At 53.2% G+C, this 57671-nt stretch carries 55 protein-coding genes and 5 tRNA genes (1 of these 60 only partly in view); 20 read left to right on the forward strand and 40 right to left on the reverse strand.

Annotated elements, in window-relative coordinates; translation table 11 throughout:
- Positions 1-54: 54 nt before the first annotated feature.
- The 19 genes from murG to G7K71_RS02170 form a co-directional block, all read right to left on the reverse strand.
- Complete coding sequence (gene murG, locus G7K71_RS02085; RefSeq protein ID WP_166343126.1) at positions 55-1164, reverse strand: undecaprenyldiphospho-muramoylpentapeptide beta-N-acetylglucosaminyltransferase; 1110 nt, start codon at positions 1162-1164, stop codon at positions 55-57.
- A 15-nt stretch (positions 1165-1179) separates the two neighbouring features.
- Positions 1180-2289: a putative lipid II flippase FtsW gene (gene ftsW / locus G7K71_RS02090; protein ID WP_166343128.1), complete on the reverse strand. Its 1110-nt coding sequence runs from the start codon at positions 2287-2289 to the stop codon at positions 1180-1182.
- A 526-nt stretch (positions 2290-2815) separates the two neighbouring features.
- On the reverse strand, positions 2816-4207 hold the full coding sequence (murD, locus tag G7K71_RS02095; RefSeq protein ID WP_166343130.1) for a UDP-N-acetylmuramoyl-L-alanine--D-glutamate ligase: 1392 nt from the start codon (positions 4205-4207) through the stop codon (positions 2816-2818).
- Between the two features lie 42 nt (positions 4208-4249).
- Positions 4250-5251 carry a phospho-N-acetylmuramoyl-pentapeptide-transferase gene (mraY, locus tag G7K71_RS02100; protein ID WP_166343132.1) on the reverse strand — a complete coding sequence of 334 codons (1002 nt, stop codon included), beginning with the start codon at positions 5249-5251 and terminating at the stop codon, positions 4250-4252.
- A gap of 105 nt (positions 5252-5356) precedes the next feature.
- The gene (gene murF, locus G7K71_RS02105; RefSeq protein ID WP_166343134.1) at positions 5357-6751 is read right to left on the reverse strand and encodes a UDP-N-acetylmuramoyl-tripeptide--D-alanyl-D-alanine ligase; all 1395 of its coding nucleotides are present in this window, start codon (positions 6749-6751) and stop codon (positions 5357-5359) included.
- Between the two features lie 150 nt (positions 6752-6901).
- On the reverse strand, positions 6902-8380 hold the full coding sequence (locus tag G7K71_RS02110) for a UDP-N-acetylmuramoyl-L-alanyl-D-glutamate--2,6-diaminopimelate ligase (protein ID WP_166343136.1): 1479 nt from the start codon (positions 8378-8380) through the stop codon (positions 6902-6904).
- Positions 8381-8511: 131 nt separating this feature from the next.
- Positions 8512-10695: a stage V sporulation protein D gene (locus G7K71_RS02115; RefSeq protein WP_166343138.1), complete on the reverse strand. Its 2184-nt coding sequence runs from the start codon at positions 10693-10695 to the stop codon at positions 8512-8514.
- 45 nt (positions 10696-10740) lie between these two features.
- Complete coding sequence (gene ftsL, locus G7K71_RS02120) at positions 10741-11247, reverse strand: cell division protein FtsL (protein ID WP_166343140.1); 507 nt, start codon at positions 11245-11247, stop codon at positions 10741-10743.
- A gap of 3 nt (positions 11248-11250) precedes the next feature.
- A complete protein-coding gene (rsmH, locus tag G7K71_RS02125) occupies positions 11251-12225 on the reverse strand; it encodes a 16S rRNA (cytosine(1402)-N(4))-methyltransferase RsmH (protein ID WP_166343142.1) in 975 nt (324 codons plus the stop codon).
- Between the two features lie 34 nt (positions 12226-12259).
- The gene (gene mraZ / locus G7K71_RS02130; RefSeq protein WP_041282825.1) at positions 12260-12682 is read right to left on the reverse strand and encodes a division/cell wall cluster transcriptional repressor MraZ; all 423 of its coding nucleotides are present in this window, start codon (positions 12680-12682) and stop codon (positions 12260-12262) included.
- 365 nt (positions 12683-13047) lie between these two features.
- A complete protein-coding gene (locus G7K71_RS02135) occupies positions 13048-14379 on the reverse strand; it encodes a transposase (protein WP_166343144.1) in 1332 nt (443 codons plus the stop codon).
- Between the two features lie 248 nt (positions 14380-14627).
- Positions 14628-15431 (reverse strand): histidinol-phosphatase HisJ family protein, encoded by an 804-nt coding sequence (locus G7K71_RS02140; RefSeq protein WP_166343146.1) that lies wholly within the window; start codon positions 15429-15431, stop codon positions 14628-14630.
- A 2-nt stretch (positions 15432-15433) separates the two neighbouring features.
- Positions 15434-16504 (reverse strand): hypothetical protein, encoded by a 1071-nt coding sequence (locus tag G7K71_RS02145; RefSeq protein ID WP_166343148.1) that lies wholly within the window; start codon positions 16502-16504, stop codon positions 15434-15436.
- An 82-nt stretch (positions 16505-16586) separates the two neighbouring features.
- Positions 16587-17504 (reverse strand): patatin-like phospholipase family protein, encoded by a 918-nt coding sequence (locus tag G7K71_RS02150; RefSeq protein ID WP_166343150.1) that lies wholly within the window; start codon positions 17502-17504, stop codon positions 16587-16589.
- Between the two features lie 188 nt (positions 17505-17692).
- Entirely contained in the window at positions 17693-17827 is a 135-nt protein-coding gene (locus tag G7K71_RS19725; RefSeq protein WP_279286266.1) for a hypothetical protein, read from the reverse strand.
- A 115-nt stretch (positions 17828-17942) separates the two neighbouring features.
- The gene (locus tag G7K71_RS02155) at positions 17943-20759 is read right to left on the reverse strand and encodes a 1,4-alpha-glucan branching protein domain-containing protein (protein ID WP_166343152.1); all 2817 of its coding nucleotides are present in this window, start codon (positions 20757-20759) and stop codon (positions 17943-17945) included.
- Between the two features lie 29 nt (positions 20760-20788).
- Entirely contained in the window at positions 20789-21256 is a 468-nt protein-coding gene (locus tag G7K71_RS02160) for a DUF4912 domain-containing protein (protein ID WP_013822239.1), read from the reverse strand.
- Between the two features lie 356 nt (positions 21257-21612).
- Positions 21613-22062 (reverse strand): Fur family transcriptional regulator, encoded by a 450-nt coding sequence (locus G7K71_RS02165; RefSeq protein WP_166343154.1) that lies wholly within the window; start codon positions 22060-22062, stop codon positions 21613-21615.
- Between the two features lie 82 nt (positions 22063-22144).
- Positions 22145-23359 carry a D-alanyl-D-alanine carboxypeptidase family protein gene (locus tag G7K71_RS02170; RefSeq protein WP_013822237.1) on the reverse strand — a complete coding sequence of 405 codons (1215 nt, stop codon included), beginning with the start codon at positions 23357-23359 and terminating at the stop codon, positions 22145-22147.
- Positions 23360-23549: 190 nt separating this feature from the next.
- On the opposite strand from G7K71_RS02170, the gene G7K71_RS19730 reads away from it, so the two are divergent.
- The 4 genes from G7K71_RS19730 (at position 23550) to G7K71_RS02185 (ending at position 28108) form a co-directional block, all read left to right on the forward strand.
- Positions 23550-23684: a hypothetical protein gene (locus tag G7K71_RS19730; protein WP_013822236.1), complete on the forward strand. Its 135-nt coding sequence runs from the start codon at positions 23550-23552 to the stop codon at positions 23682-23684.
- A 141-nt stretch (positions 23685-23825) separates the two neighbouring features.
- On the forward strand, positions 23826-25001 hold the full coding sequence (locus G7K71_RS02175; protein ID WP_013822235.1) for an MFS transporter: 1176 nt from the start codon (positions 23826-23828) through the stop codon (positions 24999-25001).
- A gap of 42 nt (positions 25002-25043) precedes the next feature.
- Positions 25044-26354: a polysaccharide deacetylase family protein gene (locus G7K71_RS02180; protein ID WP_013822234.1), complete on the forward strand. Its 1311-nt coding sequence runs from the start codon at positions 25044-25046 to the stop codon at positions 26352-26354.
- Between the two features lie 212 nt (positions 26355-26566).
- Complete coding sequence (locus G7K71_RS02185; protein ID WP_166343156.1) at positions 26567-28108, forward strand: class I adenylate-forming enzyme family protein; 1542 nt, start codon at positions 26567-26569, stop codon at positions 28106-28108.
- Between the two features lie 15 nt (positions 28109-28123).
- On the opposite strand, the gene G7K71_RS02190 is transcribed toward G7K71_RS02185, so the two are convergent.
- The 3 genes from G7K71_RS02190 to G7K71_RS02200 all read right to left on the reverse strand — a co-directional run bounded on the left by G7K71_RS02190 (position 28124) and on the right by G7K71_RS02200 (position 31116).
- Entirely contained in the window at positions 28124-29275 is a 1152-nt protein-coding gene (locus G7K71_RS02190) for a trypsin-like peptidase domain-containing protein (RefSeq protein WP_313884864.1), read from the reverse strand.
- A gap of 157 nt (positions 29276-29432) precedes the next feature.
- Positions 29433-30281, reverse strand: coding sequence for an Mrp/NBP35 family ATP-binding protein (locus G7K71_RS02195; RefSeq protein ID WP_013822231.1), 849 nt, complete (start codon positions 30279-30281; stop codon positions 29433-29435).
- A gap of 154 nt (positions 30282-30435) precedes the next feature.
- Positions 30436-31116, reverse strand: coding sequence for an N-acetylmuramoyl-L-alanine amidase (locus G7K71_RS02200; protein ID WP_013822230.1), 681 nt, complete (start codon positions 31114-31116; stop codon positions 30436-30438).
- Between the two features lie 312 nt (positions 31117-31428).
- Here G7K71_RS02200 and G7K71_RS02205 point away from each other — a divergent pair, with 312 nt between their 5' ends.
- On the forward strand, positions 31429-32007 hold the full coding sequence (locus G7K71_RS02205) for a transposase (protein WP_166343158.1): 579 nt from the start codon (positions 31429-31431) through the stop codon (positions 32005-32007).
- Positions 32008-32275: 268 nt separating this feature from the next.
- On the opposite strand, the gene G7K71_RS20150 is transcribed toward G7K71_RS02205, so the two are convergent.
- Positions 32276-32467, reverse strand: a complete 192-nt coding sequence (locus G7K71_RS20150) for a helix-turn-helix transcriptional regulator (protein WP_166343160.1) — start codon at positions 32465-32467, stop codon at positions 32276-32278.
- A 242-nt stretch (positions 32468-32709) separates the two neighbouring features.
- On the opposite strand from G7K71_RS20150, the gene G7K71_RS02215 reads away from it, so the two are divergent.
- The 9 genes from G7K71_RS02215 (at position 32710) to G7K71_RS19205 (ending at position 36781) form a co-directional block, all read left to right on the forward strand.
- Positions 32710-33159: a helix-turn-helix domain-containing protein gene (locus tag G7K71_RS02215; RefSeq protein WP_279286287.1), complete on the forward strand. Its 450-nt coding sequence runs from the start codon at positions 32710-32712 to the stop codon at positions 33157-33159.
- 12 nt (positions 33160-33171) lie between these two features.
- Positions 33172-33393, forward strand: a complete 222-nt coding sequence (locus tag G7K71_RS02220) for a type II toxin-antitoxin system HicB family antitoxin (RefSeq protein ID WP_166343164.1) — start codon at positions 33172-33174, stop codon at positions 33391-33393.
- Positions 33390-33605, forward strand: coding sequence for a type II toxin-antitoxin system HicA family toxin (locus G7K71_RS20155; protein WP_166343166.1), 216 nt, complete (start codon positions 33390-33392; stop codon positions 33603-33605). Before G7K71_RS02220 ends, G7K71_RS20155 begins: the two co-directional genes overlap by 4 nt.
- 141 nt (positions 33606-33746) lie before the next feature.
- Complete coding sequence (locus tag G7K71_RS02230; RefSeq protein WP_166343168.1) at positions 33747-34046, forward strand: ImmA/IrrE family metallo-endopeptidase; 300 nt, start codon at positions 33747-33749, stop codon at positions 34044-34046.
- A gap of 179 nt (positions 34047-34225) precedes the next feature.
- Complete coding sequence (locus tag G7K71_RS02235; RefSeq protein WP_166343170.1) at positions 34226-34540, forward strand: hypothetical protein; 315 nt, start codon at positions 34226-34228, stop codon at positions 34538-34540.
- Between the two features lie 712 nt (positions 34541-35252).
- Positions 35253-35324 (forward strand): putative holin-like toxin, encoded by a 72-nt coding sequence (locus G7K71_RS20160; RefSeq protein ID WP_395858263.1) that lies wholly within the window; start codon positions 35253-35255, stop codon positions 35322-35324.
- Positions 35325-35902: 578 nt separating this feature from the next.
- Positions 35903-36124, forward strand: a complete 222-nt coding sequence (locus G7K71_RS19195) for an Arm DNA-binding domain-containing protein (RefSeq protein ID WP_243174530.1) — start codon at positions 35903-35905, stop codon at positions 36122-36124.
- Positions 36076-36504 carry an N-terminal phage integrase SAM-like domain-containing protein gene (locus tag G7K71_RS19200; RefSeq protein WP_313884865.1) on the forward strand — a complete coding sequence of 143 codons (429 nt, stop codon included), beginning with the start codon at positions 36076-36078 and terminating at the stop codon, positions 36502-36504. The genes G7K71_RS19195 and G7K71_RS19200 overlap by 49 nt, the downstream gene beginning before the upstream one ends.
- 25 nt (positions 36505-36529) lie before the next feature.
- Positions 36530-36781: a hypothetical protein gene (locus tag G7K71_RS19205; RefSeq protein WP_243174532.1), complete on the forward strand. Its 252-nt coding sequence runs from the start codon at positions 36530-36532 to the stop codon at positions 36779-36781.
- Between the two features lie 302 nt (positions 36782-37083).
- On the opposite strand, the gene G7K71_RS02245 is transcribed toward G7K71_RS19205, so the two are convergent.
- Positions 37084-37173 (reverse strand) — tRNA-Leu (locus tag G7K71_RS02245).
- A gap of 349 nt (positions 37174-37522) precedes the next feature.
- Between G7K71_RS02245 and G7K71_RS02250 the strand changes: the two genes are divergently transcribed.
- A complete protein-coding gene (locus G7K71_RS02250; RefSeq protein WP_013822185.1) occupies positions 37523-38368 on the forward strand; it encodes a zinc metalloprotease HtpX in 846 nt (281 codons plus the stop codon).
- A gap of 138 nt (positions 38369-38506) precedes the next feature.
- Positions 38507-38797 carry a hypothetical protein gene (locus G7K71_RS02255; protein WP_013822184.1) on the forward strand — a complete coding sequence of 97 codons (291 nt, stop codon included), beginning with the start codon at positions 38507-38509 and terminating at the stop codon, positions 38795-38797.
- Between the two features lie 63 nt (positions 38798-38860).
- Here the strand turns inward: G7K71_RS02255 and G7K71_RS02260 are convergent, their stop codons facing one another.
- Complete coding sequence (locus G7K71_RS02260; protein ID WP_013822183.1) at positions 38861-39652, reverse strand: hypothetical protein; 792 nt, start codon at positions 39650-39652, stop codon at positions 38861-38863.
- A 189-nt stretch (positions 39653-39841) separates the two neighbouring features.
- On the opposite strand from G7K71_RS02260, the gene G7K71_RS02265 reads away from it, so the two are divergent.
- Together G7K71_RS02265 and G7K71_RS02270 are read left to right on the forward strand one after the other, a co-directional pair.
- The gene (locus G7K71_RS02265) at positions 39842-40036 is read left to right on the forward strand and encodes an SPW repeat protein (RefSeq protein ID WP_013822182.1); all 195 of its coding nucleotides are present in this window, start codon (positions 39842-39844) and stop codon (positions 40034-40036) included.
- A gap of 146 nt (positions 40037-40182) precedes the next feature.
- Positions 40183-40791 (forward strand): hypothetical protein, encoded by a 609-nt coding sequence (locus tag G7K71_RS02270; protein WP_166343171.1) that lies wholly within the window; start codon positions 40183-40185, stop codon positions 40789-40791.
- Positions 40792-41032: 241 nt separating this feature from the next.
- Here the strand turns inward: G7K71_RS02270 and G7K71_RS02275 are convergent, their stop codons facing one another.
- The 12 genes from G7K71_RS02275 to G7K71_RS02330 form a co-directional block, all read right to left on the reverse strand.
- Positions 41033-42169 carry a 4Fe-4S dicluster domain-containing protein gene (locus G7K71_RS02275; RefSeq protein WP_313884922.1) on the reverse strand — a complete coding sequence of 379 codons (1137 nt, stop codon included), beginning with the start codon at positions 42167-42169 and terminating at the stop codon, positions 41033-41035.
- Positions 42170-42178: 9 nt separating this feature from the next.
- On the reverse strand, positions 42179-43354 hold the full coding sequence (locus G7K71_RS02280) for a (Fe-S)-binding protein (protein ID WP_166343175.1): 1176 nt from the start codon (positions 43352-43354) through the stop codon (positions 42179-42181).
- A gap of 412 nt (positions 43355-43766) precedes the next feature.
- On the reverse strand, positions 43767-45977 hold the full coding sequence (locus tag G7K71_RS02285) for an FAD-dependent oxidoreductase (RefSeq protein WP_166343177.1): 2211 nt from the start codon (positions 45975-45977) through the stop codon (positions 43767-43769).
- A 6-nt stretch (positions 45978-45983) separates the two neighbouring features.
- Positions 45984-47225 carry a CoB--CoM heterodisulfide reductase iron-sulfur subunit A family protein gene (locus tag G7K71_RS02290; protein WP_166343179.1) on the reverse strand — a complete coding sequence of 414 codons (1242 nt, stop codon included), beginning with the start codon at positions 47223-47225 and terminating at the stop codon, positions 45984-45986.
- 113 nt (positions 47226-47338) lie between these two features.
- Positions 47339-49222 carry an adenylyl-sulfate reductase subunit alpha gene (aprA, locus tag G7K71_RS02295; RefSeq protein ID WP_013822176.1) on the reverse strand — a complete coding sequence of 628 codons (1884 nt, stop codon included), beginning with the start codon at positions 49220-49222 and terminating at the stop codon, positions 47339-47341.
- Between the two features lie 21 nt (positions 49223-49243).
- Entirely contained in the window at positions 49244-49684 is a 441-nt protein-coding gene (gene aprB / locus G7K71_RS02300) for an adenylyl-sulfate reductase subunit beta (RefSeq protein WP_013822175.1), read from the reverse strand.
- 106 nt (positions 49685-49790) lie between these two features.
- Entirely contained in the window at positions 49791-50081 is a 291-nt protein-coding gene (locus G7K71_RS02305) for a DUF6955 family protein (protein ID WP_013822174.1), read from the reverse strand.
- A gap of 16 nt (positions 50082-50097) precedes the next feature.
- Positions 50098-51360 carry a sulfate adenylyltransferase gene (gene sat, locus G7K71_RS02310; RefSeq protein ID WP_013822173.1) on the reverse strand — a complete coding sequence of 421 codons (1263 nt, stop codon included), beginning with the start codon at positions 51358-51360 and terminating at the stop codon, positions 50098-50100.
- A 632-nt stretch (positions 51361-51992) separates the two neighbouring features.
- A tRNA-Cys gene (locus tag G7K71_RS02315) sits at positions 51993-52068 on the reverse strand.
- An 8-nt stretch (positions 52069-52076) separates the two neighbouring features.
- Positions 52077-52151, reverse strand: a tRNA-Gly gene (locus G7K71_RS02320).
- A gap of 47 nt (positions 52152-52198) precedes the next feature.
- Positions 52199-52274 (reverse strand) — tRNA-Phe (locus G7K71_RS02325).
- A gap of 9 nt (positions 52275-52283) precedes the next feature.
- Positions 52284-52360: transfer RNA gene (locus G7K71_RS02330), tRNA-Asp, on the reverse strand.
- Between the two features lie 279 nt (positions 52361-52639).
- Here G7K71_RS02330 and G7K71_RS02335 point away from each other — a divergent pair.
- Positions 52640-55084 (forward strand): Lon protease family protein, encoded by a 2445-nt coding sequence (locus tag G7K71_RS02335; protein ID WP_166343181.1) that lies wholly within the window; start codon positions 52640-52642, stop codon positions 55082-55084.
- 4 nt (positions 55085-55088) lie between these two features.
- On the opposite strand, the gene speB is transcribed toward G7K71_RS02335, so the two are convergent.
- Genes speB through G7K71_RS02350 form a run of 3 tightly spaced genes read right to left on the reverse strand, consistent with a single transcriptional unit; the run spans position 55089 to position 57292 of the window.
- A complete protein-coding gene (gene speB, locus G7K71_RS02340; RefSeq protein WP_166345007.1) occupies positions 55089-55958 on the reverse strand; it encodes an agmatinase in 870 nt (289 codons plus the stop codon).
- A gap of 22 nt (positions 55959-55980) precedes the next feature.
- On the reverse strand, positions 55981-56814 hold the full coding sequence (gene speE, locus G7K71_RS02345) for a polyamine aminopropyltransferase (protein WP_072870900.1): 834 nt from the start codon (positions 56812-56814) through the stop codon (positions 55981-55983).
- A gap of 19 nt (positions 56815-56833) precedes the next feature.
- Positions 56834-57292, reverse strand: coding sequence for a pyruvoyl-dependent arginine decarboxylase (locus G7K71_RS02350; RefSeq protein ID WP_013822169.1), 459 nt, complete (start codon positions 57290-57292; stop codon positions 56834-56836).
- A 183-nt stretch (positions 57293-57475) separates the two neighbouring features.
- Between G7K71_RS02350 and G7K71_RS02355 the strand changes: the two genes are divergently transcribed.
- Positions 57476-57671, forward strand: the 5' portion of a protein-coding gene (locus G7K71_RS02355; RefSeq protein WP_166343183.1) for a hypothetical protein. 290 nt of this gene lie beyond the right edge of the window; 196 of the gene's 486 nt are visible here — the first part of the coding sequence; the start codon lies at positions 57476-57478; its stop codon lies off the right edge, out of view.

A 57671-nucleotide genomic window follows, 5' to 3' on the forward strand; every position in this document is an offset into this window, starting at 1 on the left:
CCCGGGCTTGTCCAGCCGTGCCACCTGGTTCACGAAAGGCAATAGCCACCGTTTTTACCTGGCCAGGCTATCTATTAGCTCGAGTATTTCATCCAGGGCCTGGGAACGTCCCAGGCGCCTGCTGGCCCCGGCCATCGCCTTTAGTTTTACCGGCCGTGCCAGGAGCTGGACCAGTTTTTCAGCCAGCAAAGGCCCCGTTAGATCCCGGTCCCTGATGACCAGGGCAGCACCTTCCCGCTCCAGGGAACGGGCATTGTATTCCTGGTGATTCCCGGCAGCATGGGGGTAGGGGATGAGAATGGCCGGCAACCCCACCACCGTCAATTCTGCCAGAGTAGCTGCCCCGGCACGGCAGATGGCCAGGTCGGCCGCCGCCAGTGCCCGGGGCATTTCGTCAAGATAAGGTACAAGGATAATATTGCCATTTTCAGTTATGCTTAAACCCGCCTCCCTGGCACGGGCACAAAACTCCTCATATTGGCCGTGACCGGTCACATGGAGGAAGTAAACCCCCTCCCGGCCGTTAAACTGCTTTAAAACCTCGATCATGGCCAGGTTGATCGCCCTGGCCCCCTGACTTCCCCCAAAGGAGAGGACCAGTTGAGCATTTTCAGGAATGCCCATGGCCCGCCTGGCCTCGTTCCGACGCCAGGCCAGCACCTCCGGACGCACCGGTAGCCCGGTAACTTTAACCCGGGCTTTACGGGGAAAATATTTCCGGGCGTCTTCAAAGGTCAACGCCACCTGGCTGACAAAAGGGGACAACAGCCGGTTGGTTAAACCGGGCAGGGCATTTTGCTCGTGGATCAGGGTGGGAATACCCAGCAAAACAGCGGCCAGGACCACCGGCCCGCACACATATCCCCCGGTGCCCACTACCACCCGCGGCTTGAAATTGGCCAGTATCTGCCGGGCCAGAAGAATTCCCCGGGCTGCCTGCCAGAACACCAGCAGGTTGCGCGGAGACAGGCTGCGCTTCAAACCGGCTACCGGGATGGAACGAAAAGGCAGGTTTGCCTTCGGCACCAGGTCGGCCTCGAGGCCGCCGTCCCGGCCGATGTAAAGCACCCGGGCTTCAGGGTATTTAGCCAGCAGTCCCCGGGCAATGGCCAGGGCGGGATAAATATGTCCTCCCGTACCACCCCCGGTTACCACAAAACGCAAATGCTCCACCTCCCGTCATTTGGGGGCACTGTAGCGGGATATGTTCAGCAAAACCCCTACCCCCAGCAGGGTGAACACCAGGGATGTTCCCCCAAAGCTGAGAAAGGGGAGGGTAATGCCGGTTACCGGCAGGGAACTTGTGACCACGCCGATATTAATGATGGCCTGGATGCCTACGCCGGAAACAATCCCGGCGGCAAGCAGGCTGCCAAAAGAATCCGGAGAGGTGATGGCCACTTTCAATCCCCGCCAGATGAACAAAATGAACAACAGGATCACCAGGCAGGCACCGATAAAACCCAGCTCTTCTCCAATCACGGCAAAGATAAAGTCCGTCTGCCTCTCGGGGAGGTAAAGGAATTTGGAATGACGGCCCTGCCCCAGTCCGGTGCCCAAAAGGCCACCGGAACCAAGGGACATGAGGGAATTCAAAATATGCCACCCCGATCCCGAGGGGTCTTTTTCCGGATCAAGGAAGGCCAGGAACCGCCTCAGGCGGTAAGGCTCCGTCCAGATGGTCAGGGCCAGGGCGCCCGCTCCCAGTACACCCAGGGCTCCCAGGTGTACCAGGGAGGCACCGGCCGCAAAAAGCATTAACACGATGGTCCCGGCCAGGGTCACGGCCGTACCCAGGTCAGGCTGCATGAGGATCAGCCCTGCTGCCAGGCCCATTATCACCAGGTACGGCAACATTCCCTGGCGAAAATTGGTGATCCGTTCGGGCCGCCGGGAAAGGCCATAGGCAGTGAAGACTACCAGGCAAAGCTTGGCAAATTCCGAAGGCTGAAAACTCAAGGGACCCAGGTTCAACCAGCGCTGGGCTCCCAGCTTGGAAACGCCAACCCCCGGAATGAGTACGGCAATCAACAGGGCAAAGGCCAGGATCAGCAATCCTCCCGCCCACTTTTTCAAATGCCAGTAGTCGTAATTCATCATCACAAACATACCCGTGAGGCCGATGATGGCCCAGATGGACTGGCGGATCAGAAAATGAAAAGGGTTGTTAAAGGGCGGAAACATGGCATAGTAGTAACTGGAACTGAAAACCATCACAATACCCACGCTTAAAAGCATGAGTACGGTCAGGAAGAGGATAAAATCCGGTGGCCGCCTGCGTAAGCGCATGGGAGTCTCCCTACCTTCTCCGGGTGAATGCTCAGCAAAACCGTAATGACGAGGATGCGGCACTGTCCGGAGCGAACGACGCAGCACACGCCGGTAACAGCACCCGGCAACCCAGCACTCACCGGCAAAAAATGCTCATTCCAAGGCAAACGCAAAAGGTAGTAGAAAATTTGGCCTCCGCCGTATAGCCTATTCAGTGAGTGCTGGGCGGCTCGGCTCTCGAGGACGCAAGATTGACTAAGCGTAAGAAAAGTTTGAAATACATTAGTTAACAGCTTACAACGAAGTGCAATTAGTCACGGGCAATCCGCAGAGAGCCAGAGCCGGCCCGAAGCGAACCGCGGGGCGCATCTTACGCGAAGCACTGGAGTGAGCGAGGACCCAGCACTCACCGGGATACTAGCTCTTCCCAAAACCTGATGTGTCAATTAAACCTGAAACACCGGGAGTAGAGTCATATTTGGGTGAGTGCTGGGCCGCATCCAACCGGGTTCGCTGAACATTTACTTCTCCGGTGAGGAAATGTTCAGCAAAACCGTTCACTGCCCCCGGCCATTTCCCGTATAATCAGCTCATGTACCAGCTTTTTAAACATTTCCCCGCGCTCCTCGTAACTTTTGAACATATCCCAGCTGGCGCAGGCCGGCGAAAGCAGGACCACTTCCCCCGGTCGGGCTGCCCGGTGGGCTTGAAAGACTGCATCCCGAAAGTCCTTGGCCCTTATAATTTCCCCGACCCCGGCCGCTCTGGCGGCCGCTTCAATTTCACCGGCACATTCTCCCAGCACCACCAGCACCCTTACTTTCTCCTTCACCAGGCGGGCAAAGGCGGTAAAGTCGTTGCCTTTGTTCCTGCCTCCGGCCAGTAAAACGATGGGCTGATCATAGGCCTCCAGGGCTTTGATGCTGGCCTCGGGGTTGGTGCCTTTGGAATCGTTTATATATTTTACGCCGTTGATCTCGGCGACAAATTCCAGACGGTGGGGAACGCCGGAGAAGTGGTGCAGCGTGGCAGCCAGTTGCTTTTCCCTGATTCCCAGCACCCAGGCGCAGGCTACGGCAACCAGGGCGTTTTCCAGGTTGTGAGCCCCCGGAATACGCAGGGCACTGGCCGGCAAAATGGGATGAACCGTTCCCCCTTCCCTGACCGCTATGTAACCATTGTGCACGATTATCCCCTCTTCCAGATTATGCCGCCGGCTGAAAAATATAACCTTTCCAGGGCATAAGGATGCCAGATTTCTGGTCAGGGGGTCATCGTAATTTAAAACCGTGTAATCGTCCCCGGTCTGGTTGGCAAAAACGCGCGCCTTTGCCGCCACATAGCCCTCCATATCGCCGTGCCGGTCCAGGTGGTCGGGAGTTATGTTTAAAATGGCGGCCACCCGGGGGTGAAAAAGACTCGTGGTTTCCAGTTGAAAGCTGCTAACCTCCAGAATAATCAGGTCTTCCGGACCGTATTTTTCCACTTCCGTAATCAGGGGCTGGCCGATATTGCCGGCCACCAGGGTTCTTATTCCGGCGTCGGCAAAAATTTGCCCCACCAGGCTGGTGGTAGTGGTTTTACCGTTGGTACCGGTAATGGCCACGATGGGCGCTCTGGCCAGCCTGTAAGCCAGCTCCAGCTCACCCGTCACCGGTATCCCCAGTTCCCGGGCCCGGGCTACCGGCGGGATAGTCAGGGGCACCCCCGGGCTGATCACCACCAGGTCAAAGCTGCCCTCCCCCACCTCCGGGTAGCAGCCCAGCACCAGTTCCACCTCCGGCGGCAGGAGGGATTGCAGGGGCGGGTCAAAGGAAGCCGACTCCTTCTGATCGGTTAAGACGACCCGTGCTCCCTTACTGGCCAGAAAAAGGCTAACCGCCACTCCGCTTTTACCTGCCCCGATTACCAGAACCTTTTGTCCTTCAAATGCCAAATCGCTTACCTTCCTTCTAAACAAGTATGCCTTTTAAAATACCTAACCCAGCTGATACAGCCCCGCCATCCCCAGGAGGGCCAGCACAAGGGCGAACCCCCAAAAGGTATAGACCACCCGCTGTTCACTCCAGCCACCAAGCTCAAAGTGGTGGTGCAGGGGGCTCATCCGGAACACCCGCCGGCCAAAGAGCTGGAAGGAAATGACCTGGATGATTACCGACAGGGCCTCCAGTACATAAACGCCCCCGATAACCAGAAGGAACAACTCACTTCTGGTTAATACCGCCGCCGCTCCCAGTGCCCCTCCCAGGGCGAGCGAACCGGTGTCACCCATAAATATCCGGGCTGGATGGTGGTTGTAGACCAGAAAACCCAGGCAGCCTCCCATCAGGGCGGCCATGATGATAGCAATTCCCAATTTATCCATTAAGAGGGAAATAAGCAAAAGAGCTGCGGCCACTGGTACGGTTACTCCGGCGGCCAGGCCGTCCAGGCCGTCGGTAAGATTCACCGCATTGGCCGTAAACACCACTACCAGCACGGCAAACAAAAGAAAACCCCAGCTTTTCAGCTCCAGGGTTAAACCCCCGGGAACAAAAAAACCGCTGAAAGGGATTACCACATCCGTCCCCCGGCCAAAGGTGGAAACAGCCAGCAAGGCCAGGAGCACACTCAAGATCGCCTGGCCAAAAAGCTTTTCCCGGGCCCGCAGGCCCAGGGATCTCTTTAACGCCACCTTAATGTAGTCGTCCAGAAAACCAATCAACCCGAACCCCAGGGTAACCCCAAGCACCAAAAGGCCCTCTGGAAAATGGCGAGCCAGCCAGAGCCCGGCCACGGTTGTTCCGGCCAGGAACATGATTCCGCCCATGGTGGGGGTACCACCCTTGGAAAGGTGAGTGGCTGGCCCATCGTCGCGGATACTCTGACCGAACTTAAGCCGGCGCAAAAGGGGTATGGTCAGGGGTCCTAAAAGAAGGGTCACGGCCAGAGAAATAAGCAAAGCCTTGCTTAAAAGAAGCCATAAATCGTTATGCCCCATCCGGTACCACCTGTGGCGGGTTTCCTCCTTTCTGGAAATCAAAGGCACCTACCGGGCGCCGGTCGCCCCGCACCACTATAGCCAACTGTTGCCAGCTTATGTGTTTTAAGGCAAAACGGTGTTTTGTCCCTGGACCAGAGCCTGTACAACTTCTTCCATGCGCATGCCCCGGGAACCCTTAATCAGTACCACATCACCGGGCCGGGCCAGGTCCTTTAATACTTCTAGAGCCTCGTCTTTGGATGCGCACCGGAAGACGCACCCGCCGGGCATTCCGGCCGCCAGCGCCCCCTCGGCCATAAAACGGGCTAGATTACCCACCGTAATCAGGTAATCCACCACCCCGGCGGCACCACCGCCCACCCGGCGATGGGCGGCCTGAGCCTTGTCTCCCAGTTCCAGCATATCTCCCAGAACGGCAATGCGGCGCCCTCTGGCGCCCGTTTCAGCCAGCACCTGCAGGGCGGCCCGGGTCGAGGACGGGTTGGCATTATAGGTATCGTTAATGATTTTCAGCCCCCGGCAATCAATTATTTCCAGGCGCATGGGCGTCAAGACGGCCCCAGCAAGGCCTGCGGCAATGTCTTCCAGCGACACACCCAGGGCCCAGGCTACCCCCACCGCAGCCAGGGCGTTTTCCACATTGTGCCGCCCCGGCAGGGGTAAATGTATTTCCGTTTCCCCCCCGTCGGGCACCCTCACCCGAAACCGGTTGCCGCCCTTTTCCGGACGAATGTCCCTGCCAAGGACATCCGCTTCACCGCCGATGCCGAAAAAGTACACTCGCCCCCGGCAACGGGCCGCCTCCCGCCGGATATAGGGGCTGTCCCGGTGCAAAACGGCAAACCCTTCGGGACTGATGGTTTCCAGGATTTCTCCCTTGGCCCGGGCAATGTTATCTACCGACCCCAGGCGCTCTATATGGGCTTCGCCAATATTGGTGATCACTGCTCCCGTGGGTCTGGCCAGCCGGCAAAGGAAGGCAATTTCCCCCGGCCCCCGCATGGCCATTTCCACCACCACGGCCTGGTAACGCTCATGAAGCTCTAAGAGGGTGAGGGGCAAGCCAATTTCGTTGTTCCGGTTGCCCGTGGTTTTCAGGGTGTTAAACCGCCGGGAGAGGGCGGCCGCCACCAGGTCCTTGGTGCTGGTTTTACCGGAACTGCCGGTAATTCCGATCACCGGTACCCGGTAAACCTCCCGGTTGTAGCGGGCCAGCTGTTGTAAAGCTGCCAGGGTGTCGTCCACGTGGATCACGGCTGCCCCGGGATTTAAAGCGGAAACCATCCGCTCCACCACCACCCCGGCGGCACCGGCGGCCAGAGCCTGCGGTACAAAGTCATGGCCGTCATGCCGTTGCCCGCGGAGGGCAAAAAACAGCTCGCCTCCCGCAAGACTGCGGCTGTCTATGGAAACGGCCCGGACCCGGACGCCTGCATCCCCCTGACAAAGCCTCCCATTTATGGCCTGCGCCACTTCCTTCAGGGTCATGGTCTTCACGGCGCATCTCCTCTGTCCTGAAAACAGTACTTGCTTGCCCAGCACTCACCGGACCCAGGTACCTGCGCAGGAATTGAAGCTGCACATATTTGGTAATCATCCAAACCAAAGAACTCTGTTTGCAGTGAGTGCTGGGTGGCGCTTAACGCGTCATGGGTGTCTACTTAAAAGTTCGTCCAATGCTTTAATAGCCTCACTGCGATCATCAAAAGGATATTTAGTTGTACCGATAATTTGATAATTCTCATGCCCTTTACCGGCGATAATGACCGTATCCCCCGAGGCGGCAACCCCCAGGGCAAAGCGAATGGCCTTCCGCCGGTCGGGCACCACCCGGTAGTCGGAACGAACCCGCCGCACCCCTTCTTCTACCTGGGCAATAATCCTCATGGGATCTTCGGTGCGGGGGTTATCCGAAGTAATCACCGGAAGATCACTCAGGCGCGCGGCAATCTCCCCCATGAGGGGCCGCTTGGTGGGATCCCGGTCACCGCCACAACCAAATACGGTAATCAACCTGCCCCTGGTTATGGCCCGGGCGGTGGTAAGGATGTTTTCCAGCCCGTCGGGGGTATGGGCGTAGTCCACCACTACGGCAAAGTCCTGCCCCCGGTTTACCAGTTCAAAGCGACCCGGCACACCTTCCACCGACTCCAGGGCCCGAACCGCCAGTGGCAGGGGAACTCCCCCGGCCACTGCCGCCGTGAGAGCGGCCAGGGCGTTATAAACGTTGAAATAACCGGTTAATTTTAAGTTTACCGGGCATTCTCCCCAGGAGCCGGTGACGGTAAAAGAAGCGCCCCGGGGGGTAACTTTAACCTCCTGGGCCCGCACCTGCGCTTCCGCCGAGAGTCCGTAGGTACAAACGGGTACTTTTGTTGCGGCCGCGATCCTTTCCGCCCGGGGATCATCGACGTTAATGACCGCCAGGCCGGGCTTGCCGTCCTGGCCCAGTCCCCGGAACAACAGCATCTTTGCCGCCAGGTAATCCTCCATGTCCCGGTGGAAATCCAGGTGGTCCTGGGTAATATTCGTAAACACCCCGGCATCAAAGGCACATCCGGCCACCCGGTTTAAAGCCAGGGCATGGGAACTTACCTCCATCACCGCCACCGCAACCCCATCATTTACCATTTCGGCCAGCAACTTTTGCAGGTCCAAAGATTCGGGGGTAGTGTGGGATACCGGCAATACCCGGTCACCAATCCAGTTGGCAATGGTACCTATAAGTCCCACCTTATTTCCCGCCGCCCGGTAAATGGCTGCCAGCAAATGGGTGGTAGTGGTTTTACCGTTTGTCCCGGTAACCCCGATCAATTTTAATTTCCGGGACGGATAGCCATAGAAACGCGCAGCCAGCAAAGCCAGAACCAGGCGGGTGTCGGGCACCCGCGCGAAGGCAATACCGGAAGGAAGGGGGATTTCCTTTTGCACCACCACGGCTACTGCACCCCTGGATACCGCCTGCTCCACATAACGATGGCCATCGGTGGTGAAACCCTCCACGGCAACAAACAGAAAACCCGGCTGCACCTGCCGCGAGTCGTAGGCAATGCCCGCTATATGTACCTGTTGATTGCCTCCCACAGCCAGACAGGTTTGCCCCTCGATCAACTCGCTAAACAGCAAGCGAAATCCTCCTTCCTTACCAGAAAGGTTCCCGTGGTTATACTACCACCCCTGCTGTGACAATGCAATAAGAGCCCTTTCGTCCTTTTTATGGTATTATTTCCAATTTTACTAAACATACGCAACTCATGCTATGGCCTCTCCACAAATTCCCGCACCGGCCGGGCAGTTGCAGGGGGTGCCTGGGACGGCCCGGATCCGGGTGTAAACTCCACCCTCACCGTTGTACCCCGGGGGACTTTTTCCCCGGGCCGGGGGTTCTGACCGGCGGCCTGCCCGATCCCCACCGCTTCCAGGCGGAGATCCATACCCGCCAGCAGGGCGGCCACTTCGGTAATGGTCAGGCCCGTGAGGTTGGGAACAGTAACCGGTCCCTCCCTTGATTTACCCCCGGGAGGTTGCAGATCCAGCACCACCGAGGTGCCACTTAACACCTCCGCCCCCGCTTTAGGTGTCTGCTCTTGAACAATGGCCCCCTCCCCCCGGACTACAAAAGACAGTTCCGCCTCGCGCAAGATATTCTGGGCCGTTTCCAGGGGATAATTCACCACGTTTGGCACCCGGACCTTAACCCGGGGCTGTTCAAAGTATACGAAGGGATCCTTTGGTTTTTCGAGGTCGGGTGTTTCGGGTACCTGCAGGTAATGCAAAGTGTCCCGGACCACTTCCCGGAACACGGGAGCGGCCACCTGGCTGCCGTAATAGATGCCTCCCTGGGGCTCGGCAACCATAACCAGGGCGGCAACCCGCGGGTTCTCTGCCGGGGCAAAGCCGGTAAAGGAAGCTACGTATTTCCCGCTTACGTAGCCGCCCCCTTCCCCGACCACCTGGGCGGTTCCGGTTTTGCCGGCCACCCGGTAGCCGTCAATGAAGGCGTTTCTGCCGGTACCCTTCATGACCACCGTCTGGAGCAGGTCAGCCACCTGGCGGGCCTTTTCCTGGTCAAGCACCCGGCGTACCATATCGGGCTGGAAGGTCTTGATTACCTTACCCGAAGGGTCGCGGATTTCTTTTACCAGATGGGGGCGCAATAAAACACCACCGTTGGCCACGGCGCAGGTAGCAGTTAGCAGTTGAATTGGCGTTACGGCAATGGATTGTCCTATGGCCATGGTGGCCAGGTTAAGGTTAGTTGCCTTTTTTTCGGGAATGAGAATACCGGTGGCCTCCCCGGGCAGGTCAATGCCGGTTACATCTCCAAATCCAAATTTCTTGATGTATGAGTAAAACTTTTCCTTTCCCAGGCGCAGGCCCACCTCTACAAATCCGGGGTTGCAGGAATTCATTACCACCTGCTCAAAGGTCTGGCTACCGTGGCCACCGTCAGCCCAACAGCGGATGTAGCGGTCGGCAACCTTTATGTAGCCCGGATCGAAGAACTGGTCATCGGCCCTAACCACCCCTTCGCTGATGGCCGCTGCGGTGGTGATGATTTTAAAGGTGGAACCCGGCTCGTAGTTGTACCAGATGGCTGGATTCCGGTCCCAAACCCCCTGCGGGGCAGTCATCCAGTTTTTCGAATCAAAGGTGGGGCGATTACCCATGGCCAGGATTTCCCCGGTCCGGGGGTCCATAACCATAATCACTGCCAGTTTGGGGTTATATTTGGCCACCACCCGGTCCAGTTCCCGTTCCACAAAATGCTGGATGGTTTCGTCCAGGGTCAGCACCAGGCTGTTTCCCTGCCGGGGGGAAATATATTTATGCAACGCCCCGAGAACCTCCCGCCCGGTGGCATCCTGTTCCACCACAATGCGGCCGCGGGTTCCCTGCAATTCCTGGTCAAAGGTCTTTTCTATGCCCATGAGCCCCTGGTTGTCTATCCCTGTAAAGCCCAGGACATGGGGCGCCAGGGAACCAAATACGTAATGCCTGACGCTTTCCTCAACAAAAAAGAGGCCCGGCAACTTTAGTTGCTTTATTTTCTCCACTGTCCCCGGTTCTAATTTGCGGGCAACCCATTCATAGCATGACTGGCGGGAGAGGATTTGATAGAGGCGTTCCACTTTCATATCCAGGAGGGGTGCAAGCTGTTCCGCAGCCCGGCGGGGATCCTTTACGAGATAGGGAATGGCATAAAGGGACTCCGCGCTCACGCTGGTTACCAGTAGACGGCCGTTCCGGTCGTAAATATTTCCTCGCCTGGCCTCCACCGGAATATCCCGCATTCGCACTTCCAGAGCCTTTTGCTGCAGTTCATCCGCCCGTACAAACTGGATCCAGGCCAAACGGCCTGTTAAAGCAACGAGGGCCGCAGTGGCCAAAAGGAAAAGAGAAGTCAGCCTGCGGCGGATAATGATGCTGGTGGTGCGCATACCCTTCTCCTCCAGATAGCGCCCACCCGTGAAAAAAGGTGCTCTTTAGCCGGAATGTTTTGAAGAACGGTGAATGACCAGATCGGCCAGGGCCTGCAGGATCCAGTGATGCTCCCTGGGTGTACGACCCTTCTCCGTATCACCGGACGCAGATTTTTCGGCCGGCCTGGGTTCCGGGGGAACATCTTGGAACTCGCCTGCAGCCTTCACCAGTACCACCTGGCGCTCGTCTGGCTTCACCATGCCCAAGCGGGTGGTGGCCACGGCCTCCACCCGTTCCAGGGAGGATAGCCTGGACACTTCCTCGGCAAGACCCCGGGTCTCGATTTCCAGCTCGGCCAGCTCTTTTTGCATGCGGGTGATCTGATACCCGGTAATGAGTACCCGGGAGTAGAAAATTGAAATCAAGATACCCAATGCAAAAACGAGCAGGATCAGCAGCATTAATACCAGATGTTCCCGGGGCCGTGCTTGCGGCCGGGGATGACCCGCGGGGGTTAACCCTTTCCCGGGCGGGCTTTGGTGGTAAGGTTGTTCCTTGGCTACTATCAAAGCTTATTCACCCCCCGTGGCATTTAGAACCGGGCTTAATTTCTCTGCCACCCTTAAGCGGGCACTGCGGGAGCGGGGATTTAAATTTACCTCCCTTTCCGAAGGTGCCACCCCTCCGGGCGTAAGTACCCGCAGCACAGGCTTTTGCCCGCATATGCACTGGGGAAAACTGGGTGGACACACGCATGGATTGGCCAGCCGGCGAAATGAATTTTTGACGATCCGGTCCTCCAGTGAGTGAAAAGTGATCACCAGAATGCGTCCTCCTGGCAAAAGCAGGTCAACCGCCTGGCGCAAAGCTTCCGGCAGGATCTCCAGTTCCCGGTTTACGGCAATTCTTAAGGCCTGAAAGGTTCGCCGGGCCGGGTGGGGGCCGCTGCGCCTGCTTTTTGCCGGAATTGCTTCTTTGATTATTTCCACCAGCTGGGAAGTGGTTATTATGGGCTGGTGCTGTCTTTTCCGCACAATGAAGGAAGCGATCCTCCTGGCCCAGCGTTCCTCGCCATAGCGGGCAATGATCCCGGCCAGTTCCTCTTCTCCCAGGTTATTGACCAGGTCGGCGGCGGTGTGGCGCATGGCCGGGTCCATGCGCATATCCAGGGGACCCTCGTGGTGGTAGCTGAAACCCCGTTCAGGAACATCCAGTTGAGGAGAACTCACACCAAGGTCAAAGAGTATGCCCTCTACAGCCGGAATACCCAGTTCATCCAGGACCTGGGGCAGGTTGATAAAGTTTTCCCTTACCAGGGCGACCCGTTCCCCGTAAGGAGCCAGGTGCCGGGCGGCTGCTTCCAGGGCATGGGGGTCCTGGTCCAGGCCGATCAGGCGGCCGGCGGGGCTGCTCTTTTCCAGGATGGCTGCAGCGTGCCCCCCTCCCCCGACGGTGCAGTCCACATAGGTGCCCCCGCTTTGCGGGTTCAACCAGGCCAGCACTTCCTCCAGCAATACCGGTTGGTGAGTGAAGTTTCTTTCCTCCATCCCCTGATCTTCCCGCCCTGAAACCTCACGTCTCTTAAAGCACAATTTTTTCCGCAATTTCTTCCACCTGACCGGCTGCCTGGGAGTTATAGGCCTCCCACCGCTCGGCGGACCAGATCTCCACCCTGGCGGAAACACCAATCACCACTACGTCCCTTTCGATACCCGCGTATTCCCTTAAGTTTCCTGGAATAAGTATTCTACCCTGTTTATCTACCTCGCATTCACAGGCACCGGCAAAGAAAAAACGCACAAAGGCCCGGGCATCGGCCCTGGTCAAGGGTAAGGACCGCATTTTATTTTCCATTTCCGCCCATTCTTGAGGGGGGTAGGCGAAAAGGCATCCGTCCAAACCCTTGGTCAAAACGAATTTTTCGCCCAGGCCTTCGCGGAAGCGGGCTGGTATAATCAAGCGTCCCTTGGCATCAATGGTATGCCGGTACTCGCCTAAAAACATGCCGGGTGCCCCACTATGATCCACTTTAATTCCACTTTACTCCACATCTCACCACCCTAAATTCTCCAGAGAGAAATAAATTCCTGCAGGCTCACAAGAAAAAAATAAAAAAATAGCCAGCTTTTCTGGCTATGTCAATACTAATATTAAAGGAGCTATTTGCGTTGTAAACATTTTTGCCCTCTGGGAGGCTAACGCCCATACCAGACATGGACGTTTTCCAAGCCATAGGACAGAGATATTAACCTAATATTGGGGCAAATGGCTTATATATCCTTTACCACCCCTGTCAAAGGGCATACTTACCCTAACACCCCCTTGGGGGGGCGCCCTTCCCGTAGTGTAATTTCTCCGATTGGTCCTTCTCAGGCCGCCTTTACCAGGCTTCTCAAATTTATTCCTTGTTTTTGTCGTAGCCGGCCTACGGCCATCGCCAGCATCACCATCAGGGCCAGTGCACAACGCAGCTTCATCTTTTTCAGGCCCCGTATAAAATGCTTTTCAAATCCATAGACCTCATCCAGACGGGCATTTACCCTTTCCACGGCCGTACGCTTCTTATAGGTTGTCTTCCATTTGTAACTGGACCGCGCTAAGGGCGTGAAGACCCGCCGGTCTTCTGCCAGAGGAATACGCACTCCACCCGTTGCGGAACACTGCTCCATTCCCCGGCACTTCACCCCGTAGTGCCGGGCAGGACAGCGATATTTCAAGGTTCCCCGGTCCTTTTCAAATCCCCCGAAAGCCATCTCGCGACGCTTGTTTGTCTCGGGACAGTGGCAATAAACCGTTCCACAGTAATCGTAAACGATGTTCCCTTTACCGGTCACCAGCCGCGTCTCCTCGCCGTCCTGCCACATATTACGGATGTCAATCACGGGCTTGATCTGGTATTCGTCCCATAGTTTCATGGTTAGTTTGATGTCATCATAGGCTTTATCCGCCGCTAATGCCTCACAACGATCTATAATCTCCGGATTTTGTTCGACCACCCGTTCAATCAGCTTATGCCCCTCTTTCACGTCACTGGCTGATGCTCTTGTCACCGTAAAGCCTACGGGTAGCTCATATACAGCATCAACTATGAGATGAAGCTTGTAGCCAAACCAGGAAACTACTTTTTCCCACAGGGTACCGTCTTTTCTGCGCCCCCGGTACGTTTTCTTACCAAAGTCGGCATCAGTGTCGCGGCGCCCATCAGGCCTTTGAACCTTTTCTTCTTCATCCCGCTTTTTGCCCCGGGCCAGACTGTTAATAGCTTTACTGTCCAGGGCCAGCACCCGCCCGAAATCCGGTAACAGGGTACTTATTTCATCCACCAGCCGCGTAAATATTTTTTCCACTTCATCGGCGTGCTGCATCAGTTTTACTAACATGCGGCTGTATACATAAGAAGGTGGAACGGCATCCTCGCCCCGAGCTGGATCAAACCCACATAGTTCCCGCAACTGGGCATTCCGCTTAAGTTCCCGCCGCAGACTCTCAACAGACGTGTGCTGAAATACGACCCCGGCCAGGATTGAGTTCCAGACCGCTCGTACCGGGTAATCGTTGCGGCCGTGCCCACGTTCTCGCTCCAGCTTTTGTATCAGTTCCTCGTCGGGTAGATATTCGAGAACCAGGACCAGGCGTTCCAAATCACCCAGTTCGTCAATTTCCCGCCACCCAAAAAGTCGTTGTTGTGGTATAATAGCCATAAGGGAAACCTCCTCTGGTTCTTTTTTGGGGATATAAAAAAGAATTCGCCAGAAAAGGAGGGTTCCCTTCTTATTTCTCATCCTTTTTCGCTGTTCCTTTGTTTTTCTTCTTTGGGGTCAATTTTGCTAAAACGATATCTGCCCATGCCCACAACCCGCATAAAACCTGAACCGTGCCGGGGTAAAATATTTATGTCAATGCCCTAAAACGGCCTATTCATCTTTACTTCCGAACATCGCAATTAGCTCTAAAGAGGTATTGTTTCCCGCGCCCGTTCTTTAAACACCACCACCTCACGGTAGCCGGCAGCTTGCAACCATTGCCGTGCCTGATCCCAGCCGTAAGCAACGAGGTGGGGTTGGTGGGCATCGGAGCCCACGGTCACCGGAACGTGGTAGCGGCGGCAGAGCTTGAGGAAATCCAAAGAGGGGTAAATTTCCCCGGCGGGCACGCGCAAACCGGCCGTATTTACCTCCACGCACACACCGCCCTCGGCAAAGGCCCGGGCCGTCTCTTCGTAAAGCTCCTGCAAGTCTATGCGTGCCCGGTAACCAAACTTTTTGATTAAATCCGGGTGGGCGATGGCATCAAAAAGACCCGTGCGGGCCGCCTGCTGCACCAGTTGAAAGTACTGCCGGTATAATTCATCAATATCCCGCCGGATGTATTCCTCCACCAGGTCCGGGTTATCAAAACCCCAGCCGTCCAGGTAGTGCACCGAACCTAGAACATAGTCAAAGGGGTAACGGGAAAGGAGCACACCCAGGTGGTTTTCGTAACCCGGTATATAGTCGCACTCTATCCCCAGGTAGATGGTCAGAGCGGAACAGCTCTGCTTAAGCTTCCGGATTGACTCAACATACCGGGGCAACTCCTCCTCGTTCATGGCCAGTTCCGGGTCCCGCTGGCCGGGGGGCAGCCAGTACATGGGAACATGATCGGCAAAACCGATATGTTTAAGGCCCCGGTAGCGGGCCATAGCAATATACTCCTCCATATCTCCCGTGGCGTGCCCGCAACGGCTGGTGTGCAGGTGCAGGTCGGGCAGCATGATTAAAACGCCCCCTCACGAACCCGCTCCGACACTTGCCGGGTGAGACGGTAAATATGCTCGGCCAGTTCCAGGGCCAAAAGCCCGGTGCCGCAGGCAGGGGTAATCATGGACTGGCGGCGCAACAGCTCCGCCGGAATACCCCGCTCTACCAGTCCCCGGATAAGTTCTTTCCATCGCAACAGCAGGGATTCCGCGTCTTCACCAAAGGCCTTTTCAGAGGTGGGTACGATACCCCACGCAATGACCCCACCTCTTTCAATGAAGTCCCTTAATTCCCGGGCGTAAACAAACAGGGATGGTCCAAAGTTATAGGCATCCAAATTGATAATGTCCAGATCACATTCACAGAGGATGGACCAGTCTATGGCATCGCAGGAATGCACCCCGGCCAACCCGCCCGCCTGGTGAATAAAGTGAAAAATGGCGTTGAGATCGGTTTTGATCATTTCCCGAGTGATGGTAATATAAGTGAACTGGCCGTAGACGCTGATGGCCGGCTCGTCCACGAAAATGATGGGTGTCCGGTTAAGGTCGGCCAGGGTACGGGCCTGCCAGTAAGCGTGGGCAGCTAGGGTTTTTACCACCAGGTCCCGCAGCTGGTCCTCGTAATAGGCCACCCGGCCCCGGCGGTCCTTCAATTGAAAGGCAACGGTAAGGGGGCCGGCCAGGTGGCCCTTGAGATAAAGGGCCTCGCCCATATCCCTGGCCATTTCTTCCATGAAGGCATAAAAACCTGCCGCTGCCTCGCGGGGCAGGGCAAAGTATTCCAGGGCGGTGAGGTCTTTTTCTTCCACGGCCAGGTAGGCCGTATAAAAATTAGTGAGCCTTTCTGGCCAGCGGGGGTTTTCATCATCAAACACAGCCCGGTCATTTTCCATCAGCAACAACTCAAAGTGGACCAGAGGCTGTAAAAACTGGTACACAAAGCCCTCGACACCACCCCTTTGGGGCAGCTGGGGCCAGTGGGGGATAACGGGCATATTTTCTCTAATCAGGGGCAGGGCCTGTCCCGGGTCGGTATAGGGCAGGCTGCCAATACCTGTAGCTAAACCGCCGGGAGAAAAGGTCATCACAAATCCCTCCTTTAACAACGTAATTATATACCGACCTCACCCCGGCGTCCATGATTTTTTACCCCGCAAACAGGCGGGGCTAACGGCGGCTTCTTTTTTCGTGCAACATGCGTTTTAACTCGGGGAGCGCCTCCCTGGCGGCCTTTTCTCCCTGGGCAATGCAGTAAGCATTGCGGGAAAAGTCCCAGGGGGTAACCCCGGTGAGAACGGGGCGGATCACTACGTCGGCATAGTTTTCCAATTTGACCCGGGTAACCTCGCTGCCGATAATATCCAGCGATTGAGTGAGTAACTGGACCATATTTTCAATTGGCTTATAGTGCTCTCCTTCGTACCCCACATCTACTCCCACCACCACATCGGCGCCAAGAAGATGAAGCACTTCCACCGGTACATTTTCCCGCAGGCCGCCGTCGACTAACAGCCGGTCGCCAATTTTCTTCGGTTCAAACAGTCCCGGAACGGAACAGCTGGCCCGCACCGCCCGAGCCACCGGTACCCCGCGGATAAAAAAAATATCCTCGGGTGGAGGGCTGTGGTTGACATCTTCACTGACGAAAATAATACGGTGTCCGGTGTGAATATCCACCGAAGTAATGGCGAGCAACTTCCTCAGCTGGCGGAAGGTTTTCCGCTCCACCAGGCGTTCCACCCAACTTTCCAGCTTGCAACCCGACATTAACCCCAGGGGAGAAGGAAAGGGTACGGGCAAATGAAATAAATCGATGAGAACCTTAACGGCCATGGCTCCCAGGTTAACAAACATAGGGCCCAAATCGTAAATATCCTGGGGATTTATTTCCAGGGCCAGCTTTTCCATTTCCCGGATGCTCCAACCGCTGCAGTAAAGCGCGGCAACAATACTGCCCGCACTGGTTCCTGCTACCAGGTGCGGTTCAATCCCCTCGGCAGCCAACGTCTTCAAAACACCAACATGAGCTATGCCCCGTAAAAAACCGCCACCCAAAGCCAGTCCCAGCTTAACCCCGCCCCCCATGATCATCCCTCCTGGAGGATCAATCATACTATTTTCATGGTATGAGGAAAGATACCCGGCGGTTCCTGATGTTTCTCTCCTATAACCAAAGGACCGGCTGCCCTTTACTAAACTTTGCTGCTCCTCTCATGCCTCTTCTCTTAATTATAAAAAACCGGTTCCGCGTAACAGAACCGGCATCTTTAAAACTAAATCACCACTATTACAATAACCGCAATAAGTACAAGCACCAGCAGGAATACCCCGCCGACGATCCACCACGGGCTAATTTTTTTGATTGGGAAAGACTGTAGCCAATCTGTAAATATCCCTTCCAGCTTCATCGAAACCCGACACCCCTTGTTTTTTTAATTATCATATTATGGCATTGGCTAAATGGTTCCAGATAACAAGAGGTTACGGGTAATTTTTGATGATAAGGAACAACTTACCCGCTGGCTATAGGCCTCTATGCCAGAGAGAGGCAACCGGTCTTGCCATGGCCTGGCAATAAGCCTGGTGTGTTTCTTCGGCAATGTATTGCCAATTGTAAATGGTAATAACCTTGCGCCAGGCACGCCGGCACATTTCAACGGCCAGTTCAGGATAAAAGAGCAGCTGGGTGATATAATGGGCCAGCATGTCCGGTCTACCCGGCGGCGCCTTGTAACCATCTACCCCATGCTCTACAATTTCACCCAATCCACCGGTGTCGGCAACCACTACCGGAACTCTGGCAGCCATGGCCTCCAGAGCCACGATCCCAAAGGGCTCGTAAAGGCTGGGGAAGACCGCTACCCGGGCCATTTCCAAAAGGCGGTTGCGCCCCAGATCATCCACAAAACCCACAAACTGCACCTTCGGTGACAGCCCCAGTTCCTCAACACGACCCTTCAAGTACTCCTCGTAGGGGCCCCGGCCGGCCACCAGCAACCGGGTACCTTTAACCCGCTCCGAAATGGATGCCAGGGCCTCCAGGAGCACCTGCACTCCCTTTTCGGGCACCAGACGGCCCAGGAACACGATGTTCGGGTCCCGGTGGTACAGGTCCTTGCAATCCGGTTCTTTCGTCCTCCCATCGGTTAAACTGGCCGGATCCACCCCGTTGGGAATTACCTTTATCTTTTCCCGGTCCAGCTCAAAAAGACGGCATATCTCCTCAGCCATGTAATTGCTACAACAGATAACCAGGGCAGCCCCCTGGGTGAGCTGGTATTCCTTTTCGTGAATCCGGCGCTGCAGGTCGGTACGAATGCCCCTGTTCCGCCCGTACTCCGTGGCGTGGATGGTGGCCACCAGGGGAAACCCGTATTGTTCATGCAGGTGTTCACCGGCCGCCCCCACCATCCAGTCATGGGCATGGACCAGGTGCGGCGTCCCCCAGTCAGCGATGACTTGACAGGCGAGTTCGATCATGCCCCTGTTTAACTGTCCAACCCAGGTCAAAAAATCTTTGGCGTTAAGCTGCTCCGGCAGGAGCCGGTGCACGTGGACTCCCTGTTGGAGGGAATAAGCCTTCTCCCCGGCCACGGGACAGGTAATGACGTGCACTTCGTCCCCCAGGCGGGCCAAGGCCCGGGAAAGATCGTAAACATGCCGGGCCAGGCCACCCACAGTAGCAGGTGGATATTCCCAGGATAGCATTAAGATGCGCAAATGTGACCGGGTCCCCACGCACACGCCATTGTATCGCCGGTGGCGGCTGTAAATGCGGTAGTCCAGCTGGGGGAAAATGTTGTCCCTGTATTCCATTTCCTGGAGCGCCGCCTCGTCAATATACCCGTTTTCCAATTGCTCCGCCAGGAGGTTAAACCTGCCAATATGCTCGGTCAATCTTTTCCGGGCATAGTCCACGGCGGTTTCCATTCTAAGGATAAAGGCCCAGTCACTGCTTTGGGCTAAAAGCAATTCCCGGGCGGCCTGATTTAAGGCCCTCTTTTTCACGCCGGCGGCGTTCGGATGCAAGTCGGCCAGGTCGGCCATGGCGGCCTCGGCCCGGTGGAGGTGGCGGTAAATCCAGTCATTGCTTGGATTCAGCCAGACACGACTATAACCCCCTTCTCCCCAGCTGCTCATGGGCAGATCCACCACCTGCAAATCGGGGTGCAGGGACAGGTACTGGCCGGGAGTAATCATCTGGATAACATCCTGATCGAAGCAAGTTTTGCGGCAAAGCAAGTCTATCCATTGAGGACCTTCATACCACCAGTGACCAAACAATTCCGCGTCATAGGGAGCAACCACCAGCGGGGGACGGTCCATCTTTGCCCCGTGACGAAGCACCTGCTGTTGCCGGTGGTAAAGAAAGTGAGCGGCATGCTCCGCTGCCCGTTCTCGAGCCAGCTCTGGACGATAGGGCTCTTTGTGGGGACCAGGGCCGGTAATCCGGTAATACTTAAACCCGGTATCCACCCGGATGGTACCTCCCGGCAGGTAGGGGCGCAAATAGTCCAGATCCAGGTCATAACCAATATCCCGGTAAAACTCCCTGTAGAAAAAGTCGCCGGGATAACCCGTTTGCCTGTCCCAAACCTGACGGGAACTCTCCGGGTCCCGCCCAAAAACGGCCAATCCGTTGGCACAACTGGCCGGAGCAAAAACACCGTAGCGGGGAACGGGATCCGCGTACAGTAAGCCGTGGGTCTCAACAATGAAATAACTGATACCGAATTCTTTAAGCAACTCCTCCACGCCAGGTGCATATCCGCATTCCGGCAACCAGAACCCATGGGGAGGCCCGCCGAAAAGCCGTGCATAAAAATCCACTCCCACACCAATTTGTGCCTTCCTGGCCTCCCTGGTCTGTATTAGCGGTAAATATCCATGGGTAGCGCAGGTGGTAATTAGCTCCACTTTTCCTGACTTCTGCAAGGTCCGGAAGGCGCCAATCAGATCGCCCTGGTATTTATTTGTATATGCCCTTCGTACCTCCTTTAACTTTTCCAGATACATCAAAGCCAGGGGGTGCAGGCTGGCGTCTCCCGCGGTACGTCGGCACTCCGCCTCCCCCAGCTGGATCATTGCCTCCAGGTGGTTAAGATAACGTTCTTGAAGCAACGGATCGGCAAGCATAGCTAAAAGGGGCGGGGAAAGAGATATGGTCAGCTGAAAGGACACTCCGTCCCGGACCAACCCTTGCAGCACTTCCAACAGGGGGATGTAACACTCGGTTAGAGCCTCAAAGAACCAGCGTTCTTCCAGGCACTCGGGCATCTCCGGATGTCTTACAAAGGGTAAATGGGCGTGCAGCACTAGCGCCAGGTAGCCTGCGGCCATTGCGATGTTACCCCTTTCCAGTCAATAAGTTAGCTCCTATGCGATAAGTCTACTGAACTGTATCCTTCCCAAACAGCATTGCTCTCCCATTGTTCTTCTGCGGTATCTCTGTTTGTAGTGTTCTGAATAACTGTCTTCACCTTCAAAAACCGAACCATTCCCTCCACTCTCCGGGTACGGGGCGTAACGACCCGGTTGGAACGAAGCAGGGGATAAAATTCTCCCTCCGGCCCGTAATAACCGAGTTCGGCCTGGTAAGTTTGGTCCGGAAGCAGATCGCAAAAATACCAGTCGTTAGTAAAGGGGGGAAGAGACACTTCCTTTAAAACGTTACTCACCCGGTTCGACCCGGTAGTATAAATCCTTAAAAATAAAGAACGCCCTTCTCCCAGGGACTCCCACTGCCCCCGGGACAATTCCCAGTAACTGAAAATGACGGTGGGTTCCTGTACCATCAGAACCAGCCTGTTTTCATTGTAGTGCCGCGGCAGTTCCATGCTAAAATACCCCCCTCGTGTATATCTGGGAAAAGTTCGGTATCACTATCATACTCCACCAGCTTGTACCAATACAACCATCTCAAGTCAACTTTAATGTAAAATTTACAAGCGCTCATTCGATTCGTGACTTTTTTCACATATGTAGGCAAAAAACAGCTCTTTACCGCTAACTTTTTGTACCCTGTATAACAACCCCTCGTTAATATTGGAAATGCGTTCGTTATATCCATCATAGTACACAGTCGGGGGCCGGTGCAACCTCCAGGAAATAACTTTAAGTAGCTGCTGCTAATAGCCATGTTTAATTGTGAGATTTTTCACTCTCCTGCAAAAAAGTCCTCTTTTGCGGACCCTTAATCCTCCTTAACTGCACATTTCTTACAATATCCGAAAAATTTTAACTCGTGGTCGGTAATGGTGAAGTTATAGGCTTCCGTAACCCGTTTTTCCAGATCTTCCAACAAATCTTCATTAACCTCTATAATTTTTCCGCAACCGGTACAGACGAGATGATGGTGATGGTGTCCTTCTCCCCGCTCACCACCAAACTCATAGCGTTTGCGTCCGTCCCCGAAATCAATGCTGTGGATAATATCAAAATCTAAAAAGAGTTCTAAAGTGCGGTAAACTGTGGCCAGTCCCACGTCGGGAGCTTTTTGTTTAACCAGATTATAAATCTCCTCCGCACTTAAATGTTTGTCTTTATTTTCCAAAAGCACGCGCAGGATATGCTCCCGGCGCGGCGTAAGTTTAGAGTCGCCGGCCCGGAGTTTTTCCTCCACCTCGTTAATGACTCTTTGCATCCGGAGCTCACCCCGCCATTAAGCCCTTTGTGTAAGTATAATGAACATACAGAAAAAAGTCAATGGCAGCTTGAAAACTGGCTTAGCGTAAATATGGCGGGTAGCGCAACCGCCGGCGCCGGCGGCGCACCATAATGGTCCTTAAGCGCAAAGCCACAACAAATACAATCGCACCCAGAAGCCAGGCAAACCAACGCCTGGTCGCACTGATCTCTACGGCCCGAGCCGATAACAACTCCACCCGCCCTAGCTCTTTACCCCCGGCCTGGGTAAAAACCAGTTCCCCCACCTTTTGCCCTGTGGACAGAGGTGCCCGTAAATCCTGGCGCATAACGATTTTCCGCTCAAAGGATGGCTTTTCACCGGCGGGAAAATTAATATAAAAACTGTTCCCGGTAATGGCCTCAACTTCTTCAGCACCACCGGGCACGGAAAAGGAAGATACCTTCTCCCCCTTTTCCACCAACCTGACAGGCTTAAAGGCGGAAAAACCATAGTCAAGCAGGACCCGGGCATCACTGTAAACAGCGGCCCCCTGACTGTTCAAAATCACGGCAATTAATTCCCGGTTATCGCGTTGGGCGGCGGCCACCAGGCATTGCCCCGCCTCAACGGTATAACCGGTCTTAACCCCGATGGCCCCTTCATAACGGGAAAGAAGCCGGTTGTGATTCCAGAGGTGCTCCTGGGGAGGTCCTTTACTTCTGTCCGCATCCGGCCGCCGGATCTGCTTCAAACGGGTGGACACAATGGTTCTGAAGGTAGGATTTTGCATGGCATACCGGGCAATCAGGGCCAGGTCGTGGGCAGTAGTATAATGCCGGGGGTCGGGCAGACCGCTGGGATTCTGGAAACTACTTGCCCGGGCTCCGATTGAGCGTGCCTTTTCATTCATTAAAGCAGCAAAAGCAGGGACCGAACCGGCTACATGTTCGGCAATGGCTATAGCCGCATCATTGGCTGAAGCCAGCAACAGCGCATACAGGAGGTCCTCCATGGTGAGCCTCTCGCCTTCCTGCAAGCCGATGGCAGATCCCTCAACCCGGGCGGCTTCCCGGGAAACAGTAACCACTTCATCCAGGCGGGAATGTTCCAGGGCTATAATGGCCGTGAGAATCTTAGTAGTACTGGCCGGATACATGGGCGAGCTGGCATTTTTCTGGTATAGAACCTGCCCGTTCCGCGCGTCCATCAGCAAAGCCGCTTCCCCTAATGTTTGCGGTAGTGACGCCGCTTGGGCAGCTTGGGAAAATAAAAGCAAAAGGCAACAAAAAAAGGTTGTCCACAGGCGCCGCATGGTTTACCCCCGTACGATGTTCCCTAAATGAACAACTTTTGAACAAAACAAAGGTTGGTGCAAAAAATAACGAGAGCGACTTTATTATATTGAAATTTTAAGGTGATTTCAACAGAAAGTACAATCTAAGTTTTGCCCAGAGGGACATACTAAAAACACTATCGAGAAAGGAGGGATCAAAAGGAAGAAGATGGACATTCAAGGAATGGAATTTGCCGACCTGAACGATATCCAGCTTAGCCAGCTACAGGAAGTAGAGAGAAAATTAAATGCCGGACGGCAGGGCAAGGAAATAATTCTTTTAGCCTTCACCCGTAAATCTTAAAATAAAGCTATTTTCGTGAGGGTGGGAAATTTCCCCACCCAAACTTTTTGCCCCCGTAGGCCTCCCCTTGCACACCCTTCCAAATCTACCGTTTTTACGGTATAATGAAGGAAAATCTCGACTCAGGGGGCTACACGGCCGTTGCTGCCGGCAAACCTTACCCGCCAGGAATGGATACTGCTGGTCATCCTCTTTACTACGGAATTTGCCAGGGGAGCCTTTTTCCTTTCCTTCCTCCCCATATATGCCGTTAAGCACCTGGGCCTGTCCATAACTGCGGCTGGTTTTGCGGTTTCCGCCCATTATTTTACCGAAACTGCCTCCAAAACTGCCGCCGGCTGGCATTTCGACCGTACGGGCAGGCCGGTGTTGCTGATTGGTTTAATTACCGGCCTGGCGTCCCTGATGGCCATGAAACTGTGGCCTTTACCCGTTATTCTAGTGGGTGCCTCAGCCCTTTTGGGCCTGGGCATGTCCCCTGTCTGGCTGGGAGTAATGAGTGAGGTGGCCCCGGTTGAGATGCCCGGCCGGGCCAGCCGCGTCGGTCTGGTTTTTGCCGCATGGTTGGCCGGGGCCGGCGCCGGGCTGGTAGCCGTAAATTTCATCTTACACAGGGGATTTGAGCCGGCCTTTTCCATGATCATCATCCTGTGGCTGGTTTCCGTAGTTCTTACCCTGTTTATTTTACCTTCCAGGGGTCGCCGCGAAAAGCAAACCAGGCAGGGTATTTTTCTTTCCCTTGCCCGCCTGGCAACCAATCCAGCAGTAACACGGATCTTAATCCCGGGAATGTTTTTACAAACCTTTTGCGCAGGTCTTTTGTTACCCGTACTGCCCCTTTTTGCGCAAAACCAGCTGGGCTTAAGTTATAACCAGTACGGCCTTTTGCTTCTAGCAGGTGGAGGAACCGCCGTGCTTGGCCTCCTTCCGATGGGAATGGTATTGGGCCGCCTGACCCTGAATAGCCTTTTAGCCGCCGGGTTTGGATTAAGCGCCCTTTGTCTGGGTTTACTTGCCGTCAGCCACGGCCCCCAAAGTGCCTTTCCCCTGGCTATCTTGCTTGGTCTTTCCTATGCCGTAATCCTGCCAGCCTGGAACACCTTGCTGGCCAGGGTTATCCCCCCGGAGCGACAGGCTACGGGGTGGGGTGTTTTCGCCACCGTTGAGGGTTTGGGAGCAGCCATTGGTCCGGCCCTGGGCAGCCTGGTGGCCAGGTACGGAGGCATCACGGCTCCTATCATGCTGGCAACGCTGCTCCTTATAACCGTAGCTATCTTTTACACTTTTTACCCTCTGGAAAAATTTCTTGTTAAATAACAATTATTTTCTCAAGATTTTCTTTTAGCTGGAGAGAAGAGCATGACGCAATCCCTGTTTAAAATAATCACTTTTCTCCTGGGGATATATGCCCTCTTACCCACCGCCCTGGCGCGCCTTTGCCATATCGGGGTCATCTGGCAGGGACCCCGGGGCGGTAAGCGGGTAGCCATTACCTTTGATGACGGCCCCGATCCCGTCTATACTCCCCAGGTTTTAGACATCTTAAAGCAATATAAGGTACGGGCATGCTTTTTTGTACTCGGTCACAAGGCCAAAGCTCATCCGGAATTGATCACCAGAATGACTGCCGAAGGGCACGAAGTGGCCAGCCACGGCTTTCGCCATCATTTTCCCTGGTTTTTAGGGCCCCGGGCTATGATCAGGGAAGTAAGGGAAGCCAGCCGGGTAATCGCGGAAATCACCGGCCAGCCGCCGCGCCTGTACCGGCCGCCCTGGGGTTTATTTAACCTTTTCTCACTGCTCCACAGTTACCTGTTTGGCCAGCGGGTGGTATTATGGTCTTTTATGAGCTGGGACTGGGGACGCCGCTGTACCCCCGAATCCATAACCCGCCAGGTTCTTTCCCGTGTGCGAGAGGGCTCGATCCTGGTTTTCCACGACAGCGATGATACTCCGGGGGCAACCCCGGGAGCACCTGCAAAAATGCTGGCGGCCCTGCCCTTAATTATAGAAGGGCTGCAACAGCGAGGGCTATCCGTCGCCCCGCTAGCAGAACTGTATTTGCCCCAGGAAAATTTCTGGAGCCGCCTGGGGCAAAGGATGGACTCTTTTCTTACACGTTTATTCGGTATAAAGGAGCTGTACTTTGACGGCCGCCCCACCCTCTTTCGTCTCCGGATGAAGCGTTATCGCGGCAGGCCCCTGGCTCTATCCGATGGGACACTTTTACGACCCCGGGATCCCATTGCCGAACTTCACCTGAACAATGAAATGCTCAAAGAAATCACCCGGACCGGAAAAAGCCCGGAACGGATTGCTCTGCTTACTTTAAAAGAAGTAAAGCGTTCCCTTCCCGCCCTTGCCCGTTGGGTGCAAAGTACACCCCAGGGGAAAAATATCCGGGCTGTAGTTGGGTTAACGATGCTTTACCGAGGAACGGAACGCCTGGGTTTTACCGTCAGCGAGCCTCCGGCCATCATTAAAAGCCTGGCCACCTGGTATCAGGGCTGGCTTTTGAGCCTTTATCACTCCGAGGGCCGGTTACGCCTGCACCGGCATAAGGAAAAGCTTTCCCCGAAAATCGTGGCTATGGGGAGGGAAGAACTGCTCCGCCGTTATTTACGGGTAACAGAAAATGACCCCGGCCGGCGGCAACACTTGACGGGGTAATATGGTGGTCGTGCCCGCAAAACCACGCTAGAGCGAAGCCAGCTATCAGCTTTTTTAAAGGTTCTAACTTAAAGCTCTTCACACAAAATAAAAGATATAACCGCGGCAGGAATTTGTTTGCTCAAAAGAGAATTTTTTAAATAATAAACTGGCAGGCTCAATACGCTTTTCGTCCTTGATTTTGCCCCGGGCTGCACAAGGAGGTAAACATAATGAACCTGGCCCTGAGGCTGGCCGAAGTCGGCCGGCTTTTCCCCGATCACGAAGCCCTGGTTTTTCACGATCAACGCATACCCTATGCCACCCTTAACTACTGGGTTAACCGTTTTGCCAACGGCTTAAAAAAGTTAGGGCTGGCGCCTGGTGAACGGGTGCTCATAGCGTTGGAAAATTGCCCCGAATTCGTGGTTTCCTTTTACTCAGTCATAGGTGCAAGGGGCGTTGCCGTTCCCATTGATCCCCTTTATACCATTCATGAAGTAGCTGTTATTGCCCGGGACGCTTCCCCTGCCCTTGTCATTTGTAACTCGGCAAATATCTCCATATTTACCGAACTCGCCAGGAAACTCCCTATTCCCCGGGGCTTCATTGTTACAGATGCTGCAAAAACTATTCCAAATGCCTATTCCTATGAGGAATTGCTGGTATCGTCTCCCGCCGACGACCCTGCCCGGCCCAGAGAAAGGGATGACGTGGCGGAAATACTTTATACTCCCGGAAATACCGGTAAGCCCAAGGGAGTGATGTTAACCTACGGCAATCTTTACAGTAACGCGTTCACCTTTGCCCGCTTGTGCGGGTTCACCCCCCAGGACCGGACCCTGCTAGTAGCACCGGCTTACCACTCGGCGGCCCAAACCTGTGTACTACACGCTTCCCTGGTCGCCGGGGCCACGGTGGTCATCCATGAAAAATGGCCTGGAGCCCGCGCGGTCTTACAAACCATCCAGGATGAAAAGATCACCTTTTTCTTTGGCCCGCCTACCATGTATGTGTTGCTGCTGGAAGAACCGCAGGCCGAGAACTTTGATCTAAGCTCCTGGAAAATTGCCTTTTGCGGTGGCGCTCACCTGCCCGTTCAGGTTTTCCACGCCTTTGAGAAAAAGTTTGGCCTGCAGATTACGGAGGGTTACGGCCTTACTGAAACTTCCCCGGTAGTATGCTGCAACCCCGTGGTTGGTGTCAAAAAACCGGGTTCCGTCGGCCCCCCCATTCCGGGCGTGGAGGTAAAAATTGTAGATTATGAGGATCAACCCCTACCTGCCGGTCAGGTGGGAGAAATCGTGGTCCGGGGGCCAAACGTAATGAAGGGGTACTTTAACCAGGAAGAAGAAACCCAAAAGGTGCTCCGCAACGGCTGGCTGCATACGGGAGACCTGGGTTATATGGACGAAGACGGCTATGTATTCATCGTTGGCCGTAAAAAGAACGTGATTATCCGTGGAGGATTAAACATCGATCCCCGGGAGGTCGAAGAGGTTCTCTACCAGCATCCCCAGGTTTTCGATGCCGTTGTTGTAGGTGTCCCCGATCCCGTGATGGGAGAAGAAGTGACGGCCCTGGTCATGCCCCGGGGCCACGAAAGACTTGACCCTGCGGAATTACAGGCCTTCTGTGCCCAGAGGCTAGCCCCTTATAAGGTACCCCGTAAAATACAGTGTATCGAAGGCTTGCCCAAAACAACTTCCGGAAAACTTTTAAGGAAGGAAGTAAAAAGGATGTTAGAACATATGCAGGAAAATACCCCTTCCTGAAGGAAGGGGTATTTTTCAGCGCAATTGTGGGGGTTTTTCGGCAAGGATTAAGGGAACATAGCGGGCCCGGCCGTTACGATAGATTTGCAGCACCACCCGCTGACCCACCTTGCTCTTCTGGATGATACTCACCACATCATCGGGGTTTCCAACCTTCTGGTTATCCACCTGTAAGATCACATCCCCCTGCACCAATCCCGCATTATCTGCCGGGCTGCCCGGGATAACACCTACCACCAGCGCCCCTGCTGCCGCCGGCAGTTCCAGATAAGCAGCAATTTCTTCAGTTACGGGCTGCATCTGCACGCCTAACCAGGGACGCCCCTTTCCATTACCCTGGAGGAGCTGGTTTAAAACCTCCTTGACTGTGCTGGTGGGAATGGCAAAGCCAATACCCTGGGCCTGGGCTACAGCAGTGTTAATGCCCACCACTTCACCATTGAGATTCAAGAGCGGGCCGCCACTGTTACCCGGGTTAATGGAGGCATCGGTTTGCAAAAGGTTTTTGTAGCGCCGGTTTTCCACCGTAACCGGCCGGCCTTTGGCACTGATCACCCCTACCGTTACTGTGTGATCCAGCCCGAAGGGATTGCCAATGGCGATCACCCAGTCTCCCACACGGATTTTATTGGAATCCCCCATCTTCAAAGTGGGCAGGGACTTGCCGGCATCAACTTTTAACACGGCCAGGTCCAGGTCGTAGTCGGCACCGACTACCCTGGCCGGCAGGGGCTGGTCGAATCCCTGGATGGTTACGGTTATCTTTTGGGCTCCGTCGATTACGTGCTCGTTGGTAAGAATGTAGCCGTCCTGGGACATAATAAAGCCGGAACCAATGCCCCGTTCCTCCCGGGGCTGGGATTGAAACCCAAAGGGTCCACCAAAAAATTGCCGGAAGAAAGGATCGTCAAAGAAAGGATCCACCCGCCCGCTATTCCGGATCTTCACCGTATCGATCTTCACCACGGCCGGCCCGGCCTTGGAAACAATATCAGCCACCGTACCGGGGCCGACACCGGGCATAGCGTTGGCCACGTTATTGACCTGGGGTATCCCGTCTTTTTGCGGCTTGAGATCGTTAACCAGCAAACAACCACCGGCAAACATTACACCGGCCACAAAGGCCGCCAGCGCAACAAAGGCCAGGGTCCGCTTCCAGTTTTGCACGCATTTTCACACTCCTTTCGCCTCAACAATATGATAATCCATCAAGAGGCAAGAAACAACAGGGTTCAGGGATAATAAGTCACTTATTTGGGTTGTTTCGCGTAAAGGAACAGAAAATTGCTTCCCCGGTCTCGGTGTATAAAGAAAAAAACTCTGGTCAGACCGGATATTTTTGATTTTCGACTACCTCCACCAGTGGTTCTATATTTTTAAGAGATGTTCCCTCATAGTCCTCAATGCGCCCGGCATCGGCCAGTTTGGCCAACTCCGGGTCCACGGGTAAAACGGCCAGCAAGGGCAACCCTGTTTTACTCGCCGCATCTTTTACACTACCGTTACCAAAGGGTTGAATTTTTTCGCCACAATGGGGACAAGCGATATAACTCATGTTCTCCACCAGCCCCAGGATGGGAATACAGGCCTGCCGGGCCATTTTGATGGTTTTGCTTACCACCATCATGGCTAGATCCTGGGGGGAAGAGACTGCCACCAGTCCATTCAAGGGTAGCGATTGCATTACTGTCAGGGGAACGTCCCCGGTACCCGGAGGCATGTCCACAATTAAGTAATCCAGCTCGCCCCAAGCTACATCGCTCCAAAATTGTTTTACCGCACTGGCAAGGATAGGACCGCGCCAGATTACGGGATCGTCCTCTTGAGGCAGGAAAAGGTTCAATGACATAACTTGAATACCCAGTGACGTTTTCACCGGTAAAATATAGTTCTTGAACTGTTCAGGACGGTCAACCAGCCCGAAAATTTTAGGAATACTGGGACCGGTAATGTCCGCATCCAGGATGCCAACCTTATAACCCCGGCGGGCCAGGGCAACGGCCAACAGGGCGCTGACCGATGACTTGCCCACCCCTCCCTTTCCGCTCATTACGGCAATAACCTTTCTAATATCACTGGCTTCGTTTTGGGGCAAGAAGGAAGAACCGGTACATTGTCCTGTGTTGCACCGCCCGGCACCCTTGTCATTACAACTGCATTTTGTTTCGTCCATTTCCACAATCCCTCGCCTCGTTAGTATTTTTTCTTACATAAAAGTTTAGCATATTTTTTCCTAAGAGGCCAGGGTTACCCCCCTCCCCCTCAGTGATTCAGAATTTAACACTATCTGTGGCACGCCTTTCCTATCCCCTCCGGAACACTTTCTCTTACTTTTCAATGCGGTCCAGCAGGCGGTTCAAAACCGTTGCCAGTTCACCCCAGGTAACGGCTGCATTGGGAGCATGGTCACCGGTAATAAGGCCGCGTTCCTTCAAACGTTTAATTTCCTCACCGGGATCCCAACCGGTGCGTTTTTTCAAACCTAGAGCCCGTGCAAGACCCCCGGTGATGGCAAATGCCAGATCCCGCAGAAAAACCGCATCGGCAAGACAGGCGGCATCCTGGGGGTTATCTATAAAAAGATTTTCCAGAAGTACAGCTGGCATCGTTGTCTTCCTTAGGACGGCAAAATTGGCCCTCTTCAAACCCCGGTCGGGGAAGCCCCGCCCAAGGTAAAATTTGGCCACTTCCCGGTGCAGCGTATTTGCCATTGATTGGCTTTCCTGCGAGGCGTCGGGATGAATGTAACTTTCAAAACCGCTCCCTCCGCCTGAGTTAACATGCAGGGAACAAAAGAAATCAGCCTTGTGGTGGTTGGCCAGGTTTGCCCGGGCATCCAGGGAAACATAAACATCACTGGTGCGGGTGGGAATAACCTTAACCTGGTAATCCTCTAAAAAGGACAGCACCTGACGCCCCAGGGTTAAAACCACGTCTTTTTCTTGCAGGCCAGAACCAACAGCCCCGGGATCCCGGCCACCATGCCCGAGATCCAAAACGATCACCATAGGATTCACCCGGCTCAACTGGGAGCGGGAAGACACCTCCCTTTTTTACCATACTCGCGTAAAGGTTAGCCAGGCTGGTCACCCTTGCGCCCCAGGGGAACTTCCCTGTTCCCTTAAAACAGGTTTTATGCCGGCTTAATCCAATCTATTCAATGGTGAAGCTAAAAGATAATCATAAACGCCTTTTGTTAAAGAATGCCCCCAAACGTATGTTTCCAAGGACTATTATAAACCTGGTGTACACCCCGGTCAATGGAAAAAATGGCTTGCTCGCCCTCCTGTTGAAAAGAAGCCGGTCTTAATCCGGAGAAAATGCTTGCCGATGGGATCTACGGCACCGGTGAAAACCGCCGTGCTCTTCGGGAAGAAAGATGTCAGCTGGTGGCCCCTCCCCATCCGAAAGCCATTGCCGAAGACCTGGCCAACGGGAAATTTATCCACAATCCACAGGAAGAGACCGTTACCTGTCCGGCTGGGATTACCACCGCCCATAAAACGTATAACGGGGAAAGTGAATCCTGGATTTACCGTTTCCCGAAAGAAGCCTGCAACAACTGTTCGCTCAAACAGGACTGCACCAAAAACAAGAATGGGCGCACCATTTCAGTGAGCAAGTATTATCAGGAACAGATGGAAGCCCTGGAATACAGCCGCAGTGAAGAATACAAGGCTGAAATTCGCCAGCGCTGCCCTATCGAGGGTAAGGGCAATGAGATGGTTCGTCATCATGGCTTGCGCCGTGCCCGGTACTGGGGGACCAAAAAAGTTGGACTCCAGGCCTTCCTTACCGCCCTGGCCGTGAATCTGAAAAGATGGGTAAACATAACTCTGAACAAGATAAAGGATAAGGTGAAGTTATCCACAGCTAGTACGGTCACAGTTTCAGCATGACCGGTAGAGGGTTAGTCTGCCCTTTTTGGTCTGAATAGCTGGTAACACGGAGGATGAGGTGGCAATGGATACCAGCTCTAATAAGTCGTCCGCTTCGAGGCGAACTTTTATGACGAACTCTTGCACATTTTTTGATGCCATGCGCTCACCCCCTCTTGGACCTCTTCGATAGGGACCTTGAGTTTCAATGGGTTCACCTCCCTAAGCTGGTTATTACTCGGTCCCGGTGGCGTCAAGGATGGCCATCTTTTGGTTATCTCGGTCGTTGCTAACGACCATATTGCTGAAAAAAATCTGGCGTTACACCCAGCGCCTGAACTAGTATCCGTAAAGTTTCCACGGACAGATTACACCGACCTTGTTCAAGATCACAAATAAAGCTACGGGAAAGCCCTGTAGATCGTGCGCGGAGAGAATAATTTCGTTGTTTCCGAAGTTGCCGGAGCTTGGTGCTAATCATTGACGGTACCTCCCTTCTTGATTTTATTGTACGTGTACAACGACCATTTGCAAAACGTGTTGGCCGCCTTTACCGACCATATAAATCAAATTATTCTCCTAAATCTTGACCATGCTTCTTTTATTATAGATTTACATGGTAGCTAAAAACGACCACATAAAATCTATACATAGAGAATGGTCGGGGTTATAATTAAAGTGTACGGGCACACCGAACAGGAGTAGGTTAAAATGGAAGTCAAAATGGAATCCATTGGTATAAGACTTAAGAGGTTGCGAGAAAAAAAGGGATTGTCTTTACGAGCTCTCGGGAGAGCTGCACACATATCTCACTCTTTTATCAAGGATATAGAAGCTGGGCGTAGCAAACCATCCTTGGACACTTTATTGGCACTGGCCCAGGCTTTAGGGGTTTCTATTTCCGATATTACTGGAGAATCGGAACAGAAAATTGAGTCCAACGGTTTTTCTGATAACCATCCCCAACCCGACCCTTCCACCCCCTCCTGGTGGCACCGGGACACCCCGCCCACTGACGTGGAGTTGGAGGAATTCCTGTATAAAGCCAACATCTACTTTGATGGCGCACCCTTGAATGAAGAGGATAAGGAGGATATCATTACCTACCTCAAGGTTAAGTGGGAACGGGAGAAGCGCAGAAGGGAAAAAGAGAAGGAACAGAAAAATTTGTGAAGGTGGTAAATAATGGCATACCAGTTTAACGTCCGGTTAATACCCGAAAATGATGGCAGGTGGACCGCAGAAGTGCCCGCTCTCCCGGGGTGCGTTACCTGGGGGAACACGAAAGAGGAAGCCCTTGAGCACATTAGGGAGGCTATTGAATTGTACCTGGAGGTGATGCTCGAAGAGGGCAGGCAAATTCCTGAAGATCAAAGCACGTACACGAGGATTGAGGTCGCCATATGAGCCACCTGCCGCAGGTTACCGGAGAAGAGTTGATTCGCGCCCTTCAGCGTTTGGGTTTCTATGTTCACCGTAAAAAGGGCAGCCACCGTTTCTTGAAACACAAAACCGACCCCAACCGCTTTCGCTTGTCGCTGTCCACAAAGGAGAAACCATCCCACCAGGCACGCTTACAAAAGTCCTCCGCACGGCAAAAGTTTCAGTTAAAGAGTTAAAACAGTACCTTTAGAAGAAACCTGCTGCCTTCATAACGGTAGCAGGTTTCGCCTTTAAATAAACAATATGACATTATTCGACATGGCTCACATGGACAAGCGGGTGGTTCCGTAAACTATATCAAGAAACTGGTACAACAAGTGATAGAGGAACATGGTACCAGCAACCCCTACCGCCTGGCACAGGAAATGGATATTGATATTGACGAATTCCCTTTCCGTCAAATTAAGGGCCTGATCCTTGAAATAGCCGGGAGGGTTACTATTGTTCTCAACTCTAACCTTCCGGAATGGTTGAAACGTTTTGTGTTAGCCTACGAACTGGGGCACCGATTACTATCACCACGGGGGGTGGGATACCTTTTCCTTGCGGAACACACTTTAATGGAATCAAAGGTTGAATATGAGGCCAACAAATTCACCGTGGAGCTGCTCACATAGGGAGAAGAACCAGAAATAGACGAAACTATAGAACAATATGCGGCCAGGGTGGGGGTGCCGGTGGAAATGATGCGGTACAAGGTAATTTGGTAGGTGTTAGGCTAATTTACCAAATAAGGAGCTTTTGCTCTTGATTAATTCAATTTTTATAAGGAGGATTATTGTGAACAAGGAAACAAATGCCGACAAGAAAAAAACAGGGGTGCATTGGTTGCCTGGTAATTGTAGCGATCCTTTTAGTTATCGGAATTATAGTTGAAAGCTGCTCCGATGGTAATTCTACAAAAGATACCAGCCAAACAACTGCTCAACTATTTAACTGGCAGACCGTAGATGTAAATGAGGATACTATCAAGGACGCCCTATCATCAAAGCCACCTGTTAACCCGGTACCTTATAACAGCAATTTCCATAACAACATAACAAAAATAGAAATTATGAATCATGCCGAAAAAGAGGGTCAAAAAAACAGTTTCCGTTTTTTACAAAGCTGACACCGCATGGGATGAAACGGATTTTGTGGTACAGCAATCGTAGCGAGCAGCATTCTCTTCAAAAATCCCAAAATTGATACATTGGCCATATTTGCAGAAACAGAGTTTACCGACCAGTATGGCAATAAAAATACTAGCACGGGGGCAAAGATTGTTATAACCCGGGACATAGCAGATAAGATCGACTGGAAAGGGCTTGCTGAAAGGCATGTTACTGATCCAGGAAACATATACCGTATTGCCGATAACTACAGTATCCACCCCGGGATAAGAAAGAATTTAAAACTAAACGAGGTAGAGCTGCGTTAAAAACTACCCGGCTCCGCGCCAGGAAATTATTCAACCAGCCAGTATTATAATTGCCCTCGTTAGGCATGGCCACCGCGCTATGACGTTTACTGGGACTCTAGGAACAGGACAAGATATAAAGAAGGTGGCGGGAGCAGGCATGAAGTCGTCTTTGGTGAGGGACCTGATCGAGACGCAGATAGAAGTTGCAAAAAGGCTAAGGGGATAAAACCTCTTACCCCGTTGGGGGAAGGGGGTTTTGTGTTTTATGGGGGATTCGACAGGATATGACAATGTTTTCTTTATTTTAACTAAAAGGGAAAGAATTAGTTTAATCGAATTATTAAAAAAGAAAAAATCCTGGGTCCCCCACCCAGGATAAAAATTGGAACCATTCCCTACCGTAGGTTGGCACCGATACCGAATGGATACTTTTCAAGTGCTTTCACTGCTGATTGGTTTCGGTATGCTGGTGGTAGCCATCATGAAGCGGTAAACCACCGCATACCAGAAACCGGGCTAGTAATCATAGTATACGCAGTTTAGTTGTTCCTTATGCACCAGGTTATACCAACTGTCCCTTGCGGTTGTGCAGGCTTGTCAAGAGGTGGTTTCCCCCAACCACCTCAGCACTGCCGGCGACGGCAAATACCCTACCTAAAGTCCATGGGCCTACGGTTTGGCAAGTGAGCACAACTCAAGTGACAGTGTAAATGTCGAATTATGTCGTAAATAACTTAATAATTATAGCAGGAAATTTTAAATTTTTGTAGTATAGTAATGGTACATCAGCAGTGAGAGAGTAAAAAGAAAAGTATCTAAGGTATCGTATTTCAAAGGGAGGCTGATATTCCTTTGGAAATGCGTACCACCTGTAGCCGATTGCTATCAAGCACTGGATAAAAACCAAGAATTAAAAGGAGGCAGTCCTGCTTTATTGGGGGACAAGCAGGTTCTGCCTCACTTTCTTTTTCGCCTCTGAATGCTTGAAAAATTCAGATCAACAACTACCCGGCCCCGCGCCGGGAAAATTTTCAACCGGCCATCCAAACGCAAGTACGAAGAGGTGATCCCATGCCCGGCCACCCGGAAAGACGCAGTGATAAGAGCTGGACCATCATCATAGAGCTTGGCCGCGACCCGGTAACGGGTAAGCGGAAACGGTTCAAGCGTGCTTTTCGGGGCACAAAGAAGGAAGCGGAAAAGGAGCTGGCTCGACTGCTGGCGAAATCGAGAAAGGTACTTACGTGGAACCAACCAAACTTACTTTTGGCGAGTATCTCCTCCGCTGGATAGACGATTACTGCCGCCTCAACCAAGCGCCTTCCACATTTGACAGTTACCAGCGAATTATCAAAAAGCATGTCATCCCCGCCCTGGGTGCTATCTCCCTGGCGAAGCTACAGCCCATGCACTTGCAGGGCTATTACTCCGAAAAACTAGGTATCCTTTCCCAGCGGACGGTTCAGTATCACCACCGGGTAATCCGGGAAGCCCTAAATCATGCTGTCAAGTGGCAGCTTATCCCACGTAACGTGGCTGATGCAGTACAGGCTCCCAGGGCGAAGAGACCGGAGATAAGCGTGCCAGGATTGCAGGAAATCCAGAGGCTATTGGAAGCGGCACACCTATGCCCTTATATGCACGGCCATATTCACCGGCATGCGCAGGGCTGAGCTCCTGGGTCTGCGGTGGTAGGACGTGGACACCAATACGGGCACCATTTCCATACGCCAGACGCTCCAGCAATTGCCCGGGCAGGGGTTTATTTTTACGGACCCCAAGTCGCAGAAAAGCTGCCGGCAGATCCTAATCCCACCGGTTCTGATGGATGTCCTGAAAGAACACCGGCGCAAGCAGCTAGAAAACAGGATGCGCCTGGGCGAACGATACCAGGACCACGGCCTGGTTTTTCCCCGAACTGACGGGCGGCCAGAGGACCGTCCAACATAAGCCACTGGTTAAAAGCCCTGGTGGACAGGCTGGAGCTTTCCGGCCTGCGCTTCCACAACCTGCGCCACCTGCACGCCACCATCCTCCTGGCCCAGGGGAGTTCACCCGAAAGTGGTCCAGGAGCGGCTGGGCCATCAAACGGTTATCCTCACCTTGGACACCTATTCCCACGTAACTCCCACGATACAAAAGGAAGTAGTGGAGAAACTGCAAAATTTATTTGGGCACCAAACGGGCACCAAAAAAGCTTAGCGGGCACCATTTTTCAGATGCCCGCTATATCGCGGAAGCCTTGATTTTTCTGGTGCCGGAGACCGGACTTGAACCGGTACGGGTGCATAACACCCCCGGGATTTTAAGTCCCGTGCGTCTGCCTGTTCCGCCACTCCGGCAAGTACCGGCAAGCATATCTTAGCACAGCGGATGTAATCTTGTCAATGGCATCGGTTCTTCCTTTACCACTTTTCCCCTTGCCTTCGGCTGTTAATTAAAATATAATGAGTTTTAGGATAATAAAAATATCAAATGGGGAAGAGGAGATTATTTATGCATCTAATGATGACCTAGTAGGTATACTCGTGAAGGAGGGATCATGCCCATGTGTATAAATTCCTTCCGTTAAATGCGGGAGGTTGTTTTAGGAGGTTGTTTTAAAAGGATTTTGCTTTCTACTTGCCGACTTCGCAGGACTGTTCATATGCCTTGCGATAGCCGGCTTATTTTTGAAAGGAGGTCTACGTAATGAACAACTTCAGGGCTTGGTTGTTAATGGGTCTGCTAACCGTTTTGCTGGTGTTGATTGGTAATGCGGTGGCCGGTAGTTCGGGGGCTTTCCTGTTCTTTCTTATCGCCCTGGGTATGAACTTTTTCGGTTACTATTTCAGCGATAGAATTGCCATCGCCATGACCGGATCCCAGCCCCTGGCCGAACATGAAGCGCCGGAACTGTATGCCATGATTCGCAATCTCGCCCAGCGGGCGGGGATTCCCATGCCCCGGGTGTATCGCACTCCGTCACCTCAACCCAATGCCTTTGCGACCGGTAGGAACCCGGCCAATGCGGCGGTGGCGGTAACCGACGGTTTGATGCAACTTCTTAACCGTTCGGAAGTAGAGGGCGTTCTGGCCCACGAAATTGCCCACATTAAAAACCGGGACGTGCTGGTGGGCACCATTGCCGCTGCCCTGGCCGGGGCGATTACTATGATTGCCAATGCGCTGCAATGGGGGCTGATCTTTGGCGCCGGCCGGGATGACGAAGAGGGAGGCAATCCCCTGAGCCTGGTAGGTACCCTGCTCATGATTATTCTGGCTCCTCTGGCGGCCACCCTCATTCAGTTGGCCATCTCCCGTGCCCGGGAGTTTGAAGCCGATGCCACCGGCGCTCGTTTGGCAGGTTCTCCCCACGGCCTGGCCAACGCATTGCTCAAGCTGGAACGGGCCGCCCAGCATATTCCTATGCAGGTTAACCCGGCTACCTCTCACCTTTTTATTGTTAACCCGCTGACAGCCGAATCTTTCGCCCGTCTCTTCAGCACCCACCCACCCATTGCGGAAAGGGTGCGGCGTTTACAGCAAATGCAATAGCCCTGACACTTTTCGGGCCTCTGTCCGCCGGGCAGAGGCCCGTTTTCTATGAAAAAATTTTACCAACCATGTGGGATATGATATACTGGTGAATGGGCCGTTTTGAGTGGCCACCGGAACAAAGGAGGTTGTCCGTATATGGAAATAACTCACCCACAAAAGACCATTGTGGTGAGTATTCAGGGATGGGAACTGGAAGTATTGGAAGGACCGCGCAAAGTAAATGTAGATTTAATGGGAGAAATGCTGGAATTCAAAGGGATCTGGCTAACCGAACCGGAGCGGGGCGTGGTAACCGTGCTTTGCTACCCGGAAAAGGTTTTTTATCTGGAAATAACTGAGGAGGAACTGCCGGTAAAAAGACCCGGTCGAAGAAATAATGTTACTTTCTTACGGCCCATTGAACAGATCCCGGAAAAAGATAGTTGAGCACCCGCACGGCCTCCTGCCGTGGAGTGCCCATCATAACAGCCTAACTACGCCGCCGTAAAACTAACGGCGGTGTCGCTCTTTATGGGACTTCCCGTGGCGAGATTTGCTTTCACCGGAAGGGGCTACCTTTAATACGGCAAAACCGGCCTGGCCCTCCATCAATACAGGTTCCACTTCCAGTGCTTCTTTGGGGCGCATAACCGTCTCCAGTTTTTTGAGCGTTTCCGGAGAAATGGGAGTTGATTTGTCGTTTTTACTACCGGCCTTCCCGTCCGTGTGCTCCTGGTTGCTCTGTCCCGATTTGCCAGATGGAGGCTCTTCCCTGGCTTCAGCCAGTTCCAGGGCGCAGGCCACCTCCTCCAGGACCTTCTCCTGTTTCTGCCCTGCTTCCCGCACCTTTTCGCTACCCTGCCTGTCCTCCCCAAGACCGGCGGAAAAGTTATCTTGCATTTGTTCCCCCGGAAGTCCGGCTTCACTATTGATCTCCCTGTCTTCACCCCATAAGAGCTCGTAGCGCAGCTGGCGGCAATCGGAAAGAATCCTTTCCATGTCCGCCTCCAGTGCCCCGACAACAGCGGCCAATCTAGTGAGAAAGCCCTCCTGGAATCCTCCCTGGCCTTTAGCACTTTCCATTATACCGGGTAAATCAACCAGTTCTTCCTCTACCCTGTTGGCTAAATCCTGCAGGTGCTGCAGGGCCCCTGCAATCAGTTCCCCCAGGTCCTCCGCCAATTCCTCCTGCTCCCTGCGTAATTCCAGATACCGCACAATTTCTTCAATGGATAGATCGGCAATGGTGCTTTGCTCCAGTGCACTTAACTCTTCTACCAGTTCGTAATAGCGTTGTAACAATTTCATCAACCTCCAGGCAAAATTTTCCGCTAGTTTTTATTCTACCATACATTACCTTTTCCTTCATTAAATAGCTAATTTTAGTTAAAATTTTTATTGTTCTTAAACGGTATATATGTTTAAAAAAATTGGCAACGGTTAAAATAACATTGAATACAACATTTCCAAGCATGTGGGAGGTGAAATCCAGTGAACAGATACGGCTGGCTGGGAATCGTCTTTGGCATCTGGTTGATCATTGCTCCCTTTGTACTGGGCTATTCTAACGTAGTCAATGCCATGTGGAATGATATCATTTTAGGCATTCTTGTTGCTATCGGTTCCTACCTGACCAACGCTGAGCTCAGGGGAGCAAGGGTTGGTGGTGGAGGAGAAAATAAATAACCCCTTCCACGCCCACACCCGCCCGGAATGTTGTTCCGGGCGGGTGTGTTTTTTAGGCCTGGCACCGTATCACCGCCCAATGTTAAGCTTCTTGACCAGAGTTGGCGGGTATGTCATACTGAAGCTAAAGAAGGGAGGCAATGACCGTGCCGGGCTTTAACCCTTTTACATCACCCCGGGCCGAGGAAATCGAGCAAAAAATAAAAAAGCTAAAGGAAACCTTTCCGGGCTTGTCTTTCCAGGAATTGGCCATGAAAATCATTCAGGAGAGGGCCCGGCAATGCGCGCTGGCAGGAATGCTCACTGCCCTACCGGCGGTAGTGCCCGGCCTGGGTACATTGCTGGCCCTCCTGGGAGGAGTAGCCCTTGACGTAACCCTGCTTACCTACCTGCTGGGCCGCATGGTTCTCGAAGTAGCCGCCATTTACAATAATGACCTTACCGGTTACCGTTACCGGCGGGAAGCCTTTTGGGCCTTCGTTTTTGCCGCAGGGATAGGGAGCGTCGGAAACAGTCTTTCCCGGGCCGCCGTTACCCAGCTCTCCAAGGAAGCCTTCACTGCCCTGATGGAACGCACGCTTCTCTCATTGGGGGTGCGGTCAACCGTCCGTTCGAGCCTGGTGCGCCTCATTCCACTTTTAGGTTTACTGCTGGCCGGCGGGGTGAATTATTTCATGGCCGTAGCCATGGGCAGGCGGGCCGTGCAATATTACGAAAAACGGCAAGAATGGCCGGGGAAAACGATAGACGTTTAATTTAAGTTGACACCCATGACGTCTCAAGCGCCACCAACAGAGATAAGGATGAAAATGGCCCAGCACTCACTGCAACTGAGGTTCATTGGTGTGGATGATTACCAAATACGCGCAGAATCAATCTCTACGCAGGTACCTGGATCCAGTGAGTGCTGGGCAGGCAAGCAGTATTTTCAGGACAGAAGTAAAAAAAGGACCCTTTTTCCCGGGGTCCTTTTTTGCTTACTGCTGTTTTATTAATTTAGCCGCTAACTTCAGCCTGGGATACTTCCCCCCTGGTTTGCTGCATTTCCAGGGCCCTTTCCTTTAAACGCACGAAGTAGAGGGCAAAGGGCCGGTAGGCCAGGTGAGACCATTTGGTAAAGGGGACCTCCAGACCCAGGAGGGGCACCGTAAAGGCCAGGTGCAGGGCAAAGGTGTGATAGGTGGGCAGGGGCATATGCAGCTCCATAAAGATACGCATTAATAAGCCCGTGACCACCGTGCACCAGAGCAGGATCAGGAACATCCAGTCGGTGGAATGGGAGTACTGGTGAATTGGCTCTTTTTTATTTAAACGCCCGATGATCGCCAGGGTCGTAGCATAAAGCATAGCAATAGATGCATAACTCCAGAGCAACTTGCCGGGGTGCCACCACATGGGCGGCTCGTTGGTCAGGGACCATCTGGTCACAACGTCAATGTTCACCAGTACGAAGGCCACAAAGTAACCGCTCATAATCAAGAAGTGTCTCAACCAGAGCGACTTGTTGGCACACATACGCAGACGGGCCTGGGTGGCAAAATGAAGCACCAGGGTGCCCAGTTCCTGAATATATACGGATAAGGGCAGCCCGCCGGCCTGGGGACCCATAATTAACCTGTACATCCGGTAAACATTGGAAAGCAACAGAAAGGCCAGCAACGCACCAAAAACGTAACCCACCGGGTGAACTATGTGTGCGGGGGCGAAAGTTTCCAGCTCCACCCTCTCCGTAACCATTTCACCGCTGAACGTATACACCACTATCAGGGTCAGGGCAAACAAAAGCCCCACCAGAATTACTTTCCAGGCCATGGAGGTGTAGAGCTTCCGTGAAATGCCGGTCCAGTCATAGACCGTGGTCAGATACCTCCGCAGGGCCATCATCAGCTCGCCGGGATCGGCTTTCCGCGGGCAATTCTTCTGGCAGTCGCCGCAATAATAGCACAACCACGGTTCCACGGAATGCTTGATCTTATCTTCCAGGCCCAACTGCACGTACCGCATAAACCTGCGCGGAAACTGCTGCTCATCCGTTGCCAGGGAACAAACAGCCGTACAAGTTCCGCAACTAAAGCACTGGGAGACAGTTTTAGCCCCGAACTTCTGGAGTTTGTTCGCAAAATGAGGGTTCACCTTTATCAATTAGCTCTCCCTCCCCATCGACGCGCTCAGGAGCTCCGAAATTTCCATCACCTTGATTTTCTCCTGTTTATCCAGAGCCAGACAATCTGCTTCCAGCATGATTACACAGTAGGGGCAGGCCGTAGCGAGAATATCCGCTCCCCGCTCCTCGGCATCCAAAACCCTTAATTCTCCAAAACGTTCTCCCCTGGGCACCTCGGCCCATAACCGGCCGCCGCCCCCGGCACAGCAAAGACTTCTTTCCTTTGCTCGGCTCAGCTCGATAAGTTCTGCACCGGGAACAGCCTTGAGCAAAGTGCGCGGTGCTTCAAAGATTTCGTTGTGGCGTCCCAGGTAACAGGGATCATGATAGGCCACTTTTTTATCCAGCGGGGTGGTAAGGGGAAGCTTGCCCTCCTGCACCAAATCCGCCAGCACCTGGGTGTAGTGCACCACTTCAAACTCCCCGCCTAATTCGGGGTACTCATTCTTAAAGGTATACAGGCAATGGGGGGAAGTAGTGATGATCTTTTTAACTCCCTTTTCTTTAAAAAGCTTAATATTGGACTCAGCTAGTTTTTGGAATAGCTCCTCATCACCGATCTTGCGGACCGTTTCGCCGCAGCAACTTTCCTCCACGCCAATGACACCAAAATTCACTCCCCCCTTCTTCAAAAGATCCGCCACGCTCCGGGCGATCTTTTGGCTGCGGGGATCGTAGCAGGAAGTACAGCAAACAAAGAGCAGATATTCGGTATCCGGCGTAAAAGCAGGTACTTCCATTCCTTGCTGCCAGTCCATGCGCTTCTCCCGGGGACCGGACCAGGGGTTGCCGTTGGCATGCAGGCTTCCCACCACGGACCGCACGGGAGCCGGCACAAACCCGGCCTCGACGGTGGTACTCCGCATGGAACGCACATTTTCAATTATCTTTACCTGCCTGGGACAGTTCCGCTGACAGGTGCCGCAGGTGGTGCAGGCAAAAAGTACATCCTCGTCATCGAAGCCTTCCAGGCCGAGTTGCGCCAGGCGTTGCATTTTACGGATGTAAAAAACTTCACTGGTATGACCAGAAACCAGCCGCCACGGGCACAGGGCAGAACAGAGCCCACAACTCATGCAATAATCCAGGGTTTGCGCTCCGGCTGCTACCAGATATTCTTTCATCTCTAAAGATATTTCTTTTGGTTCCATCATCTTTAAACCCCTTTGGCAATGGTTTTATTCGAAAAGGCATGCTCAATAATGCTAAAAACCGGAGGCGATACTTTGCAGCGTCACCCGCTGCCTTGCATTTGCCGGCAGCAGATACAGCGCGGTTGCCCGCCGGTACCTGTTCACCGGAGGGCAACCGACGAGAGGGGTTTTTTGCCCCCTCCCTGTACTCTTTTGAAGAAGTAGACCCATTCCTGCATCAAATACCAAATTTGATGAGCCAAAAAGGTTCCTGGAGAAGAGCTTTTCTGTAAGCCACCCCTCCCTTACGGAAGGGGCTTCCTGCTTCATCGAGAGCCTCATGGCCCGGCTCCACAGGCGTAACTTCGGGCAGCCCCTGCCCCGGTCGCCTTTCATCCCCTGCCTTACGGCAGGGGACTTCCCGGCGGGAAAGTTAAAAGCCTTTATACGGGTTGGGACCGACTTCCTCCAGTTTGCTGGCAAAGTCCTCGATAATTTGAGGAATGCGGTCGTAATCCATAATGCTGACCTGCTCCATCCGCACCCGGTCGGACTCCAGAGCCAGGCGGTTCAATGTTTCTGAGATCTTGGACAGGCGGTAGCTGGCCAGTTCACTGCCCTTAATGAAGTGGCACTGGTAGTCGTCGCCGTGTTTGCAACCCAGGAGCAGAATGCCGTCAATACCCTTGGACAGGGCATCGGCAATCCAGATGAGGTTCATGGAGCCAAGGCATCTAACCGGAATGATCCGTACCCACGGACTGATGGTCAGGCGATTGATGCCGGCCATATCCAGAGCCGGATAGGCGTCGTTTTCACAGGCAAAGACAAGGATTCTCGGTTTTTCCTCGTCCTCTTCCGGCACCTCGATGGCCTTCACCATGCTGCCGATCATGGGTACCGAGTAGTTCTTGAAGGAAATGATCCGCTCCGGACAGGCACCCATGCAGGTACCACAACGCCGGCACCGGGTGGGATTGGGTAGCGGATTGGCCTTTTCATCCTCGTTAATTGCACCAAAAGGACACTCAACGGTGCACCGCTTGCACTGGGTGCATCTTTGCATGAAGAATTCCGGGTAGGAAAGATCCCACACCCGCGGGTGCACTGCTGAACCTTGGGCCGTCAGTTCAATGCACTGGATAGCTTTGAGGGCGGCTCCGGTAGCATCCTTGATGGTTGAGGGAATATCCATAGGCGCCCGCACGCTGCCGGCGGCGTAAATGCCTGTCCGGCGTGTTTCATACGGGAAGCAGATAAAGTGCGAATCCGCAAAGCCGTATTTTAAAGTTGGCACTTCGGGACCCTGCCGGTACTCCAGGTTCAAGATATTCGACTTAATGATTTCATCCGCCGGTGGCTCGGATTCTTTGCCCTGCTCATCTGCCTGCACGACGAGCCTTTCCCCAATAGCAGTGGTGGGCACCATGCCGGTCGCCAGGACCACCAGATCAATGGGTTCTGTTCTAATCCGGTCCCCTACCAGAACATCATCGAATTCAACAACCAGGTTTCCGCCGTCTTCTTCAATGCCCGCAACTTCCCCTCTAAAGAAGAGGGCTCCTTCTTTTTGCACCCGCTGGTACAGAAACTCGTAGTTACCCGCGGCCCGCATATCTTTATAGAAAATGTAGACCGTGGCTTCGGGATCCTTTTCCTTCACATAAAGTGCCTGTTTTAAGGATTCAGTACAGCAGATGGCCGAACAGTAGGGCAAATGCTCTTTATCCCGGGAACCGGCACAAAGAATGAAAGCAACGCTCTTTACTTCCTTGCCGTCGGAAGGACGTTTAAATTCGCCCCTGGCGGCCATTTCTTCAAACATCTCGCCGGTAATCACGTTGGGGTATTGCCCAAAACCGAGATGGCTCAACTTGGTGGCATCGTAGGCCACCGCTCCGGTAGCCAGGACGATGGAGCCCACCCTTTCGGTAGCCAGGTTGCCGTTTTGCTTGATTTCTACGTCAAACATGCCCGGGGCACCAGAAATCTTTTCAATTTGCGCACCTTTATAAACAGTAATATTGGAGTTCTCTTCCACTTCCTTGATTAGCTGGGTGATACCAACATCTTCAAGTTCACTATAAGGCGGCTTCAGGCCAACCTGCTTGTATAGCTTGGTAACCCAGCCGCCCAGGGACGGATTCTTTTCCACCAGCACAGTTTTATATCCGGCCCGAGCAGCTTCTGCCGCGGCCGTCAAACCGGCCAGTCCCCCGCCAACAACCAGGACGGTTTTGGATAGGTTTTCCGCCTGGAAAGGTTCCGGCAGGGACGATTGCTGGGCCTTGACAATACCCATACGCAGGCTGTCTTCTGCCAGCATCTGGGTATCTTCATCGTTGGCCGGATGGCTCCAAACGCCCTGCTCCCTTAAGTTAACCCTTTCCACGATAGCGTTGGGGAAATTAAAAACATCGTAATTTACCCGCATGGAGCAGGCCGCAATAACGATGGTGTTGACCCCTTCCCCTTCCATGTCCTGCTTAATCAGCTCAACACCTTCTGCACCGCAAAGGAAGGGGTGGGACTTACAAACCGGTACTTTGTATTCTTTAGTCGCTACCTTTGAGAGAGCATCAATATCCAAGGCATCCCCAATACCACAACCGGTGCATATATAAACCGCCAGCTTTTTGTCCACCGTCATTTACCTCCCCACCGTCGATTGAATAGCCTTGAGGGCAGCAGCAGTCGCATCCTCGACACAGGAAGCCACATCCATCGGCCTGCTCACGCAGCCGGCGCTATATATACCAGGCGCGCCACCGACCGCAAAGCCATTCTCATCGTAAACCAAATCCGCAGGTGCTTTGGCCTCTCTTGTGGCCGGCGCCATTCCGGTCGCCAGAACAACCAGGTCGAATTTCTCTTTCATTAACTTCTGGGTCTCCTGGTCTTCCACTACCACGGTCAAATCCTTGGTTGCCGGATCTTCGGTGATGTCGCCGGCCTTTCCTTTAGCTAAATGAATATTCGGATTATCTTTTACTTTCGCGTAAAAGTCCTCAAATTTACCCAGCGCCCGGACATCAATGAAATAAATGTAAACTTGAGCATTGGGATTTTGATCGATGACATAGGTTGCCTGCTTTAAAGATGCGAGGCAGCAAACACCGGAACAATAGGGCAGGTGGTTTTCATCCCGGGAACCGGCGCACTGTACAAAAGCCACCCGTTCCACCGGTTTGCCGTCGGAGGGGCGCAGGATCTTGCCCTGGGTGGGACCATTGGAAGCGGCCAGCCTTTCCAGCATCACGTTGGTAATGACATTTTCATACTGGCCAAAGCCGTAATATCCAATCTTGGAGGCATCATATGGGTTCCAGCCGGTAGCCCAGATAATGGAACCAACCCTTAAAGTCATCTCCTTGGGCTCCATATTCAAATCGATGGCATTAACCGGGCATACCTCGACACATTTATTGCATTTCGAGCAGGCCTCTGCATCAATAACATACTTCATGGGGAAGGCAAAAAGGTGTGGTAAATAAATGGCCCTGGTTTTATCCAGACCGTAGTTGAAGTTATTTTTTCTTTCCTCCGGGCACACCTCTACACATTTGCCGCAGGCGGTACAATTCTCATTGACATAGCGGGGGTGGATTTTTACTTTAATCTCAAAATCCCCTTCCTGACCGGAAACTCCCGTAACCTCGGCCAGGGTTAGGAAACGGATTCTAGGATTGCTCTTTATCCTGCGGAAGTTGATCTCCAAACCGCAGTTCGGGGGGCAAAGCTTGGGAAAATATTGATTCATCTGGGCTACCCTGCCGCCAAGGTAAGGATTTTTCTCAATAATAAAGACTTCATAGCCTACCTCTGAAGCCTCAATAGCAGCAGTTAACCCGCTTATTCCCCCTCCAACCACCAGGATGCTCTTATTACCCATATCTCATCACCGTCGCAAGTTAGTTTTTGAAAAATAAGGGTTAAGCCGTGGCCGCGAACAGCCACGGCTCTCATCATATATGCAGACAGGTAGCCGTTTGATAAGGCTATTGGTTAGTCAATGATGGAGATGACGGGCCGCTTGAAGACTTCCCACTGCCCGGTGTTGCGATCCCAGCGGCAGTTGACGAAGCACTTCCAGTTCTCTTCGTCCAGGTTCGGGAAGTCCGCCCTGATGTAGTAGCCGGGCCACCTGGTTTCTTCGCGGAACAGCACGCTCCTGATATGGGCCTCAGCCTGCCACATCCTGTGGACGTTCTCCCAGCACCGCATGAGTTCATGCAGGCTTTCGGCAGCCAGTTTCTCCGAGTCCTCCTTCAGCATTGCCAACAGCTCCAGGCCTCTTTCGAGCAGGTACTTGTTGGTGGTGAAGGACTTGGATACCCCGCCGGCATACTCATCCATGATCTTCTGCAGCCGGAACATGAACTGCTTCGGACGGATGTAGTTCGGGTTCACATCCGGATCGGTGGTCATGCCCTTGTACTGCTCGAAGGTGTCCAGCGGCTTCAGGATCCTGGCCTTCAGTTCTTCAATTTGGGCCGCGTCCACCTTGGGTTCCTCGTTGTTCTCCACGATGAACCGGATGGCAGACTTGGCCGCAATCCGCCCCTCAGTGAAGGAACCGGAGGAGAACTTGTGGCTGGAAGCACCGGAAGCGTCGCCGGCACAGAACAAGCCCTTGACAGTGGACATGTTGGTGTAGCCCCACTGATACTCGGCCGGGGCAATGTCCTCGGGACCGCTGACCCAGGCGCCGGAAGCACCGGAGTGCGAACCGATGAAGTAAGGCTCGCAGGCGGCAATTTCAGAGGGCTTCTCCTCGGGGAAGGTATTGGTAGCCGCCCACAGCAGGGCCTGGGAAATGGTCATGTCGAGGAAGTCTTCCCAAGCTTCGGCTTCCAGTTCCTTAAGCTTCTTCTTGCGCTGCTTCTCGTCGGGCATTTCCTGGGCCAGGCGCTGAATGGCTTCCTCAGTCCTCATGTAGATGGGACCCTTGCCGGCTCTTTCGTCAATGAGACCCAGGTGGTTCCGCAGGTTGGCGGGGATGGGCTTGGTCAGGCCGTAAGGAGCATACTGCTCAAGCACATCCGGGTGGGTCTTCATGTAGTCCTCGCCCAGGGCGTTGGTGGCCACGGACTTGAAGAGCAGGAACCAGGCACCCACCGGCCCGTAGGCATCCTTGAAGCGCACAGGAATGAAGCGCACTTCCTGGCAGGTCATTTCGGCGCCGGCCTTCAGCGTGAAGTAGGCGCTGGAACCGGTGTTGAAAGGAGGATACCAGGAGCGGCCGAGACCCTCGCCGGTGGAACGGGGCCGGAATACGTGCACGGCACCACCCATGCCCACCAGGACGGCCTTTGCTTTGAAGACATAGAACTTGTTCTCGCGGACGCTGAAGCCGACGGCACCAACACAGCGGTCGCCATCCATCAGGGGCTCCACGATGAACACGCGCTCGTAGATGTTGTCGGGACCGAGGGCATTCAGGGCGTTCTTCGCAGCTTCGGCAACGATGATCTTGTAGGACTCACCGTTGATCATGATCTGCCAGCGGCCTTCATGGACGTACTTGCCGTTCTCGTCTTTCCAGATGGGCAGACCCCACTTTTCAAACAGGTGCACGGTGGAGTCAACGTGGCGGGCGATGCTGTAAACCAGGTCCTCCCTGGTAATGCCCATGAGGTCCTGTCTCACATAACGGACGTAGTCCTCAACGGTGTTGTCGCCGGCAGCCTGGCCGATGTAGAGGTTAATAGCGGACAGGCCCATGGCCACGGCACCACTGCGGTCCATAGCGGCTTTATCCACCAGGGTGACTTTGAGGCCGTGCTTTTTGGCCCAGTAGGCAGCTTCCACGGCGGCGCCGCAAGCGGACATACCACCACCAATTATCAATAGATCAGTACTGACTTCTACCGTTTCAAAATTTGCCATTTGCCTAACCTCCTCTTCTATTTATTTCTTCAGGGTCGGAACTTCGCAGCCCAGGGAACCGGGTTCAGTAAACAGTACATAACTCTTCAGGTCGTCAGTGCCGGTCTCGAAGCCAGCATCGGGTACGATGGAACCTTCCGGCGTGGTCCGGATGGGGAACTTGAAGCGCTTAATGGTGCCGTTCCGGAACTTGATGGTCCACATAATGTCTTCCGAACCTCTTAAAGGAATGGTGCTGGCACCCATGGGAACAAAGTCGGCGTAACCCCTCAGGTCCATGGCCTGCTGCGGGCAAATCTTAACGCAGCATGCACACTCCCAGCACATTTGAGGATCCCGGTTGTACGCCTTCATTCTTTCTTTGTCCAGGACCATCAGGTCGTTAGGACAAATGTACATGCATGCGGTTTTGTCCTGCCCTTTGCAGCCGTCACATTTTTCAGCGATTACATAACTTGGCATAAACTCTAACCTCCTCATAAATTTTTAATTGCATTAGGCACGCTGGAAAGAAATCTCCCCTCCCTCTTCCCGCTACCCACCTCCCCTTCTGGCTGGTCATTTATTTTTAGTAGTTTTTAAGGAAATCATCCATTACGTCTATGCTTTGCTTTTCAACCACCAGGTCAAAGATCTTATCTTTTACTTCTCTGGGCAGCAACTCGATGCTCTTGGTGGTGGCAGAGTCGTATTTAGCCGTGGGGAAGACTTTTAACACTTTATCCTTTTGTTGCTCGGTGCAGGGGACCTTAATCACCTTCAGGCCGGCCAGTGCCTCTTCCGCCATGTTGGCCAGACCGGCTTTTTGCAGCTTCTCATACCTCTCTTCGTTGATCCAGATATTAATGGTAATGGACATCTCGCCACCTCCTAAACTAGTACTTCATATCGGGAAGGCTAAAAACGGGGTTCCGCTCCTTTAAGTACTTGTCTGTAACAAAAGCAGAACCAAAGCCGTACTTTTCTGCGCATTCCATGATGAGGTCAAATACTTCGGGTCTGAAGATCAGGCGAGGTGGCTTCACACCATCTTGGATGATGCTCCTGATCAAAGTGCCGCTGAAGTTTTGACTGTGCTCCTTGTGGCCACACAGCCCGGAATAGGTTACCTCACCGCAAATGGGGCAATACCACCAGGCAAGTACACGGATGGGTTTAATGTTCAATGCACCTTCGGGGATCTGGTCAAATATTCTGTGGGCATCGTATGGATCATAATAAGTACCTACTCCAGCATGGTCCCGGCCAAACATGTGGTGGGTCAAACCGAGGTTGGATCTCAAAATGGCGTGGAAAACAGCCTCTTTGGGACCGGCATAGCGCATATCCCAGAGGGTAATAGAGGTCAAATGTACGTCTTCCCTGAAGTAGCCCGCTTTGCGCAACACATCGTGGCACAAAACAATGGCCTCGTCGATGTAATCGCCTTTTCTTTTCTCGCCGATAATGGCATTGACCAGCACGCCGGTAAGGGTCTTCTCCACGGGCAGTTCACCGTGAGTAGACAACCAGGCGCCCTTCATGAGCCATTCGTGTCCGGTATGGGGTACGTTTCTGGTTTGATGGGCTACGACTCTCTGCCAGCCTTTTTCGGCAAATTTCTGCCTCAGTTGTTTTGGAGTAAAGAAGAATTCGTCAAAAGGAGGGTTAATCTTGGGCGGGTTGACAAGGGTAATTTTCCCACCGATAAACTTATCCTTGTAGTTATACGTCCTGGCAACACCGGGGTGTTTGTCCTCCGTTGTGCCGTAGACCTTCTGGGCCATCTCCTGCTTGTCATAGGTGAAGATCTCTTCTACTTCAAGGATGGCCATCGGCTTATCCTGGTAGGTCAACAGCAGCTTGTCGCCCTCTTTAATACCTTTTTCGTTGATTTCTTCGGTGGAAATATCGAAGACAATGGGGATAGGCCACAGCACACCATTGGCGAGCTTCATTTCATTGCAAACGCCTTCTACGTCCGCCCTGGTCATAAATCCTTCCAGGGGTGTGAAAAATCCGTAAGCAATATCTATGATTTCCCTCGCTATTTGCCCACGGATAGGTACCGGAGTTAAACCTTTAATTGCCTCAGCAGCTTTTTCCGGTTCTAAAACCCTTTCCACAATTTCTTTGCCGCCATGGCCAATATAGGTCATTTCCCTTCTCCTTCCTTAAAAGATTGTGATTGTAAATGTGTACTTCACCTCTTTAATAATCCTCCTTTTTGACTATCCCCTCCCCTTCCCATTTGGAAATACAACTGACAAGAGCCTTGCATGAGACATACATATGGCACGCCTAACAGAGCACGTTACAATTACACGCTACAATTATATATATAATATCTCTCTTCTATTCCTGCTGTTTCCAGCGAAAATTGTCGCCCACCTGATAATTAATTTACCCGCCATTTGTTAATATATCTGCGGGCTGTTATGCCAGGGGTCCGGTCAATCATTCATTGCACCCCCTGTTTACTTAGTAAGTGCTATTCGACACAAAAACGAGACTTCCTGCTAATGAAGTCCAGAAAACTTTAAATTCTTTTTGAAACAACGTAACAATTAACCGGGGCCTGGAACAGGGCTTACAATCTTCGTGCCTCTATTTGTGATGGTGAAGGCTATCACTTGTTTATATACCATAAATTCAATGAGCTGACAAGCACTTCTTGCTCAATGGTCAAGGGGGATAGATCTGCGCTGGAGGATGTAACAGGGCCGATACAACGCAACCTCCCTAAAAAGAAAAAACTGGCGATAAACTGCTCGCCAGCTAGTATTTTGATTGGAGGCGACACCCGGATTCGAACCGGGGAATAGCGGTTTTGCAGACCGCCGCCTTAGCCACTTGGCTATGTCGCCATAAAAAATGGAGCGGAAGACGGGATTCGAACCCGCGACCCTCGCCTTGGCAAGGCGATGCTCTACCACTGAGCCACTTCCGCATGTTTGATGAGCTACATTATATATTATTTTTGCCGGTTTGTCCAGGTGGTGCCACGGGCCGGAATCGAACCAGCGACACGCGGATTTTCAGTCCGCTGCTCTACCAACTGAGCTACCGTGGCACATTAGATTGGCGGAGCTGACGGGAGTCGAACCCGCGATCTCCGGCGTGACAGGCCGGCATGTTAGACCACTACACCACAGCTCCGCTTCTATTGCCTGCAGCCCGGAGCTACCGCCCCTCACTGCTGACAATCTTAAGTATACAAAAAGTACGCCTAAATGTCAATTGGTATTTTCAGCTGCAAGACAAAATTTTTCGTTCTAAGCTTCAACGATTTTTAACCGCCCGGGCTTTACCCGCCCCACCTCTTTTGTGGTATCAGGAGTACAGAAAACGGCGCCGCTGCAGGAAAAACACCCTCCAGTGTAGTATTTTAAAATATTTAGCGAACCTGAAGCAGAAATAATTTTCAGGAGGGTAAAAATGGCCGCTACAGAAACAACAGAGACAAGAAACCGCCTGCGGGTACCAGTAGACAGACTGCGACGCCGCTGCCACCCGGAAGAATTAACCTGGGAAACCACCTCCCAGGTAACCCCGCTCAAGGATTTTATCGGCCAGGAACGCGCCGTGCGGGCCATGGAGTTCGGCCTGGCCATGAACGCCCCCGGTTACAATATTTATGTTGCCGGCCCGCCGGGCACGGGTAAAAGCACCTATACCCAGGAGGTACTTGCCCGTCGCGCCTGTCTGAAAGCGGTGCCCAACGACTGGTGCATTTTGTATAATTTCGCTAACCCCGATCAGCCCCTAGCCGTCTCCCTGCCTCCGGGACGAGGTCAGGTCTTCAAAAGAGACATGGAAGAGCTGATCAGCGACCTGCGCATAGCCATTCCCAAAGCCTTTGAAGGAACGGATTACGAGCAAAACAAACAAAGTGTGCTTCAAGAGGTGGAAAACCAACTGCAGGAGGCCCTGGAGCAGCTCCGCCAGGAAGCCTCCAAGGCCGGTTTTGCCATGAAGCAGGGCCCCACCGGTTTCATGTTCCTGCCCTTGAAGGAGGACCGGCTCATGTCCCAGGAAGAATTTGAAGCGCTGACCCCGGAAGAACGTCGGGATATGGAAAACCGTGCGCGCGCCCTCCAGCAAAAGCTGGAAGAGATCGTCACCAGCGGGCGATCCCTGGAAAAAAGGGCCAAACAACGCATCCAAGCGCTGGAGAGGGAAATAGCCGGCTCGGCCATCGGCCCCCTGGTGGAACGGTTGCAGGAAAAGTACCGGGACTTCCCCCGGGTGGTGCGTTATTTGGGAGAAGTTGCCGAAGACATTTCCCGCAACCTGGATCATTTTAAATCCCCGGAAAGCCCCACGGTCCCCACTCCCCTTGGTTTTCCTATTGAAACCCAGGATCTCTTTAAACGCTACCAGGTGAACCTGTTTGTAAACAACGGAGAAACCCGGGGCGCCCCCGTGGTGGTGGAACCCAATCCCCATTACTACAATCTCTTCGGCAAAGTGGAATACCGCAGTTTTATGGGCAGCCTGAGTACGGACTTCACCATGATCAAGGCCGGGGCCATCCACCGGGCCAACGGCGGCTACCTGGTGCTCCAGGTCCGGGACGTGCTCGCCGACCCGATTGTCTGGGATACATTAAAAAAGGCCCTCAAAAACCGCCAGGTAGTAGTGGAAAACATCGGCGAGCAATTCCGCCTGGTCCCCACCGCTACCTTAAAACCAGAACCCATCCCCCTGAATGTAAAAGTAGTCCTCATCGGCAGCCACTACCTTTATCATCTCCTGCATGCCTTCGACGAGGATTTCCAAAAATTTTTCAAGGTTAAGGTAGACTTCGACACCGAGATGCCCCGCACACCGGAAAATCTCAGGCATTACGCAGCTTTTGTCAGTTCTGTTTGCGACCGGGAAAATTTAAAACACTTTGACCGCACCGGGTTGGCGGAACTAATAGAGCACGGGTCGCGCCTGGCCGCAAATCAGCACAAACTCTCCACCCGCTTTAATGAAGTAATTGAAATTGTATACGAAGCCGCCGCTTGGGCCGAAATGGAAGGGGCCACTTATGTGAGTGCACCCCATGTCCGGCGGGCTATTGAAGAACGGGTATACCGTTCCAACCGCCTGGAAGAAAAAATCCAGGAAATGATGCTCCAGAGAAAGATCCTGGTGGATACCGACGGCGCTGTTGTCGGCCAGGTAAACGGCCTGTCGGTACTGGATGTGGGGGATTATTCCTTTGGACGGCCTTCCCGGATTACCGCGAAGACCTTCATGGGCCAGGAAGGAGTAGTGAACATCGAGCGGGAAACCCGCATGAGCGGGAGCCTGCACACCAAAGGCATACTCACCCTGGCGGGATTTTTAGGCGATCGTTTCGCCCAGGACAAACCCCTGCGGTTGTCCGCCCGGATTACCTTCGAGCAGCTATATGAAGGGGTAGATGGTGACAGCGCTTCCAGTGCCGAGCTATACGCCCTGCTTTCCGCCCTGTCGGGACTACCCATCAACCAAGGGCTAGCCGTAACCGGTTCCGTCAACCAGCACGGGGAAATCCAGCCCATTGGCGGGGTAAACGAAAAAATTGAAGGGTTCTTTGCCGTCTGCAAGGCCCGGGGCCTGACCGGCGAGCAGGGGGTAATCATTCCCGCCCAAAACATAGATAACTTAATGCTCAAACACGAAGTAGTAGAGGCTGTTCAGCAGGGCCGGTTCCATATTTACGCGGTGAGAACAGTTGAAGAGGGGATTGAACTGCTAACCGGTGTACCGGCCGGGACCAAACAACGCGACGGAAGTTACCCGGAAAACACCGTCTTCCACCTGGTAGATGAAAAACTGCGTCAATACGCCGAGGGTTTAACCAGTTTCGGCCACGGCAACAGCTGCCCCAAAAGTTGCGGAAAGTAAAAGTTCATTTCCCTTGCCCAAAACATAAAATAGCTTCCCGGACGATTTTAGCCGCCAGCAGGGATGTGCGCTCCGTAGGGTCATAAACCGGGCACACTTCTACCAGATCCATACCCACCACCCGGCAATCAGCCAGCAGGTAAAGGGCTTGGAAGACCTCCTGGGGCGTACACCCCCCCGGTTCCGGCGTACCCGTACCCGGGGCATAGGCCGGGTCCAGGACATCTATATCCAAAGTAAGATAAAGCGGCCGGCTTTTGAGCTTAGTGCGAATTTGAGTTAAAGGCCGCAGGATTTCTCCTGGAAAGAAATGTGTGTTTGCCCGGCCGTAGGAAAACTCCTCCCGGGTTCCGGAACGGATGCCTAATTGAAAAACATTTTGCGCTCCGAGTATCTCCACCACCCGGCGCATTACAGTAGCGTGGGAGAGTCTTTCATTTAAATATTCTTCGCGGAGATCCGCGTGGGCATCTAAGTGTACCACTGCCAGATCAGGATAACAACGAAATAGAGCTTCCACCACCGGCAGGGTAATCAGGTGCTCCCCCCCGAGCAAAAGAGGAAACTTGCCGTCGGCCAGGATAGTGGCCACCGCGGCACCAATACGCCCAAGGCTTTCCTGGACCCGCCCCGGGGGCAGGACAATATCTCCCGCATCATAGTAAGCATAATCAACCAGATCCCGCTCCAGGGCGGGGCTGTACTCCTCCAGCCCTACACTCACCTGGCGGATTTGGGCCGGGGCAAAACGGGTCCCCGGACGGAAGCTCACTGTTAAATCCAGGGGAGCACCCAGAATAACTACAGAGGCACGCCTGTAGTCATCGGTACTCCCCATAAATGCGCCGCTTTTCTCCAACCCTTCCGCAAGCATGAAGCTTTCCCCCAAAAGGCTGTTAACCTTGTTCAACCAGCTCCGCCACAAAGGGAGGCAACTCAAAGGCCGCCCGGTGGATGGCCGGGCTGTAATACTTGGTTTTCAAATCGGGTAACTCCAGCACATTTACCTGCCGGGGGTCGTATTTCTTGCTGCCCATGGTAAAGCTCCACAAACCACCGGGGTAAGTGGGAACACAGGCTAAAAACAGCCTGGTGATGGGAAAAATGCTCCGGATATCCCTGAATACACGGGAGATGATGTCCTGGTTGAAAAAGGGAGATTCGGTTTGGGCAACAAACAGGCCGTCTTCAGTTAGTGCATCATGGACATCCTGGTAAAAGGCCTTCCCGAAAAGGCCTTCCGCGGGACCCACGGGGTCGGTGGAATCCACAATAATCATGTCATAGGTGTTACGGTTTTCCTTCACATGCTTGATGCCGTCGTCCACAATAACCCGCACCCGGGGGTCATCCAGAGCACAGCTGATTTCCGGCAGGTACTCCCTGGCGGCGGCAATCACCCGTTCATCAATCTCCACCAGGGTGGCCTGCTCCACTGAAGAATGTTTGAGGATTTCCCTGATGGAACCCCCGTCCCCTCCACCGATGACCAGCACCCGGCGGGGGTTGGGATGGGTGTTCAGACCCACGTGGGCGATCATTTCATGATAGACAAACTCATCCTTCACGGTAGTCTGAATGACGTCATCCAAAGCCAGCATGCGCCCAAACTGGACCGTGTCATAAACGGCCAGGTGCTGGAAAGGCGTTTTTTCTTCGCACAATACCTTTTTCACCCGGCAGCTCAGTTTCATGTGGTCGGTCTGCAATTCAGTAAACCAGCAGTTCATCTCCATACCCCCAGAAAAATTAATACCACAGCGGTACGGCCGCCAGGGCGCAACCGATTTTTTCCACCCGGTGCTCGGTGGCTGCAATCTTCATGTCCGCCAGTTTCATGCCCCGGGAGGCAAAGGCTTCCCGCAACATAGCCTCAATGCGCGCTTCGGCTTCTTTTTGCGAGCATTTACCCGCAAACTCCATGATCACGCCAAAGGTATCCTCCGAAAAACCTATGCCCACGGCCGCGGCAATCAATTCTCCCGGAACCTCGCTGATGATGTAACCGTAAGCGGTGGGCACCAGGGAACCGGGAGGAATTGACAATTCAGGGTCGTACTCCGCTCCGGGAGGCAGAATACTGCTAACCCGAATCAGATTAATATTTCCGATACGGCCGGCCAGAAGGGCATTGTCAAATGCTGTCAATTCGCTGTGCCCCTCAGCACTGGCAGCGGTGAGAAAAAATTTCTTTGGGGTGGGCAACACGGCAAATTCCCCCTTTCTATGGTCTTAACCAAAAACAACAAGTTATATTATAACAGAAGACATGAAAAAATAAACTATTTTGTTAACCAGAAACTTATACCATAATTTCCCTGGTATGAAAAAATCCTCCCGATTACATTCTAACCATCGAATGATGAAACTTGTAGTCGAGGAGGTCACAATATGGCAAAAACAGTACTGGCAACTTTTAGTGCGCGGGAATCGGCGGACAGGGCAGTTGCGGAGCTGCGTTCCAGGGGTTTTGACCGCGAAATTTCCGTGGTGGCCAAAGAGGATGTAGCCCGCGGGGGACGCCGTGCCGACGCCGGTCCAATGATGGGCGGTGACCCGGTTGCCGATGGGACCGCTACCGGAGGGG

Source organism: Desulfofundulus sp. TPOSR, from assembly GCF_011393055.1.
Classification (GTDB): Bacteria; Bacillota; Desulfotomaculia; order Desulfotomaculales; family Desulfovirgulaceae; genus Desulfofundulus; species Desulfofundulus kuznetsovii.

Excerpts from the sequence above, each read along its gene's own strand:
- G7K71_RS02335 (WP_166343181.1), top strand. The coding sequence starts at position 52,640 with ATGGCCGCTACAGAAACAACAGAGACAAGAAACCGCCTGCGGGTACCA.
- G7K71_RS20150 (WP_166343160.1), bottom strand. The coding sequence starts at position 32,467 with ATGATTAGCACCAAGCTCCGGCAACTTCGGAAACAACGAAATTATTCT.
- G7K71_RS02150 (WP_166343150.1), bottom strand. The coding sequence starts at position 17,504 with ATGGGGGGCGGGGTTAAGCTGGGACTGGCTTTGGGTGGCGGTTTTTTA.
- mraZ (WP_041282825.1), bottom strand. The coding sequence starts at position 12,682 with ATGTTTTTAGGCGAGTACCGGCATACCATTGATGCCAAGGGACGCTTG.
- sat (WP_013822173.1), bottom strand. The coding sequence starts at position 51,360 with ATGACCTATATTGGCCATGGCGGCAAAGAAATTGTGGAAAGGGTTTTA.
- G7K71_RS02160 (WP_013822239.1), bottom strand. The coding sequence starts at position 21,256 with ATGGAACTGCCGCGGCACTACAATGAAAACAGGCTGGTTCTGATGGTA.
- G7K71_RS19195 (WP_243174530.1), top strand. The coding sequence starts at position 35,903 with ATGCCCGGCCACCCGGAAAGACGCAGTGATAAGAGCTGGACCATCATC.
- G7K71_RS02280 (WP_166343175.1), bottom strand. The coding sequence starts at position 43,354 with ATGATGGAACCAAAAGAAATATCTTTAGAGATGAAAGAATATCTGGTA.
- G7K71_RS20155 (WP_166343166.1), top strand. The coding sequence starts at position 33,390 with ATGAGCCACCTGCCGCAGGTTACCGGAGAAGAGTTGATTCGCGCCCTT.
- G7K71_RS02170 (WP_013822237.1), bottom strand. The coding sequence starts at position 23,359 with ATGCGGCGCCTGTGGACAACCTTTTTTTGTTGCCTTTTGCTTTTATTT.
- G7K71_RS19730 (WP_013822236.1), top strand. The coding sequence starts at position 23,550 with ATGGACATTCAAGGAATGGAATTTGCCGACCTGAACGATATCCAGCTT.
- G7K71_RS02145 (WP_166343148.1), bottom strand. The coding sequence starts at position 16,504 with ATGACCTTTTCTCCCGGCGGTTTAGCTACAGGTATTGGCAGCCTGCCC.
- G7K71_RS02290 (WP_166343179.1), bottom strand. The coding sequence starts at position 47,225 with ATGGGTAATAAGAGCATCCTGGTGGTTGGAGGGGGAATAAGCGGGTTA.
- G7K71_RS02180 (WP_013822234.1), top strand. The coding sequence starts at position 25,044 with ATGACGCAATCCCTGTTTAAAATAATCACTTTTCTCCTGGGGATATAT.
- G7K71_RS02155 (WP_166343152.1), bottom strand. The coding sequence starts at position 20,759 with ATGGCCGCAGGCTACCTGGCGCTAGTGCTGCACGCCCATTTACCCTTT.
- speB (WP_166345007.1), bottom strand. The coding sequence starts at position 55,958 with ATGCTTGCGGAAGGGTTGGAGAAAAGCGGCGCATTTATGGGGAGTACC.
- G7K71_RS02165 (WP_166343154.1), bottom strand. The coding sequence starts at position 22,062 with ATGCAAAGAGTCATTAACGAGGTGGAGGAAAAACTCCGGGCCGGCGAC.
- G7K71_RS02205 (WP_166343158.1), top strand. The coding sequence starts at position 31,429 with ATGCTTGCCGATGGGATCTACGGCACCGGTGAAAACCGCCGTGCTCTT.
- G7K71_RS02235 (WP_166343170.1), top strand. The coding sequence starts at position 34,226 with ATGCCGACAAGAAAAAAACAGGGGTGCATTGGTTGCCTGGTAATTGTA.
- aprA (WP_013822176.1), bottom strand. The coding sequence starts at position 49,222 with ATGGCAAATTTTGAAACGGTAGAAGTCAGTACTGATCTATTGATAATT.
- aprB (WP_013822175.1), bottom strand. The coding sequence starts at position 49,684 with ATGCCAAGTTATGTAATCGCTGAAAAATGTGACGGCTGCAAAGGGCAG.
- rsmH (WP_166343142.1), bottom strand. The coding sequence starts at position 12,225 with ATGGAGGAAAGAAACTTCACTCACCAACCGGTATTGCTGGAGGAAGTG.
- G7K71_RS02185 (WP_166343156.1), top strand. The coding sequence starts at position 26,567 with ATGAACCTGGCCCTGAGGCTGGCCGAAGTCGGCCGGCTTTTCCCCGAT.
- G7K71_RS02215 (WP_279286287.1), top strand. The coding sequence starts at position 32,710 with ATGGAATCCATTGGTATAAGACTTAAGAGGTTGCGAGAAAAAAAGGGA.
- G7K71_RS19725 (WP_279286266.1), bottom strand. The coding sequence starts at position 17,827 with ATGAAGCTGGAAGGGATATTTACAGATTGGCTACAGTCTTTCCCAATC.
- G7K71_RS02135 (WP_166343144.1), bottom strand. The coding sequence starts at position 14,379 with ATGGCTATTATACCACAACAACGACTTTTTGGGTGGCGGGAAATTGAC.
- G7K71_RS02195 (WP_013822231.1), bottom strand. The coding sequence starts at position 30,281 with ATGGACGAAACAAAATGCAGTTGTAATGACAAGGGTGCCGGGCGGTGC.
- G7K71_RS02200 (WP_013822230.1), bottom strand. The coding sequence starts at position 31,116 with ATGGTGATCGTTTTGGATCTCGGGCATGGTGGCCGGGATCCCGGGGCT.
- G7K71_RS02255 (WP_013822184.1), top strand. The coding sequence starts at position 38,507 with ATGGAAATAACTCACCCACAAAAGACCATTGTGGTGAGTATTCAGGGA.
- speE (WP_072870900.1), bottom strand. The coding sequence starts at position 56,814 with ATGAACTGCTGGTTTACTGAATTGCAGACCGACCACATGAAACTGAGC.
- G7K71_RS02250 (WP_013822185.1), top strand. The coding sequence starts at position 37,523 with ATGAACAACTTCAGGGCTTGGTTGTTAATGGGTCTGCTAACCGTTTTG.
- mraY (WP_166343132.1), bottom strand. The coding sequence starts at position 5,251 with ATGGGGCATAACGATTTATGGCTTCTTTTAAGCAAGGCTTTGCTTATT.
- G7K71_RS02140 (WP_166343146.1), bottom strand. The coding sequence starts at position 15,431 with ATGCTGCCCGACCTGCACCTGCACACCAGCCGTTGCGGGCACGCCACG.
- G7K71_RS02220 (WP_166343164.1), top strand. The coding sequence starts at position 33,172 with ATGGCATACCAGTTTAACGTCCGGTTAATACCCGAAAATGATGGCAGG.
- ftsW (WP_166343128.1), bottom strand. The coding sequence starts at position 2,289 with ATGCGCTTACGCAGGCGGCCACCGGATTTTATCCTCTTCCTGACCGTA.
- G7K71_RS02115 (WP_166343138.1), bottom strand. The coding sequence starts at position 10,695 with ATGCGCACCACCAGCATCATTATCCGCCGCAGGCTGACTTCTCTTTTC.
- G7K71_RS02305 (WP_013822174.1), bottom strand. The coding sequence starts at position 50,081 with ATGTCCATTACCATTAATATCTGGATCAACGAAGAGAGGTATGAGAAG.